40 protein-coding genes (1 of these 40 running past the window's edge) are annotated in these 57,671 nt (G+C 45.8%); 19 read left to right on the forward strand and 21 right to left on the reverse strand.

All coding sequences use genetic code 11. The annotated features are described in order from the left end of the window. Positions 1-456 precede the first annotated feature (456 nt). From ispG to RIG68_RS24850, 9 genes are all read left to right on the forward strand, one after another. The gene (ispG, locus tag RIG68_RS24810; protein ID WP_350128793.1) at positions 457-2,451 is read left to right on the forward strand and encodes a (E)-4-hydroxy-3-methylbut-2-enyl-diphosphate synthase; all 1,995 of its coding nucleotides are present in this window, start codon (positions 457-459) and stop codon (positions 2,449-2,451) included. Positions 2,452-2,456: 5 nt separating this feature from the next. Next, positions 2,457-2,657, forward strand: coding sequence for a DUF6728 family protein (locus RIG68_RS24815; RefSeq protein ID WP_350128796.1), 201 nt, complete (start codon positions 2,457-2,459; stop codon positions 2,655-2,657). Continuing rightward, on the forward strand, positions 2,657-3,013 hold the full coding sequence (locus RIG68_RS24820) for an MmcQ/YjbR family DNA-binding protein (RefSeq protein ID WP_350128799.1): 357 nt from the start codon (positions 2,657-2,659) through the stop codon (positions 3,011-3,013). Before RIG68_RS24815 ends, RIG68_RS24820 begins: the two co-directional genes overlap by 1 nt. Next, entirely contained in the window at positions 3,006-3,716 is a 711-nt protein-coding gene (locus tag RIG68_RS24825) for an SGNH/GDSL hydrolase family protein (RefSeq protein WP_350128802.1), read from the forward strand. The genes RIG68_RS24820 and RIG68_RS24825 overlap by 8 nt, the downstream gene beginning before the upstream one ends. Positions 3,717-4,021: 305 nt before the next feature. Further along, positions 4,022-4,540: a hypothetical protein gene (locus tag RIG68_RS24830; RefSeq protein WP_350128805.1), complete on the forward strand. Its 519-nt coding sequence runs from the start codon at positions 4,022-4,024 to the stop codon at positions 4,538-4,540. 96 nt (positions 4,541-4,636) lie between these two features. Then, positions 4,637-5,275, forward strand: coding sequence for a peroxiredoxin (locus tag RIG68_RS24835; RefSeq protein WP_152000119.1), 639 nt, complete (start codon positions 4,637-4,639; stop codon positions 5,273-5,275). A 176-nt stretch (positions 5,276-5,451) separates the two neighbouring features. Next, the gene (locus tag RIG68_RS24840; RefSeq protein ID WP_350128808.1) at positions 5,452-7,950 is read left to right on the forward strand and encodes a PIG-L family deacetylase; all 2,499 of its coding nucleotides are present in this window, start codon (positions 5,452-5,454) and stop codon (positions 7,948-7,950) included. Positions 7,951-7,962: 12 nt separating this feature from the next. Next, entirely contained in the window at positions 7,963-8,109 is a 147-nt protein-coding gene (locus tag RIG68_RS24845) for a hypothetical protein (RefSeq protein WP_350128811.1), read from the forward strand. Positions 8,110-8,124: 15 nt separating this feature from the next. Next, positions 8,125-9,810 (forward strand): sodium:solute symporter family protein, encoded by a 1,686-nt coding sequence (locus RIG68_RS24850; protein WP_350128814.1) that lies wholly within the window; start codon positions 8,125-8,127, stop codon positions 9,808-9,810. Between the two features lie 74 nt (positions 9,811-9,884). Here RIG68_RS24850 and RIG68_RS24855 read toward each other — a convergent pair whose 3' ends face one another. The 12 genes from RIG68_RS24855 to fbaA all read right to left on the reverse strand — a co-directional run bounded on the left by RIG68_RS24855 (position 9,885) and on the right by fbaA (position 35,975). After that, a complete protein-coding gene (locus tag RIG68_RS24855; RefSeq protein WP_350128817.1) occupies positions 9,885-11,252 on the reverse strand; it encodes a vanadium-dependent haloperoxidase in 1,368 nt (455 codons plus the stop codon). 31 nt (positions 11,253-11,283) lie between these two features. Continuing rightward, positions 11,284-14,670, reverse strand: a complete 3,387-nt coding sequence (locus tag RIG68_RS24860; RefSeq protein ID WP_350128820.1) for a VCBS repeat-containing protein — start codon at positions 14,668-14,670, stop codon at positions 11,284-11,286. Continuing rightward, on the reverse strand, positions 14,667-18,089 hold the full coding sequence (locus tag RIG68_RS24865; protein ID WP_350128823.1) for a VCBS repeat-containing protein: 3,423 nt from the start codon (positions 18,087-18,089) through the stop codon (positions 14,667-14,669). The genes RIG68_RS24860 and RIG68_RS24865 overlap by 4 nt, the downstream gene beginning before the upstream one ends. Positions 18,090-18,112: 23 nt before the next feature. Continuing rightward, positions 18,113-18,682, reverse strand: a complete 570-nt coding sequence (locus tag RIG68_RS24870) for a hypothetical protein (RefSeq protein WP_350128826.1) — start codon at positions 18,680-18,682, stop codon at positions 18,113-18,115. 10 nt (positions 18,683-18,692) lie between these two features. Further along, on the reverse strand, positions 18,693-22,052 hold the full coding sequence (locus RIG68_RS24875) for a VCBS repeat-containing protein (RefSeq protein ID WP_350128829.1): 3,360 nt from the start codon (positions 22,050-22,052) through the stop codon (positions 18,693-18,695). A 155-nt stretch (positions 22,053-22,207) separates the two neighbouring features. Next, positions 22,208-23,797, reverse strand: coding sequence for a RagB/SusD family nutrient uptake outer membrane protein (locus tag RIG68_RS24880; RefSeq protein WP_350128832.1), 1,590 nt, complete (start codon positions 23,795-23,797; stop codon positions 22,208-22,210). 18 nt (positions 23,798-23,815) lie between these two features. After that, a complete protein-coding gene (locus tag RIG68_RS24885; RefSeq protein ID WP_350128835.1) occupies positions 23,816-26,794 on the reverse strand; it encodes a SusC/RagA family TonB-linked outer membrane protein in 2,979 nt (992 codons plus the stop codon). A 578-nt stretch (positions 26,795-27,372) separates the two neighbouring features. Beyond that, positions 27,373-29,343: a plastocyanin/azurin family copper-binding protein gene (locus RIG68_RS24890; RefSeq protein ID WP_350128838.1), complete on the reverse strand. Its 1,971-nt coding sequence runs from the start codon at positions 29,341-29,343 to the stop codon at positions 27,373-27,375. 19 nt (positions 29,344-29,362) lie between these two features. Further along, complete coding sequence (locus tag RIG68_RS24895) at positions 29,363-31,186, reverse strand: 3-keto-alpha-glucoside-1,2-lyase-like domain-containing protein (RefSeq protein ID WP_350128841.1); 1,824 nt, start codon at positions 31,184-31,186, stop codon at positions 29,363-29,365. Between the two features lie 159 nt (positions 31,187-31,345). Then, on the reverse strand, positions 31,346-33,022 hold the full coding sequence (locus RIG68_RS24900) for an alpha-amylase family glycosyl hydrolase (RefSeq protein WP_350128844.1): 1,677 nt from the start codon (positions 33,020-33,022) through the stop codon (positions 31,346-31,348). Positions 33,023-33,027: 5 nt separating this feature from the next. After that, a complete protein-coding gene (locus RIG68_RS24905) occupies positions 33,028-34,782 on the reverse strand; it encodes an alpha-amylase family protein (RefSeq protein ID WP_350128847.1) in 1,755 nt (584 codons plus the stop codon). 128 nt (positions 34,783-34,910) lie between these two features. After that, positions 34,911-35,975, reverse strand: a complete 1,065-nt coding sequence (gene fbaA, locus RIG68_RS24910; protein ID WP_152000132.1) for a class II fructose-bisphosphate aldolase — start codon at positions 35,973-35,975, stop codon at positions 34,911-34,913. A 212-nt stretch (positions 35,976-36,187) separates the two neighbouring features. Between fbaA and RIG68_RS24915 the strand changes: the two genes are divergently transcribed. From RIG68_RS24915 to RIG68_RS24925, 3 genes are all read left to right on the forward strand, one after another. Beyond that, positions 36,188-37,210, forward strand: coding sequence for a LacI family DNA-binding transcriptional regulator (locus tag RIG68_RS24915; RefSeq protein WP_350128850.1), 1,023 nt, complete (start codon positions 36,188-36,190; stop codon positions 37,208-37,210). 131 nt (positions 37,211-37,341) lie between these two features. Then, positions 37,342-38,829 (forward strand): MFS transporter, encoded by a 1,488-nt coding sequence (locus tag RIG68_RS24920; protein WP_350128853.1) that lies wholly within the window; start codon positions 37,342-37,344, stop codon positions 38,827-38,829. Positions 38,830-39,063: 234 nt separating this feature from the next. Then, positions 39,064-41,796 carry a 4-alpha-glucanotransferase gene (locus RIG68_RS24925; RefSeq protein WP_350128857.1) on the forward strand — a complete coding sequence of 911 codons (2,733 nt, stop codon included), beginning with the start codon at positions 39,064-39,066 and terminating at the stop codon, positions 41,794-41,796. A 282-nt stretch (positions 41,797-42,078) separates the two neighbouring features. On the opposite strand, the gene RIG68_RS24930 is transcribed toward RIG68_RS24925, so the two are convergent. After that, positions 42,079-42,237, reverse strand: a complete 159-nt coding sequence (locus RIG68_RS24930) for a hypothetical protein (RefSeq protein ID WP_193217924.1) — start codon at positions 42,235-42,237, stop codon at positions 42,079-42,081. A 164-nt stretch (positions 42,238-42,401) separates the two neighbouring features. On the opposite strand from RIG68_RS24930, the gene RIG68_RS24935 reads away from it, so the two are divergent. Further along, positions 42,402-43,922 (forward strand): hypothetical protein, encoded by a 1,521-nt coding sequence (locus RIG68_RS24935; protein ID WP_350128860.1) that lies wholly within the window; start codon positions 42,402-42,404, stop codon positions 43,920-43,922. 98 nt (positions 43,923-44,020) lie between these two features. On the opposite strand, the gene RIG68_RS24940 is transcribed toward RIG68_RS24935, so the two are convergent. After that, complete coding sequence (locus RIG68_RS24940) at positions 44,021-44,524, reverse strand: DoxX family protein (RefSeq protein ID WP_350128863.1); 504 nt, start codon at positions 44,522-44,524, stop codon at positions 44,021-44,023. 199 nt (positions 44,525-44,723) lie between these two features. Here RIG68_RS24940 and RIG68_RS24945 point away from each other — a divergent pair, with 199 nt between their 5' ends. Further along, entirely contained in the window at positions 44,724-45,926 is a 1,203-nt protein-coding gene (locus tag RIG68_RS24945) for an acyltransferase family protein (RefSeq protein WP_350128866.1), read from the forward strand. Between the two features lie 77 nt (positions 45,927-46,003). Here the strand turns inward: RIG68_RS24945 and RIG68_RS24950 are convergent, their stop codons facing one another. From RIG68_RS24950 to RIG68_RS24970, 5 genes are all read right to left on the reverse strand, one after another. After that, entirely contained in the window at positions 46,004-47,017 is a 1,014-nt protein-coding gene (locus tag RIG68_RS24950) for a DUF6588 family protein (RefSeq protein WP_152000139.1), read from the reverse strand. A 14-nt stretch (positions 47,018-47,031) separates the two neighbouring features. Further along, positions 47,032-47,583: a hypothetical protein gene (locus tag RIG68_RS24955; protein ID WP_350127224.1), complete on the reverse strand. Its 552-nt coding sequence runs from the start codon at positions 47,581-47,583 to the stop codon at positions 47,032-47,034. A 120-nt stretch (positions 47,584-47,703) separates the two neighbouring features. Continuing rightward, entirely contained in the window at positions 47,704-48,246 is a 543-nt protein-coding gene (locus tag RIG68_RS24960) for a hypothetical protein (protein WP_350128869.1), read from the reverse strand. A gap of 12 nt (positions 48,247-48,258) precedes the next feature. Then, a complete protein-coding gene (locus RIG68_RS24965; protein WP_350128872.1) occupies positions 48,259-50,886 on the reverse strand; it encodes an MGH1-like glycoside hydrolase domain-containing protein in 2,628 nt (875 codons plus the stop codon). A 159-nt stretch (positions 50,887-51,045) separates the two neighbouring features. Then, a complete protein-coding gene (locus RIG68_RS24970) occupies positions 51,046-51,513 on the reverse strand; it encodes a hypothetical protein (RefSeq protein ID WP_350128875.1) in 468 nt (155 codons plus the stop codon). A gap of 137 nt (positions 51,514-51,650) precedes the next feature. On the opposite strand from RIG68_RS24970, the gene RIG68_RS24975 reads away from it, so the two are divergent. After that, entirely contained in the window at positions 51,651-52,433 is a 783-nt protein-coding gene (locus tag RIG68_RS24975; RefSeq protein ID WP_350128877.1) for a head GIN domain-containing protein, read from the forward strand. Between the two features lie 44 nt (positions 52,434-52,477). Here RIG68_RS24975 and RIG68_RS24980 read toward each other — a convergent pair whose 3' ends face one another. Continuing rightward, complete coding sequence (locus RIG68_RS24980) at positions 52,478-53,092, reverse strand: DUF2911 domain-containing protein (protein WP_350128880.1); 615 nt, start codon at positions 53,090-53,092, stop codon at positions 52,478-52,480. A 305-nt stretch (positions 53,093-53,397) separates the two neighbouring features. On the opposite strand from RIG68_RS24980, the gene RIG68_RS24985 reads away from it, so the two are divergent. The 3 genes from RIG68_RS24985 (at position 53,398) to RIG68_RS24995 (ending at position 54,844) form a co-directional block, all read left to right on the forward strand. Beyond that, entirely contained in the window at positions 53,398-53,658 is a 261-nt protein-coding gene (locus tag RIG68_RS24985) for a hypothetical protein (RefSeq protein WP_152000146.1), read from the forward strand. Positions 53,659-53,715: 57 nt separating this feature from the next. Then, on the forward strand, positions 53,716-54,390 hold the full coding sequence (locus RIG68_RS24990; RefSeq protein ID WP_350128883.1) for an FKBP-type peptidyl-prolyl cis-trans isomerase: 675 nt from the start codon (positions 53,716-53,718) through the stop codon (positions 54,388-54,390). Positions 54,391-54,631: 241 nt separating this feature from the next. Then, complete coding sequence (locus tag RIG68_RS24995) at positions 54,632-54,844, forward strand: hypothetical protein (protein ID WP_152000147.1); 213 nt, start codon at positions 54,632-54,634, stop codon at positions 54,842-54,844. 44 nt (positions 54,845-54,888) lie between these two features. Here the strand turns inward: RIG68_RS24995 and RIG68_RS25000 are convergent, their stop codons facing one another. Then, positions 54,889-57,114: a DUF5916 domain-containing protein gene (locus RIG68_RS25000; RefSeq protein ID WP_350128886.1), complete on the reverse strand. Its 2,226-nt coding sequence runs from the start codon at positions 57,112-57,114 to the stop codon at positions 54,889-54,891. Positions 57,115-57,234: 120 nt separating this feature from the next. Here RIG68_RS25000 and RIG68_RS25005 point away from each other — a divergent pair, with 120 nt between their 5' ends. After that, positions 57,235-57,671: the beginning of a DEAD/DEAH box helicase gene (locus tag RIG68_RS25005; RefSeq protein WP_201568434.1), read on the forward strand. Its footprint extends 781 nt past the window's final position; 437 of the gene's 1,218 nt are visible here — the first part of the coding sequence; the start codon lies at positions 57,235-57,237; its stop codon lies off the right edge, out of view.

Here is a 57,671-nt window from a genome sequence, read left to right on the forward strand (position 1 = left end):
TTTGCCCGACTTAAGTGTCTGTAATGCTTCCTCGAAAAGTTGCTCCAACTCACTCCGAGGTGGTCTCTTTGATTCCATTTCTGTCATAAGTTCTCATTTTATTTTTACTTATACTTATGACACACTTTTCTGAACAGTCTCACACCGGTTGTTTTTCGGCGCACCTTTTCCCAATCTCGACTCACACAGGGCGTCTGACAGCCCCATCGCTTAAGCCCGCTAGCCGTACCGACGCCTTGCTTCAGTCTCCCGTCTTCGAACTTCCTTCAAACCCTTCCTGCTCTCCTTCAAGCACTCCCCGGCGTCTGACAGCCCCGACGCTACTGGCCGCTAGCTGTACCGACGCCTCTCCGGTCTTCCGTCTTCAAACCTACCGGGCCACTCTTTCCTCCTCCACTTCCAAACACTTAAACACTTTATTAGTTAACTTTGCACAATCTATTATACCATTAGTTTATGCACACTGCGGACGCAGCCCTTCTGTCAAAAATCAACTTCTGCAACAGTCTCACCTCTTATTCGAGGCGAAAAACGATTGAGGTAACCATTGGAGATACTCCTATGGGCGCTCATCATCCGATCAGGGTGCAGTCGATGACTACTATCGATACCATGGATACGATGGGGTCTGTTGAGCAGTCTATCAGAATGATAGAAGCCGGGTGTGAGTATGTGCGCATCACGGCTCCCAGTGTGAAGGAGGCACAGAACCTGGAGGTCATCAAAAAGGAGCTGGTCAAAAGGGGGTATAATACGCCGTTAGTGGCAGATATCCACTTTACTCCCAACGCTGCTGAGCTTGCGGCCAGAATTGTGGAAAAGGTGAGGGTGAATCCAGGCAACTATGCCGACAAAAAGAAATTTGAAGTTTTTGAGTACACCAACGACGCCTATCAGCAGGAGCTGAACCGCATCAGGGAGAAGTTTATTCCGCTGGTGAAGATCTGCAAGGAGTATGGCACGGCCATGCGCATTGGTACCAATCATGGGTCGCTTTCCGACAGGATCATGAGCCGCTATGGCGACACGCCGCTCGGCATGGTGGAGTCGGCGCTGGAGTTTCTGCGGATTGCTGAAGAGCTGAACTACTACAACATTGTGCTGTCTATGAAGTCGAGCAATACCCAGGTGATGGTGCAAGCCTACCGCCTTTTGGTGAAAATGCTGGACGACGAAGGCTTCAAGCCATATCCGCTGCACCTTGGCGTGACTGAGGCCGGCGAGGCTGAGGATGGTAGAATTAAATCAGCTGTAGGTATTGGGACCTTGCTGGAGGACGGTTTGGGAGATACAGTCAGGGTTTCTTTAACCGAAGAGCCTGAGCTGGAGCTGCCAGTAGCGAGCGCATTAGTCGAAAGATACAATAACCGGGCCGGGCATAAGACCATTGTTCCTGTTGACAACCCGCCTTACAGTCCTTTTGAATACACAAAACGCCATTCCCTGGAAGTCTCCAATATCGGCGGCACCAATGTGCCAAGGGTAATTACGGACATCAGCAGGCTACAAAATCCAGAGTATCCTGATTTGAAGGTAACGGGTCATTTTTATCTGCCGGAGCCCGACAAATGGAGAATGAATGACTACGGCACTGATTACGTCTATTCGGGAAGCACCCCTGTGCCCTTTATGCTGCCCAATGGCCTGAGGGAGATCATGGACTACGGAGTTTGGGTTAATCATGCTGATCAGAAAAACACTTATCCGCTGATTGATATCAGCGATTTAAGCATTGCCAAATTGCACCCGGAGCTCAATTTTGTTCAACTCTCTGATGAGGATGCTTTTGAGGCCGACTGGAAAACGCTAGCCAAAAGAAAGAACCTTGTGCTTATTATAAAAACAGACAACGCACATGCCTACCCGGCGCTGCGTCGGACGTTCTTCGTGCTGGAGGACGCAGGAGCGAAACTGCCGGTCATCATCAAAAGAGATTTTGAGCCGATTTCTGACGATAAGCTGATGTTGTTTGCCTCCACTGATGTGGGGGGATTGCTTATCGATGGCTACGGCGACGGCATTATGTTGGGTTGGTCTAATCAAACGTTGGCCGGGAACGACGCTGTCAAGCCGCAGATCAAGCTTTATAATGACACCTCGTTTGGTATTTTGCAGGCGGCCCGCACCAGAATGTCGAAGACTGAATACATTTCATGCCCTTCTTGTGGCAGAACGCTGTTTGACCTGCAGGAAACCACCGCCATGATTCGCAAGCGCACCGATCACCTGAAAGGGGTGAAGATTGGTATCATGGGTTGCATTGTCAACGGCCCGGGTGAAATGGCCGATGCCGATTATGGCTATGTGGGCTCAGGCAAAGGTAAAATCACCTTGTACAAAGGCAAGGAGGTAGTGAAAAGGTCAGTCGCCTCAGCAAAGGCAGTAGACGAATTAATAGAAATTATCAGGGAAGACGGCAGATGGACGGATCCCGAAAAAGTGGAGGCATAACCAGTATGGCAAACTCAGAGAATCAGGAGAAGAAAGAAAGCACCAACTACTTCGACTTTAGCGAAGTGTTGAAATACTACTTCCGTAAAAAGGATCCCAATAACAAGCCGAACTTCAACCTAAGGATGATGCATGGGATCAACAAAATTTCGATCCTCTTATTTTTAATGGCACTAATCATCTGGACCATTCGCCGCTTGATGTAATGAACATAGAAGAGTATAGAGACTATTGCATTCGAAAACCTGGCGTCACAGAAAGCTTCCCTTTTGACAGCAATACGCTGGTGTTCAAAGTGATGGGAAAGATGTTTGCTCTGGCTGATGTCGAGCTTTTTCGAAGTGTCAACCTCAAATGCAATCCTGACAGAGCGATTCAGCTAAGGGAAACCTACGAAGGGGTGAAGCCCGGCTATCATATGAATAAACAACACTGGAACACCGTGGACACCGACGGGTCTGTGGGAGACAAGCTCCTGTACGAATTGATCGATCACTCCTATGCGTTGATTGTTGATAGCTTGCCAAAGAAATTGAAGGAGGAGCTTGCCAACTATGAGTAAAGCGAAATACACTTTTCTAACCATTTTCCTACTTTCGTACATGGCTCTTTTGGGGTGCAACGAGGGAAATAAACAAAACACAGAAAGTATGGATCAGGCGGGCAGTTTGAAGTTTTTGGCGCTTGGTGATTCCTACACAATAGGGGAAAGCGTTGCTGAGAGCGAGAGGTGGCCTGTTCAACTGGCTGCAGCACTTAACCAAAGTGGTGTCGCCGTGGCATCTCCGGAAATTATTGCCACTACTGGCTGGACTACCGATGAGCTGCAAAAAGGTATTGAAAATGCCTCCCCGAAGCCACCTTATGATCTTGTGTCGCTGCTGATTGGAGTGAATAACCAATACAGAGGTCGCTCGCTCGAAGAATATAAGAAGCAATTTGAAGCGCTTTTGGTACAAGGCATCCACTTCGCAGGTGGGAAAGCCGAAAAAGTTTTTGTTGTTAGTATTCCTGATTATGGTGTCACTCCTTTTGCTGCTGACCGAAACCCGGAAAAGATAGGGAAGGAGATAGATGCCTTTAACAGCGCAGCTGAGGCTATTTCCAAAAAACTTGGCGTGGCATTTGTGAACATCACTCCGGGGTCGAAAGAAGCAGCCAACGACCCTGAATTGGTGGCGAACGATGGTTTGCATCCTTCTGGAAAGATGTATACTCAGTGGGTATCCAAAATCCTCCCTGTGGTTGAATCAATGATCAAATAGAAAGAACCTTTTTTCGCCTCCAATAATATTTTTATATTTGACGTTTATTGGTAAACTAAACAAAGCCGGCTAGCTTTTTATAATACAATTTTCTGTCTGACAGATAATCAACCCATCGGCATTTAATGAGATATCGCTCTGGCCTGTATTTTTTAATTGTAGTTATAACAATTGCCGGACTGATCTCCTGTAAAAGCAATCAAATTTGCCCTGCTTTTCAAAGCACCTTTATCCTTGACGACTCCCTTAGGATGCTTGCGTTCTCTCCATTTGGGCCTGATTCTATGCCTAAATATGGGCCGTGGGTGAAAAAGAACAAGAATGGCATTATCACCCGTGATCCCTATCTCGTTAAGAATTATAACCTGAAGACAGTGAAAATGGAGAACCAGTTCGTTCCTATTTCTGCTGATTCGGTTACGTTTGATGAAGATTTGTACCAGGATGAAATGGCCGCTGCAGATTCACTGGCACCTGTGTCAACCGACTCTTCAGGTGTAGACAAGCCTGCCACAGCGCCTCCGACAAAGCCTGCACCGAAGAAGTACATAAGGAACTATGACCCTAAGGATCAGTTTAACGAAGAGCAAATATTCTATAACAAGCTGTTTGGCGAGGTATTCGTAGCACCCAAAGAGGTGCCAGCTGCGGAAGACTCTCTTCAGATTGATGGTGCCGCTACGCCTCAATTGGATTCCCTGGGCAATGAATCTCCGGTAGAAAAGAAGGGCCTTTTCCGCAAAAGGAACAAAAAGCCAAAGGACGAGGCATTGGAGCCTGAGCTTCCGCTCGATGTAGCCGACACTACCGGAACAGGATTTTAATTTTCCCAAACTCTTTTTCATTGCCCGGTGTTGAAAAGTTCTGGTGAAGTACTTTACCTTTATTCTATCAATTAAGTAGATTAATAAATATCAATTATGGCAACACTAAGACTTGGCGATATAGCGCCGGATTTCAAAGCAGAAACCACAGAAGGCCCTATCAGCTTCCACGAATGGCTGGGCAACGGCTGGGGCATATTGTTCTCGCACCCTGCCGATTTTACACCAGTGTGTACTACCGAACTGGGAACAACAGCCAAGCTCAAAGGCGAATTTGAAAAGCGGAATGTGAAAGTGGTGGCACTCAGCGTTGACCCACTGGATAGCCACAATAGCTGGATCAAGGATATCAACGAGACTCAAAATACGAATGTGAACTTTCCCATTATCGCTGACGGCGACAGGAAAGTGGCTGAGTTGTACGATATGATCCACCCAAATGCCAACGAGAAGCTTACAGTAAGGTCTGTGTTTATTATTGGCCCCGATAAGAAGGTGAAGCTGATGATTACTTATCCGGCCTCTACCGGCAGAAACTTCAACGAGCTATTGAGAGTGATCGACAGCCTGCAGTTAACAGCTAACTATTCGGTAGCCACTCCGGCTAACTGGGAAAATGGCCAGGAAGTGGTGATCGCACCGGCTATCAGCGATGAAGATGCCGACAAGAAGTTTCCCAAAGGATATAAGAAGGTGAAGCCTTACTTGAGGCTTACTCCGCAGCCTAATTTGTAGGGAATGGTGTCATATTTTCTATGATATTAAGACCACTGAGGTAGCAACCCAGTGGTCTTTGTTTTTTTCTAACAATGGGCAAGTTACACCACTACTCCGGCTATTTCACCACCCGATTAATTTTCCAAACCTTCCTAACCTTGAGGCGTTTAAGTTGCAAGTTAAACCACTTGTCTATGCGTTTGAAAAAGAGGTTCCTTGCCCAACCTATTGTTTTATTCTTTATTGCCACATTACTCTCCGTTTCTTTACAAGCACAAAAACCAGCCCGTTACAATGGTGCCGAGCTAAAGCAAATGCTAAAGAAGCTCAATGTGCTAGGCTCGGTCATGTACATAGCGGCACACCCAGACGATGAGAACACCCAAATGATCGCCTACATGGCCAACGAAAGGCTGTACCAAACTGCCTACATGGCCTGCACCCGTGGTGATGGCGGACAGAACCTAATCGGCCCTGAGATCAGAGAGCTGCTTGGGCTCATAAGAACCCAGGAGCTGCTGGCGGCAAGAAGAACCGATGGTGGACAACAGTTTTTTTCCAGAGCCAATGATTTTGGGTACTCAAAGAGCCCTGAGGAGACATTTCAAATTTGGGACAGAGAGAAAGTGCTTTCAGACATGATCTGGAACATCAGGAAATTTCGCCCCGACGTTTTGATCACGAGATTTCCACCTGACGGACAAAGCCATGGTCATCACACTGCGTCAGCGATTCTTGCAGTCGAGGCTTTCAAAGCCGCCGCTGACCCAAAGCGATTTCCCGAACAACTGAAATATGTAACCACCTGGCAGCCAAAACGCATCCTTTGGAATACTTCCCGATGGTTTTACGCCAATCCCGGAGACTACGACTCGAAGGATTGGATTGGGGTGGATGTTGGGGCCTACAGCACCTTGCTGGGGAAGTCGTACACAGAGCTATCTGCTGAGAGCAGGAGCATGCACAAGAGTCAGGGATTTGGTGCTACCGGTTCAAGGGGAACAAATGTTGAGTACCTTCAGCATCTTGGAGGAGAGGCAGCCAAAGAGGACGTGATGGAGGGTGTGGAAACCACATGGAGGCGGGTAAAAGGCGGTGATAAAGTGGCGTTCCATACGGAAAATGCATTTATCAACTTTGATCCTGAAAACCCCACGCTTATTCTTCCTGACTTGATGCAGGCTTATCAGGCAATGAATGGCATAAGTGATGTGTATTGGAGAGAGGTGAAGCAGGAGGAAATCAAAACACTAATCAAAGGTATCACAGGCCTTTTCCTGGAAGCGAAGGCTAATGAATATGCAGTGACACCCGGTGACTCAGTAAAAGTGAATTTTGAGGTAATCAACCGGTCGCCTGCGACGCTTGTCCTCAAGGCGCTTGTTGTCAATGCCTTGAATGACCGTGTATCGCTGGACCAGAAATTGGAAAACAACCAGGGGTTTCAACTTGAGAAGAGCTTCGTTATTCCTGCCAGCATGTCTTATTCGCAGCCTTATTGGCTGCAAAAGGAAGGTACTATCGGAATGTATGCTGTGGATGATCAGCTACTGAGAGGGCTTCCGGAAAACCCGCCTGCTGTAATGGTCAACTATGTGGTGGCTGTTGATGGGCTGGAGTTGGACTTGGAAATGCCTTTGATCTTTAAAAGAAACGATAGGGTGGATGGTGAGGTTTACAGACCTTTTGTGGTGACACCACCTGTATTTGCCGACATCAATGAAAAGGTTTACGTATTTGCCGACAGTGAGCCAAGAACCGTACAAGTCACAGTAAAGTCTGGCAAGGCAAATATTGAGGGGGCTGTAGCCCTAAGTTTGCCAAAAGGCTGGGAATCGAAACCAGCCAGCCAGCCATTTAGCCTGGCAGCGAAAGGGGCAAGTCAGGTGTTTGAGTTTTCGGTAACGCCACCAAAGAAGCAGGGAACCGGCACAGTGACGGCTGTTGCCACAGTTGGTGGAAAAACTTACAGCAAGGGCCTGATCGAAATCAACTATGCGCATATTCCTGTGCAAACACTCTTCCCCGAATCGTCGGCGCAGGTGGTGAGAATTGACCTTGAAAAGAAGGGCCAGCTTGTAGGCTATTTGATGGGCCCTGGCGATGAGATTCCGGCAAGCTTAAGGCAAATTGGCTATACCGTTGATGAGCTTACGATGGAAGACGTGGCATCGAAGGATTTGCAAAAGTATGACGCCATCATCCTGGGGGTAAGGGCCTTTAATACAATGGATCAGCTTAAGTATGAAAATGAGAAGCTATTCAAATACACAGAGAATGGGGGCACGGTGATTGTCCAATACCTGACTTCTGGCGGAATGGTTACCGATAAAATTGCCCCCTATCCGATCAAGATTGGCCGGGACAGAGTGACAGTGGAGGAAGCCCCGGTAAGATTTTTGGATGAAAAAAGCGAGGTGCTCAGCTATCCCAACAAGATCACAGAAAAAGATTTTGAGGGCTGGGTGCAGGAGCGTGGTCTCTACTTCGCATCGGAGTGGGATGACCATTTCAAGCCAATATTGAGCAGCAACGACCCGGGAGAGGAGCCTCTTTCTGGTGGCCTGCTGGTGGCACAATATGGCAAAGGCTATTATGTATATACGGGGTATTCATGGTTTCGGGAGCTTCCGGCAGGGGTTCCAGGCGCTTATCGCCTCTTTACCAACTTGATTTCATTAGGAAAAAAATAACCCACAACTACTGTGATTGAAAAAAGAGAACTTCGGGAGGATGAGATGGATGACGCACCCTTTTTGGGCTCATGGAAGGCCATTTACCTTTTTGTAATGGCATTTTTTGTGGTGCTGATAGGGCTGTTTTACTGGTTCACCGTTACCTATCAATCCTGACCCTAATTCCTACGCATGAGCAACATTGACCTGATTGTATTACTCGGTACCCTAGCGTTCATTGTGGGGTACGGTACACTGAAATATAAAAGCCACACCAATATTGATGGCTATTTACTTGGCGACAAAAGCTTTAAATGGGGAACCATTGGACTTTCTGTGATGGCCACGCAAGCCTCAGCCATTACTTTCATTTCGACACCGGGACAGGCCTACGAAAGTGGCATGGGTTTCGTGCAAAACTACTTTGGATTACCTCTTGCTCTGATTATCGTTTCTGCAGTTTTTATCCCGATCTACTATAAGCTGAAGGTATTCACTGCGTACGAATTTTTAGAAAAGAGGTTTGATCTTAAAACGAGACTCCTCGGAGCCTTTCTTTTTCTATTGCAAAGGGGGCTTGCGGCGGGTATTACCATCTATGCACCAGCCATTATCATCTCAACAGTGCTCCACTGGGATCTCTCTTATACCATTATGCTGGTTGGAGGACTCGTGGTTCTATACACAGTAAGTGGGGGAAGCAAGGCTGTTAGCATCACCCAAAAACAGCAAATGGCGGTGATCATGATAGGCATGTTTGTCGCCTTTGGCATCCTCATCTACCTCATTACTGAGCGTGTCAGTTTTAGCGATGCGCTTAGTCTCGCTGGTAGTTTAGGTAAGTTGGAGGTCGTGAACTTTTCTTTTGACAGCGATGTGAGGTATACTTTCTGGACGGGCATCACAGGAGGTCTGTTTTTGCAGATGTCTTATTTTGGCACCGACCAGTCACAAGTATCACGCTACCTTTCAGGTAAAAATGTAGCTGAAAGTAGAATGGGATTGATGTTCAATGCCATCCTAAAGATTCCCATGCAGTTCTTTATCCTTTTTGTAGGGGTAATGGTGTTTATATTTTACCAGTATAATTTGCCTCCTGTTCATTTCAAAGTGTCGAATGTGGAAATGATTGAGGGGTCGGCAAAAGCCAATGAATATCTGGCGCTGGAGGCCAAACACAGGGAGGTATTTGATCAAAAGCTAGAGGCGATCACTGACCTGCAGACCGCAAGGATTGCAAACAATGAAACCGCAATAAAAAGTAATGAAGCTTTAGTTATTCAATATCAGGCAGAGACGGAGAAGACCAGGCAAGAGGTAAAGAACCTGCTTACGTCGGTAGATGCTTCGACGGAAACAAAAGACTCCGATTATATCTTTCTGTCGTTTATTCTCGAATATCTTCCTGTGGGCGTTATTGGGCTTCTACTCGCTGTTATATTTTCTGCAGCAATGTCGTCGACAGCTTCGGAACTCAATGCGCTTGCTTCCACCACCACCGTTGATTTCTATATGAGGCTGGTGAAAAAGGATGGAGCCGAAAAACATTTTGTCCATGCATCGAAGTTTTTCACCGCCTTCTGGGGACTGGTGGCCATTGGCTTTGCCCTTTTTGCCAATTTGGTGGAGAACCTCATTGAAGCTGTGAACATCCTTGGCTCTATATTCTACGGGAGCATCCTTGGCATATTCCTGGTTGCATTCTTCATCAAGGTCATCAAGGGGCCAGCCGTTTTTTGGGCAGCCGTCATTTCTCAGCTTGTCGTTATAGTGCTCTTTAAAACCACCGACATTGCATATTTGTGGTACAATGTCATCGGCTGTGTTGGTGTGATCGCTCTGGCCTTTGTCATCAATACAGCTATTAAGAAGGACTGATCGCATCAATAAAAAGCCCGTCAATCGATTGATTTATCGATTGACGGGCTTTTCAAACCGCTGAGAATTATTGGCTAGTCTTCTTTTTTAGCTTCCGATAGCGAGCCTTTTCTTGTCTTCACGTTGTCGAGCACCCAACTACCCACTTGTCGGCCCTGGGTAATGCCTTCAGTGATAGCAGGCATGTAGTGAATGCCTCCATAAAGACGGCTAATGGCGGCTTCTTCACTAGCTCCAAAGAAGGAATCGAAGTTTCTGGGCTCCAGGCCGTACTCCATCTCGGTGGTATCGTGATAACTGAATTTTTCGCCGTACAACTTAGTAAGTACGGAGGCGGCTGCGTTTGAAATAACGCTGTGTCCACTGGTATATTCAGGAAAGGGGGGGGTTTGCAATAGGGGCACCCAATCTTCGTCTACAAATTGGTTAATTACGGTTTCAGGTCTGATCAGGATGCTCCGCCATTTTTCATCCCAACAAGCAATAAACCCATCAAAGAGGCTGATTGTCACCATGGTATAGGCTTCGCTGGTTTGCATGAAGTTGGACTTGGATTGTTTCGTGGCAATGCCGGTGATGCCAACCCAGTGTCCCCCAGGTGTAATCTTCTTAGTGGCAAACATAGCGTGGCCCTTGTGGTGAGAAACGTAGGGGTTACAGTCCCAGAACTTGGCAATATCAGTTTGCTCCTCGGTGAGATTAACACCTGTTTCGTAGACCTCCATCAGCTCCTTATAGAACTGACTGGTCTTTGCCATGTCGTAAGGGGTAGGTGGTTTCGGTACAAATTGATTACATGAGTCAAGCACCAGAGTTCTGATTTTCATCCAATGAGGCTCGATACCCTCCATGTAGTCTGGCGGCGTTGGTTTCCAGTAGTCTGGATTATCCATCACGGTGTATTTGGGAAAAGACCGAGACTGTTTGTAGTTGTCCAGCGCCACCCAATCCATGACGTGCTTGGCCATTGTTTCGCCATACTCAATGGAGTTGTCAAAAACATCTGAGGGAATATCGGTTTCCTGTATTTTGTTGTAAAGCTTGTTTCTGAAAACGTCCATTTTATCCTCAGAGAATATCAGCGCTTTGCCAACGGTAAGAAAAGCATGTATAGAAGCCAGGTGCAGATCCATTTCTTTGGCAGGGTCTGGCTTCGGAGCTTCGTCCAGGCCGTTTAGTTGGCCAGCCAGCGACTGATAGTCAGGATATTGGTTGACAAGCACCTCGTAGGCAGCAATATTTGGATACACATAAATTCGGCTGGCAACCGGCGGGGAAAAAATATCGTGAACGATTATGTCAGTAAGTTTTTTGACCGACGCATGGTAGAGTTGGGGATCTTTCAGTACCTCCTTGTATTCGCCCTTTGATGTATTACAGCCATTTAGGGTTAGACCCACAATAGCCACACAGCATGTTCCTAGTAAAAAACGTTTTAACATCACTTTCTCCTTTGTTCTTCTGGGTGCAAAATTAAAAAATATTTTCGACTGTATTGTTTAACATGTAAATGACGGGCTTATCGTTGTTTCTTGCAATGACGAAAAGCAGTTTTCCCGGAAAATGTAGCGTTTTGATGTCTTTTATCTCGCCGGCGACCTTTAAACCACTTTTTCTGGCGCTGACAGGGTTGAACTTTCCTTTTCCATCCCCTAAAAGCACAAGACCCTGGCTGGCATCGTAAGTTCCGAAATAAGGCGAACTGCTGAAGCTGTTTCCACCAAGCAATATGTCAGTGTGTCCGTCACCATTGAGATCCGCTGTTTCGATAGCCGCCACGGGTGCAAATTGAGCCTGTGTCGGTAGTGGGTGAATTTTGAAACCCTGATTGTTGATGTTTTCAACCCAAACTGTTTCAAAAGTGCTGGCCTGTAGGTGGAGGCTGTTGTTCAGTGCCGTTTCGCCAAAAATTTCCTCTACCGTTTTGCCTGCAAAGTCGACATGTTTTACGAAATTCTTTTTCAAAGACGGAATTTGCTTGATCAACTCGTCTTTGGTATTCACGGTGAAAACCCCTTGTGGTGTAGAGTAGCAAAGAACCTGATCCATAGAGCCATTCTCATCAAAATCGTTGCTATAGAGATGCATGGGGAACTCTAGCGTCGCTTTGTGACGTGTGTTTGCCCCAAGGTTACCCACTATAAAATCAGTGTCACCATCGTTGTCTACGTCAGTTAGTTTCAAAGCGCTCCACCAGCCATTAGAATGGGCCAGTCCTTCGAAATAGAGCCTGGTCAGCTGGCCCTTGTTGTTACCGTAAATGGCTATGGGCATCCACTCTCCAACGACGACGAGCTCGGGATAAGTATCGCCGTTCAGGTCGATCCACTGTGCATCGGTTACCATGCCCACTTCCCCCAACGCAGGAGCGATATCAGCGGTTGCATCGGTGAATTTGCCGGTGCCATCGTTGAGCAGCACATAGCTGAGCGGCAGCGCACCGTACTGCCCGGGTACCACCCGCCCGCCAATAAATAGATCCTGGTCTCCATCCTGGTCAATGTCGGCAGCCGTGGCTACCGAACCGTGCTGATATGCATCGGGCAGTCCGTTGCTCTGATCGGTAAACCCGCCAGCTCCGTTGTTTATTAGGAGCCTATCTTTTAGATTATTATTTCGTGGTGAGAATTCATTTCCACCTGAAACGATGTAGAGATCAGGAAGGCCATCCCCATTGGCATCAAAAAAGAGGCAATTAGTTTCCTCCATTCTCATGTTGTCGACCTGGCGAGGAAGTAGTAAGGTTGAAAAGGTAGAGTCGCTGGCCGAAACAAAGAAGGAGCTCAATGCGCCTGAAGCATTACCAATGTAGAAATCATCTTTCCCGTCGGAATTAAAGTCTACCACTGCTACTTTGGGGCCTTCTTTGGAAACCAAATGAGGAATGAGAAATTCTCTATTGAAATCATTGAAATTGTTTTCTTTGTGAGTGAAGTCAATACCCTGGCCATCAGTCACGTCTATCAACAAGGGGCGTTCTTTCCGTTCAACGGCACGGTAAAACAACTTGGCTTCAGTTTCCTCAAGCTGAATCGACCTGTTGATTTCGACCTTTGTCAGAAGCTGCGTTTTGCCACCAGGCCAAACCACTCTCAGGGAGTCAAGTGTTTTGATCTCCCCAAGGCCAAAATGTACCCACGGACTCACGGAAGATTGAAACCCCCTGCTGACAAAATTTTCCTGATAAAAAACCTTACCATCTGCGTACGCAAACAGTTTGGCGCCTATCCCAAACGTGTTTTTCCCCTTACCCAGCGGAATTACCTTTAAGTAAGATTGTTTTGTTTTGCTGGCCGACTCAGCCGTAGTGTTTCTGTACAAGGAGGCGACTTCATTGATGTTGTTGACTATGAGGTCAAGGTCGCCGTCATTGTCAAGGTCGGCGTAGGCAGCGCCGTTGGAGAGGGACGGAGCCGTCATTCCCCATTGGCTGCTTACATCAGAAAAAGTCAGGTCTTTGTTGTTTCGGAACAGGTAGTTGTGCACGGCTCCGTCAGGCATTTCATCCACCAGCTTTCGGTCACTCAAATTTGGATTATTGACGAGCCCGTCTCTCAAGTCTCTATTTGAAAGAAAATTGATGTAGTCCATATCATTGGGCCTCCTTTTGATGCCGTTCGATATGAATAGGTCTTTGTAACCATCATTGTCGTAGTCGGCGAGCAGAGGAGACCAGCTCCAGTCGGTGGCGTGAATACCGGCAAGCTGGCCGATCTCGGAAAAGCTGGGGAGTCCATCGCCCTGGATACCGTTGTTGAGCTGGAGGGCGTTTCTGGTAAACTGCCGACCATACCCAAATTTGAGCTTGAGACTGTAGATCTCGTACGAGTCGTCACCTGCCGATCGCTTGATAATTTCTTCGTCCTCCGGGAGCATGTCCAGCGAGATGATATCGATAAGACCGTCGTTGTTGTAGTCTGCCAAATCATTTCCCATGGAGAATCGGCTGGTATGCCCAATTGTCTGCGCTATCGACTCAGTAAAGCTGACCAGCCCAAGCGTGTCCATCCCATTATTGATATACAGGTAATCGTTTTCATTGAAGTCATTGGAAACGTAAATATCGGGCCAGCCATCAGCGTTGACGTCGCTTATGCCTACCCCCAGGCCATAGCCGATATTGCTCGAATAGATGCCGGCCTGCTTGGTTACACTGGTAAATTTTCCGTTGTCATTTTTGAAAAGCCTGTCTCCGGCATTTCCATCATCGTATTTGCGTAATGTAGCTCTCCCGTAACTTCGTTCGGTGTGTACTGAATGATTGAGAAGGTAGGCATCGAGATCGCCATCGAGGTCGTAGTCAAAAAAGGCGGCTTGTGTGCTGAATCCGCTGAAATCCAAACCATACACTGATGCCTTTTCGGAAAATGTAAGGTCTCCGTTGTTAATAAACAGTTGATTGGAGCCCTCGATACCTTTGTATTTGCCCAGTCTGCATTGATAAATGTCGAGAAAGCCGTCACCATTAATGTCAACCATTGTCACACCAGTCTTCCATGCGCCTGAGGCAGCCACACCGGCCTTGTCAGTAATGTCCTCAAACGTCCAGTCACCTTTATTGATGTAGAGCTTGTTGTCTTCCTGATTGGCAGAGAAATAGATATCCAGCAGCCCGTCGTTATTTACGTCACCTATGGCAACACCGCCCCCATTGTAGAAGTAGAGGTATTCGATGAGGTTGATTTCTTCGTCTTCTGTGAGGGTGTTGGAAAAGCCAATATTGGTTTGGTCAGACGAAGCCGATTCAAACAAATGAGTGGCCTTAGGCTGCCCATCGTCGCAGCCTGAGAATAGTAGGAGGCAAATGAAAGCCAGGCCTGGTAGCAGACCATATTTTGGATGACGCAGGTACAGCATCATTTGTTGATTTCGATTGTTTTCTGCGGAATAATAACCGAGGTTGGGTGGTAGACAAACATTTGCAGCGCATCATTGTTGTTGGCTACGAGGAGCATTTGCTGGCTTCCTACCTTCATGAAGGCCATTTCCCTTGCCTGCCCCTTTAATGAGAAGCCCGACTGTTTGGCTGAAACGTTTTTGAAGCCACCCTGTCCGTTGCCTTGAAGCATCACGCCATAACTTGCATCATACCGGCCAACCTCAGGTTTAGTATCATAAAGATTTCCCGCAAGAAGAAGATCCGTCACCCCGTCCTGGTTGAAATCGTTGGCTAGAATAGCGTAGATCGGCGAAAACTGGGCTTCCTGAGGCAGTTTCACGATTTCAAAGCGTCCGTTCGATTTATTAATGAGGGCCACTGACTCCAGTATATTTGCAGTAAGCCTGGTGGCATTTGCTAATTCCTCTGAGGTGAAAATGTCTTCCATTTTCTGTCCTTTGAAGTTTTCGTATTTCAGATATTTCTTTTTGAGACCCGGCAATTGCATCACCAGGTCATGCTTAAGCGCTACCGGGTAGGAGAAATCACCGTTATACTGAGTTAGAATTTGCTCCAACGACCCGTTTTGATCAAAATCACTTAGAAAGAGGTTGATGGGCTTTTGAGCAGACGCTTTGAACCTGGAATTCAGCCCATGGTTGCCAACGATAAAATCGGGTAGCTCATCACCGTTGAGATCGGCCATTTCAATGGTGTTCCACCAACCTTCAGTATTGGCAAAACCTGCTTCGGTAGAGGTATTTGTAAACTTTCCGCCATCATTTCTGAAAAGGTTTATTGCCATCCATTCCCCAACAACCAACAAATCCTGGTCACCGTCTGCGTCAACGTCTGACCACACTGCGTCAGTAATCATTCCGATATTTTTGAGACCAGGAGCTATGGTGCTACTAACTTCCTCAAAATTTCCGTTACCATCGTTTTGCAGGAGATAACCATTGCCGGGCTCTCCATAGAAATAGGGCTTTGTTCTTATACCAACGAACAAGTCCATGTCACCGTCGCCATCATAATCAGCTACGTTCACAGTTGAGCTACTTTCAAACTTATTGGCTGGAAGTACCTGGGCAGTTCTTTCAAAGCTGCCACTGCCTTTGTTGATATAGAGACGATCAGATAGGGAAGGGGAGCTGTTTGTTACTTCACTACCTCCGCTGGCCACATACAGGTCATTCTTGCCGTCGCCATTGGCATCAAATATTGCACAATCCACATCTTCAGCACTTTTATCTTTTTCAAAAGTAAGCTTACTTTCCGACCCAAAGGTGCCATTGGGTCTCTGGATAAATAGTTCGCCGGCCATTTCCCTTGCTCCGCCAATAAACACATCTTCCCTTCCGTCGCCATTCACGTCGCCTTTGCACATGCATGGTCCTTCTGTCGACAACATATGAAAGATCAGCCTGTCTCTATCGAAATCGACGAACAGGTTTTCTTTGTGCTGATAGTCTATACTTGCCTTTACTTGATCTGCGGCAATGGCCTCAAACATCGTTTCTCCGGAATTTGAGCCAGTTTCCATTGGCTTGTTTTGTGAGGGCACTCCATCTTTCTGGCTAAGAGTCAGTGTCTGCCTGGTGGGTACATCTGTCAGTATGGTGACCGATCCACCAGGCCATTCCACAATCACCGAGTCGGCTTTGGAAGCCTTGCCCAATCCAATATTCGGACGAAAGTCGACGGTAGACTGAAACCCTCTGATGGGCATTTGCTCGATATAGTGCCTGTTTCCTCCAGCCACGACGGTGATTTTGGTACCCGTGGCAAAAGTGTTGCTTCCAACACCTTCCAATTTGAATTTCAAAAAACCATTGTCAGGATTGAAATCTTCGTTTTTGTTTTCATAGAGGAAAATGGGCATGTTCACGTTATTGACCACGAGGTCAAGGTCACCGTCGTTGTCCAGGTCGCCATACGCCGACCCATTGGAAAAACTGGGCTGGCCCAATCCTAACTCTTTGGCTTTGTTGGTGAAAGAGTAATTCTCATTGTTCATGAAGCCGTAGTTAGGCACAGCCTGAGAAGGTATCAATTCCACCAGCTGCTTGTAGTCAACTCCTTCCGATGAAATAATACGCTGAATAGTGCTTTCTTCGGTGACAAACTTGAGGAAGTCCTGATTGGTCAGGTCCTGATAAATGCCGTTGGCAACAAAAATATCCTTGTAGCCATTATTGTCGAAATCAAAAATAAGCGCCCCCCAACTCCAGTCAGTAGCCGACACATTGGCCAGTCGCCCAATCTCACTAAAAGTATCGTCTCCGTTATTTAACTGGAGCATATTTCTGTTGAATTGGTGCCAGTATCCGTTGTCGAGGTTGAGTTGGTATTTGTCCCAGTTTTCGAAGGTGGTAACGGTTTTGATCCGTTCCTCGGCTTCAGGCAGCATATCGGTAACAAAGATGTCTGAATAGCCATCGTTGTTAATATCGGCCAGATCAGCGCCCATCGACGCAGCACTAATGCTCCTCATTTCTGATTCAAGCACCTCTCTAAAGCTACCATTTCCGTTGTTCAGGTAAAGATAGTCCCTTTCAAAAAAGTCATTAGAAACATAGATGTCCAGCCAACCGTCTTTGTTGATGTCGCCAATGGTAACGCCCAGTCCAAACCCGATGACGCTGCCATAAATACCGGCCTCAATGCTTACGTCGTTATAGTGGCCGTTATCATTTCTAAATAGCTTGTCACCACCAACGTCATCTCTTACGGGTCGTTCGTTTTTGCGAAGGTTGAAGCTTCCTATGGCCTGATAGGAGTTATTGAGGAGGTAGAGATCAAGGTCGCCGTCGTTGTCGTAGTCGAAAAAGGCAGCATGCGTTGAAAATCCCTGATCCGCTATTCCATACTCTTCAGCACTTTCTTTGAAAACAGGAAGTCCTTCCGCATCAGGCCCCTGGTTGATAAACAGCTCATTTTGCTTGTTGTCGCCCTTTATATCGCCTGAGTTACAGACATAGATATCTATAAGGCCATCGCTATTAACATCGGCAAGACTTACTCCAGTGGACCACGCCTTAGTGCCAGCTACGCCCGCTGTTTCCGTTACATCTTTAAAGATGAAGTTTCCCTGATTGAGGTATAGCTTGTTGGGCAGCATATTGGCTGTCAGGTAGATGTCAATCAACCCATCATTGTTCATGTCCCCCAAGCCTACACCGCCTCCGTTGTAGTAGTTTCTGTAGGTATAAATGTTAAATTCTTTCGTGAAAGTAAGGTTGTTTTCAAAGGCAATACCGCTTTCGCTACTTTTCACTGTTCTGAAGAGGGTAGGTGCAGCATTGTCCAACTCCTGCTGACAGGCGATAGTAAACACCAATGCCGTAATAGGAACCACACGGGTAAGGAATAAACTCTTCGCTGTTTGGTACTTGGTCATTTTACCTTCTTTTAAAGGGAGTACTAATTCTCTTTCTGTTTTTCTAATTCAGTGACGACTTTCATATCAGAGAACACCGCCTGCACAAACTGATCATCTCGAATAAACAAATTGATTCTTCGTCTTCCGTCTATTTTTGCATAAATCTTGCCTTGATTCGGGTGGTTAACCACCTGAAAACCGTCGCCGTACCAGACCTTAAACTGTTCATACATTTCCTCCAGCAGCACGTCCGACCAATACTGCTTATTCCATGGGGCCCAGGCCTCATAGGTGAAGGTGACGGGCATCTCGTAGATCTTCTCGTCATGAAATGAAGGATAGAACCTCATTATCACAGGCGCTTTGAATTCATCTTTGAGTTCGTATTGCACACTTGTAGCACCTGTGCCATGGGCAAAAAGCTTTTTCTGATTCATTTCAGAACAATACTGAAAGAACTCTTTGCGATCCATGCCAAAATGGAAGCCCAGGAAAAGACTGTCATAGTTTTCTTTCCTCGTTTTGCTGCCAACTGAAGAGTCGCATGAAAAAAACAACGTTGCACTCAAAAATGCACAGGTTACTATTACTCCAATTGATCTAAATTTCATTTTCATCATCTTAATAACTATAAAACTCCGGGACGTCATTGTTTTTCCCCACTACTATCATTTTTTGTTTTCCCACTTTAATTTTTTGCGCCGACCTGATTTCTCCCCTGGTGTGTATGCCGGACTCAGCACCTTTCAGTGAGGTCAGGGTTCCTTTTCCGTCGCCCTTAAGCATCAAGCCATAGCTGGCGTCATAAATCCCCGTCTCAGGCTTTGCCCTGTATTGATTGCCACCCAAAAATACATCCAAATGGCCGTCATTATCAAAATCCTCAACAAGCAGGCTGTACACCGGGGCGAATTGAGCCTCCAGCGGAAGCGGTTGCGAGCTAAACTGCCCATTGCCTTTGTTGAGAAGTAACTGAGAGGAGAGGTCATTGACTTGCAAAATGATGGAATTTGAAATTTGCTCGGAAGTAAATGCTTCATCCATGCCCTGGCCAACGTAGTTTTTGAATCGCAGGTATTTCTTTTTCAGTGCGGGTATTTGCATCACCAGGTCTGTTCTCATGACTAATGGCAGCTCCCTACCGCCGTCATAGCGGGTAAGTATTTGCTCCTTAGAACCGTTTCTGTCAAAGTCATTGATATACATCGAAATTGGCTCAAACTGACTTGCTTTGAACCTTGAGTTCAAGCCATGGTTGCCCACTACAAAGTCAACCAGACCGTCTTCATTAAAATCACCTGCAGCAACTGCATGATACCAGCCGCTGGAGCCAGCCAGGCCAGACCTATCAGAGACCTCAATGAATTTTCCATTTCTATTGAGAAATACCCTTATGGGCATCCAATCTCCAACGACTACTAAATCCACGGCTCCGTCGTTGTCCAGGTCGCTCCACAGCGCATCAGTGATCATGCCAATGCTGGTGAGGTCGGGCGCAAATTCAATCGTGACATTCTGGAATATGCCCTGGCCGTCGTTGTTGAGCAGGTACCCATTTTTTTGTTCTCCATAAAACCCGGGCGTCATTCGCACACCCACAAAAAGGTCGGTGTCGCCGTCATTGTCATAGTCCATCGCTCTTACCACCGATGTGCTTTCCAATTTAGCGCTGGTGGGCAGAATTTGCTGGCTCTTTACGAACCGGCCTTTTCCTTTGTTGATGTATAAGCGATCTACCAAAGCAAGGGAGATGTTGGGTACTTCGTTGCTGCCGCTGGTGACATACAAATCGGGTAAATTGTCTCCATTGGCATCGAAAAATGCACAGCCGGTATCCTCAGCTTCTTTGTCGCTATCAAAAAGCTGGCTCGATGTTTCCTGGAAGTTGCCGTCTTTGGTTTGTCTGAATAACCTGCCGCTTTGGCCTTTTGCGCCCCCGATGTAGAAGTCGTCCTGCCCGTCGCCATCGATATCGGCCACGCAGGTGCAGGGCCCTTCATTGGAAAGCATATTGAATAGCAGCCGTTCCTTGTCGAAATCGACAAACGAACTTTCTACATGCTTGAAATCCACTCCTGGAGGTAAAGCTTCCATAGTGAATACAGTTGTATGCAGGCCGCTAGTCGCCAGGTTTGGTTTTTTAACGGCGTCTGCCTGAAAGAATTCAACCGTTTTGTCGGGGGAGAGGTTTCTCGCTATAGTTATTGTTTCATTGGGCCATTCCACCACCAGCGAATCGATCATATCGATTGGGCCGAGTCCGAAATGCAAACGATAGTCGACTGACGACATGAACCCCCGCATAGGCGAAAGCTCCTGATAGAACACCTGACCTTGGCTAAAAAGCGTCACTTTTGAGCCTACCGCAAAGTAGTTCTGTTGTTCGCCACGCAGCGAGACGGTCAGGCTGTGATTTTCCGGGTGCTGTTCTTTGGTGTTGTTTCTATACACAAAGGCAGGCATGTTCACATTATTGAGTACGAGGTCGAGATCCCCATCGTTGTCGAGGTCACCATAGGCAGAGCCATTGGAAAAGGAGGGGAGGCCCAATCCCCACTGGCTGGCAAAGTTTTCGAAATGCAGGTTGCCTGTGTTTTTGAAAGCATAGTTTGACACCTTGTTGGACGGAATAGAGTCAATTAGCTGCTTAATCACATTGCTTTTTTGTTGAAGGATACTCCTTACTACCTCCGGGTCTCCGATGAAGTTGACATAGTCCTGGTCGAGGAGGTCTTTGCCAATGCCATTGGCAACGAAGATGTCTTTTAGGCCATCATTGTCCATGTCAAAAATCAGGGCGCCCCAGCTCCAGTCGGTGGCATGTGTGCCTGTTAGTCTTGAAACTTCGGAGAAGCTCAACTTTCCATCTGGCCCGATTCCGTTGTTAAGCTGAAGAACATTTCGGCTAAATTGGTGGTAGTAGCCCTGTTCGACACCTACCTGATATTTATCCCACTTTTCGAACTGGGTGGTGGTTTTGAGCCTGGCGTCGTCTTCAGGGAGCATTTCAGTCACAAAAACTTCAGGTAGGCCATCGTTATTTATATCGGCCATATCGGCACCCATTGAGCCCATACTAAGCTCTCTGATGTAGCTTTCGAGGTCTTCGGTGAAGGTGCCATCCTGGTTATTGATATAGAGATAGTCTTTTTCAAAGAAGTCGTTCGATACGTAAATGTCAGGCCAACTGTCTTTGTTGAGGTCGCCTATCGTTACGCCCAATCCAAAGCCGATGGCACTGGTGTAAATACCTGCTTGTTGGCTTACATTGGTGAATTTCCCGCCATCATTTCTGTAGAGTTTGTTTCCGCTATCGAGGTCAGGAATATTTCGCTGCCCTTTTCTAAGGTCGTACCCACCAACGGTGCGGATGCTGTTATTGAGAAGGTATAGATCGAGGTCACCATCTTTGTCGTAATCAAAAAATGCCGCATGCACCGAGAGTCCGACATCCGCTATCCCATAGGCCGCAGCCTGGTTGGTAAAATGCGGACCGTTTACGGTATCGCCGTCGTTGATCAGCAGCTCATTGCTTCGATTGGGACCTCCCGACGGCCCGGACTTGCAAAGGTAAATATCCAGCCAGCCGTCTCCGTTGATATCGACCAGGCTTACACCAGTAGTCCATACTTCCGAGCTTGCAATACCGGCTTTGTCCGAAATATCTTCAAACTTAAAGTTTCCTTTATTCAGGTAGAGCTTATTGTCCACCAGATTGCCTGAGAAAAACACGTCGATGAGCCCGTCATTGTTGACATCACCCAGTCCTACACCGCCACCGTTGAAGAAATTTCTAAACGTGTAGGGGTTGAGTTCTTCCGTGTATGTTAGTTCATTGTTAAATTCGATGCCTGTGGAACTGGCATCAAGAAGCGAAAATAGGGGAGTAGCCTGATTTGGCGATTCAGCTACCTGGTTGCAGGCATTTAACAATGCCGCAATCAAAATAAGATAAACAAATGTCGACCGAATTGATTTCACTTCCCCTCTGTCTGAAATAAGTTACAAATTAAGCAATTGGGTATTGCCATACATTGATTGGCGAAAGGAATGCTAAAAAACAGGACTCCTGAGCAAGTAGCTCAGGAGTCCATATTTTTGGATGATTTCCAATTATGGAAACCGACCCAGTTGAATCAATTATATCCTGGATTCTGAACCAATTTATCGTTCGAATCGATTTGTGGCTGAGGAATCGGGAAGATGATTTCATGAGTGTCCGCAGGATCAGCTGCTTTTGCCCACCACGCATCGTGCCATTTACCGAAGCGGATCTGATCCTGACGACGAGTCATCTCCACATACATTTCTCTTCCTCTTTCGTCAAACAACATGTCGCTGGTTAATGTAGCAAAAGGATCTACACCAGCTCTTTCACGGATTTGGTTGACCAAAACCAATGCCTCGCCTGTATTTCCCATCCTGAACTTGGCTTCTGCCAAAGAAAGAATAATGTCTCCTAACCTGAAAATAACGAAGTCATTGCTCATGTTGTTGGTGCCACCACGCTCAATCTCATACTTACCAATTCTTGCACCGCCTTGTCTCCATCCGTTAGGGAACAATTCATTTAAAGCAGGGGTGAAAGTAAGGTCTGGGCCATTAGGGTCAGCTGCATCCACACCCGGATCTTGTGTTATTGTGCCGTCAGGATTATACTGTGGACCAACAAGGAAATTAGACAAACGCTCATCTTGAGTACCTTCAGAAGGCTCTAGCGCTAAACCTGCCCAAACATCTCCCTGAGGACCAGGGTTTTTCACCGGATCAATATAAGAATTGTAAAATTCCTCCACAGTTTGATAACCATTCCAGGGCTGCTGAGTCAAGCTGAAGGTAGTTTGGCTGGCAAGGTGAAGGGTCATCATTACCCAGTTAAATCCACCCGCAAACACCTTGTCGTATGGATAAACGTAGATATTCTCTCCGGAATTCTGATTGTTAATGGCGAAGTTATCTGAATAAACTGGCTCCAGTGAATAAAGACCGCTATTGATGATCTGCTCCGCCGCATCAGCTGCTTTGGCCCATTGGGCTGTTCCAGTGTACACTTCTGCATTCAGGTACATCTTTGTTTTAATAGCAAGGGCAGCCCATTTGGTCATCCTTCCATAAGTTGCAGCTGTTTTCTCAGTCGGGAGCAGGCCAATTACTGCATCAAGTTCTGATTCAATGAAGTTGTATACTTCCTGTCTTGTTGCATTTGCTGGGGGCTCGGTGTCAGTAAAGTCTGTCACCAAAGGAATGTTACCAAAGGCATCCATTCCCCAATAATACCAAAGCGCTCTCACAGCTCTCAATTCCGCAATAAATGCGTCGGCTTGAGGTGTTCCCAGTTGCTCAAATGAGTAGATCAAACGGTTGGTAGTGTTAATACCACCATAAATCATACCCCACGCACTGTTGAACAGTCCGTTGTTGGCAGGGAAGTTGTGCTCATGAAGCTGAATGAGTACACCGCCATCGTACCAGTCACCACCTTTTTGGCTGATTGCAATTTCATCAGATGAAATCTCATTGATTGACCAAAGGTTGAAGTGGTTGCCCAGTCCGCCGAAGGCTGCATAGGCTTGTCCAAGTGCTGCTATGAACTCTTCTTCATTTTTGAAGAAGTTGTCGGCAGTAATATCGCTATATAACTCTTCTTCCAGGTCGGTACAAGACTGACTAAAAACTGTCAATCCCAGCCCAACTAAAAGAATACGTCTTAAGAATGATTTTTTCATTTTTTAATTCTTTAAAGTTTAGAATCCAAGATTGATGCCGAAAGTAAATACACGAGTGGTGAAGTATGTTACCCTTCTTTCAACACCGGGAGCCAAAGGATCATCATTGCCATCATTCGAATCGTCAAACGAGTCAACAAATCTTACTTCAGGATCAATGCCTGTATAACCCGTTACAACAAATGGGTTTTGTGCGGATAAGTAAACCCTAAAGTTGCTAAAAGCACTTCCAGGGGCCAGGTTGACCCTGTAACCAACCGTAGCGTTGTCCAATTTGATAAAGTCCGCTTTCTCCACATGGCTGCTGTTCACTTTGGCATCTTTGATTTCTGGATCAAAGTACTTGGTGTTCACCACATTGTAGTTGTCTGTTGTAGTACCCTGAGTGTTTTCATAAAAACCTCTGTAGGAATTGTAAAGCTCATGGCCCACAGCACCTCTGAAGAATAAGTTTATATCAAAGTTTTTGTAGGTGAACGAGTTGTTGAATCCGAAAGTGAAATCTGGCAGGCCATTACCAACAACAGTTCTGTCGTCGTCGCAGTCACAAAATGTCCCGTCGCCGTCGATGTCTTTGAATTCTGGTGTTCCATTGTCAAGAATACCCACTTGAACAGGGCCCCAAAGTTGACCTAGCTTCTCACCTTCTTTTACTCGAACAAGGTTAGTAGCATTCTGTCCTGGAGAACCCATATTCGCTCTGTAAAGAACGCCACCACTACCAAAGCTCAAGTCTCCAGAAGTCAAACTAACCACCGTAGTGCTGAAGGTAGAAAAGTTGATGCCAGGTGTCCAGCTGAAATCTGAGGTGTTTACGGCCGCATAGTTGAATGCTGCTTCGAAGCCGATGTTCTCCAATTCACCAATGTTTACAAGCGTGCTACCGAACAAATTCGGCGGAACAGGCACTGTTACCTGCAAGATCAGGTCTTTTGTATTTCTCTTGTAGAAGTCCAATGTACCTGTCAATCTGCTATCAAGGGCAGCAAAATCTAAACCGAAGTCGATTTCATTTTTAGTTTCCCAGGCCAGATCAGGGTTGGCGTTGGATACCGGGCCGTAAGAAGGTACATATGCACCGTCGATAAAGAAGTTGCCCTGACGCCCGAATCTCTGAAGCGACGCATAGGATGAGCCAGGCTGGTTACCTGTGATACCCCAGCTAGCTCTGAATTTCAAGCTGTTAACGCCAGGAAGATCGAACAGGTTCGACAATGTAACACCACCGCTCACGGCTGGGAACAAGCCCCACTTGTTGTTAGCACCGAACCTGGTAGAGCCTTCATAACGAGCACTGGCAGAAAGGAAGTAGGTACCCTGATAGTTCATATTGGCCCTGCCAAAAAACGCCACCAGCTTGTTGGAGTTCTTGTAACTTGAGATGGCACCAAGTCCATTGGCAAAATCAAGCGCAGCTCCCATGTTATTGTAGGTAAAAGCATCAGTCAGGAAGTTGCCACCTTGCATGAAGTTACCTTCGTTCTGGAAGTCCTGATAAGAATAACCACCCAATAGGGCGATGTTGGCATCACCAGCAGTGATATCGTAGTTAACTGTTGTTTCGAAAAGTTCGTTGAACCTATCGTTGCGTGAGATATCAGCCAGACCAGATCTACCAAATCCACCACCAAACTTGGCAGTTTTAGGAGAATAATTACCTCTCCAATCACTTTCCCACTGGCGGGAGTAGAACACGGCCGTTCTAAAGTTGCTTGTGAAATTGTATTCACCACGGATGCTCGTCAACAGGCGAGTGTCTTTGCCATCGTGAATATTCTGCTCAGCAATAGACAATGGGTTGTACCAATCGAAAATGTCTCTTTCAGCATACCCGGCAAAGTTACCACCAGCGGTTGGGCTGGTTGTTGTATTGTCGTAGATAGGCATTGTTGGGTTGGTGATAATACCATAACGGAATGAGTTGGCGTCTCCGTAGGTTGCATCCTTGGAAGTGGAGGAAATGTTCACCGTGAAAACTGCCTTGTCATTCAGTGCCTTTTGAGTAAGGTTCAATCTACCGTTGAGTTGCTGGAAACCGGAGTTGATACCAACACCTTCTGCATCACGCACGTTCAACGACGCACGGTAGGTAGTGCTGCTTGTTCCTCCGCCAAGTGACAAGTTGTGCACTTGAGAATAGGCTGTTCTTGTAAGGATATCGAGCCAATCAGTGTCCGAGCCAAGGTCGATGGCGCCAGGAAGTTTCTTGTATTCAGCAGCATCCATTACTGGGATTGTTCTGGCAACGTTTTCCATGGCAATGGATCCGTTGTACTCAACTGACACTTTACCAGCCTTACCAGTTTTAGTAGTAATAAGAATCACGCCACTGGAACCCCTTGTTCCGTAGATTGCTGCAGCAGACCCGTCTTTCAATACATCGATAGAGGCAATGTCGTTGGGATCCACTGTGTTCAGCGAACCGCCAATTACACCGTCGATAACAACAAGTGGTTCCGCATTGGCACCCACTGTGGACACACCTCTAAGACGGATTTTAAAGCCTCCGTTGGGGTCACCACCAGGTCTTACCACGTTCAAACCAGCTACTTTACCCTGTAGAAGCTGAGCGGGGCTGTTTACTGTTCCCTTGTTAAAGTCTTCGGCTTTTACACTGGTAACTGAACTGGTGATCTCTTTTTTGTCCTGAGTACCGTAGCCCACCACAACCACTTCACTAAGTGACTGAACGTCAAGTTCAAGGGCAGCATCAATTACTGCTCGGGAACCCACGGCAATAATCTGGGGGGTGTAGCCAACAAAAGAAAAAGAAATAGAAGCATTTGCACCTACACTAATGGTGTAATTTCCATTAATGTCTGTGACAGTACCATTGGAGGTTCCAGCCTCCAAAATGTTAACACCCGGCAAACCCTCTCCGGATTCCGCATCTGTTACCTTTCCACTGACTTGCCTGTCTTGTGCCAGCGCCTGACCAAAAGTCAGCGCTACAAGACAAACTACAGGGAAAACGTACTTCAGTAGTCGTTGTCTCATAAAAATGTAGTTTAATAGTTGTTTGGTAAAACTTGTTTAAAGTGATCTACTCGTCCGTTTCGGGACTGCCCAAAATAGCTGCACATGCAAGAACATGAAGAGCAAATGTTGCGATAGTCCTTTTTAGACGGGTGAAAATCCTTACAATTTTCTTAAAAAAAATCAATTTAGCTAGAATATAGGGTTAAAAAAAATCAATTGAAAAGGTTTTTATTGACAGAATAGTAATGTTAACGTTTGCGAAAACGTTTCCGGTTGAAATACTGAAAATCTTGGAAAAGTATAATTTGTAATCAACTGATTAGGTTCTTTGAAAATTTGCAACGACAAGGGAATTTTATTCGTTATAAGTGTCTTTTATACACTTTATTTTAGCAGCAAGGAAATTTGACCGTATGAATGTTTGCGACTCGGCAGGCACCTAAAATTACTATTTGCCGGAGCTGGTAGGGAGGGGTGCTACACACTTTTTTGCTAAGCAAGCAAAGTGATGAGGTTGTTCAATTTTTTTTAAAGATCAGGGCCACCGCACATTGCACAATGGTCCTGAAATGGTGCTCGGGCACTGGTGTTACTATTTATTCAACTATCAGTGTGCCTCGCATAGTGGTGGCATGGCCGGGGAAGGTACAAACGTAGGTATACTTTCCGGGAGTTGTTGGTGCTTCAAAGTAAATGACATCCTTTTCGCCCGGGCCTATCAATTTGGTATGAAATAGAACTTCCTCCGAGTCCGGAACATAACCTTTGTTTTGTCCCTCCAGACCAAGGTCTATGGCCAGCTGAGCAACTTTGTCGGCGGTGCCAGGCATTACAACAACCATGTTGTGGAGCATGTCGTCCGGGTTGTTGAATTCCATTTTGATCTTGCTTCCGGCTTTTACGGTTAGTTCGGATTGATCAAACTTAAGACCCGGAACAGGCTCTAACGTAATGGTCTGGTCTGGCCCGTTGGTCCATGAAGCGGGCATCTCAACTACTCGTTTGCTGCTTGTCATGTTGGTAGTGCCAGCCGTGGACGCCGTGTGTCCGGAATGATCGGCCGATTCGTCACTTCCCCTTACCCTGCCAGGCACATTGTTCATGGTGTAGTAGCCGGTATTGTGTAGCAGGGTTTCGCCTTTACTGTTTTTCACACCTGCGGGCTTCACTTCATATATATACCCGTCTCTTATCTGATCAATCACCAGCTTCACTCTTAGCTGGTCGGAGCTAACTTCCACACTGGTTATGTTTCTTTTTTGAAGATCGGTTACAGGGCTGCCATAGTTGTGATGGTACAGATACGTAAAATCCTGAACTGAGTAATTAGACGGATTGGAAGCTGTGGCGAGATCCACTTTCTCGGTGAATTCAATACTAAAGCCGTCTTCCAACGCTCGAATAGTCTTCATCTCAAATGGAAGCTTTCCGGTGTACTGAAGTTTTTCCAGCCCGAAGTTGTCCTGTCCTGTTGATGACCAGCCCCTGCTCGTCATTCCTACATAAATGATATCTCTTTTCGGTGACCATTGCATTCGAAGAATACCAGATGAAAACCCTTCCCTAAAAGGAAAGCAAACGCCCTGATATTGGCCATTTATTTTCTCCTGATATACCCTCATGATTTTGCTATGCCCCTGGTCGCCAACAAGAAACTGATTTTTGAATGGCCCAAAATTGTCGTTGTCGATTAGCAGAATGTCCGACGTAGAGATGCCCATCAGTGTGTGAGGAAACCAAACACTCGGAGCTTTCATCTCAGGAACAACTTGGGCATATTCATGCAGGGTGTAGCCAAGTGTATCTACGATGTCCTCCATTTTCAAGCTGACAGGGGAGCCTTTTTCCCCAGACCATTTGAGGCCTTCGGGGTGCCCAACAAAATCGCCGGACTCTATATGGGTCATTCTGCCAGAACCCACCCAGTCGCCCTGGTTTTCTGCGTAGAAGATGTCTCCTTCGGCGTTGACATTGAAACCGGCCGGTGAACGCATGCCCACCGCAATGGGAGTCATTTTTCCCTCGGGAGTAATTTTCACCATCCATCCATGCCATTTTGAAAGACTGGCACCACGACCAACCCAGCCCAGGTTGAGGGTTACTATCATGTCACCATTTGGCAAGATCAGCGGGCCATAAGAGTATTCATGGTAATTGGCAGCAAGCGGCCAGCTGTAAATAGTTTCGTATCTGTCGGCCCTACCGTCTTTATTAAGGTCAGACAACCTGGTTAATTCGCCTCTTTGAGCTGTGTAGAAAATACCGTCTCTAAAAGCCAGCCCCAAAGGCTCATGCAATCCCGTGGCATATTTTTTAAATATTGGATTGCTGCCGGACGGGTTTTCAATCAGCCATATGTCGCCTCGTCTGGTGCTAACACCTAGCTTCCCGTTGCCATCAAAAGCCAGACCACCAACTTCCAGCACGATGTCTGCGGGAATGGGAACTTTTGAGATGCTAAAATGAGACGTCTCCTTTTTTTGGATATCCGTTTGGGCTTGTACGCTAACAGACAATCCAATAAGCAGTACAAGAAGTATATGCGAAGTTGTGTTTTTAAATTTCATAATGTTGGATACAATTCAATTACCATGCAATAGAATAGGTGAGAGTCGATTTGTCTGAAGTCCCGGGCAGTTGAACTAAGAGCTCCTTGTCGAACCTGTTAACTACATTAATGTCGGCTTTTTCACCTACAATAATGTAATAGCTTCCGTCTACGCAGTACCAGCCATTTGACAATTGGTAGATACTTTCTCCAGAAGCAATCTGGAACCAATTGAGTCCGTTGGAGCCAGGATTTTCAAAGGTGATCTCTCTTGTAATACCTTGCAGGTCGTCAGAGGGCCGTGCTGTATCCTCAATTTTGAGCTCGTTCATTTCGTAGCGAATCACTGGGTAGCCGCCTTCGTTGATGTCGTATCCAAGCACCTTAAAACCTTCCTGGGCTTCTAAGGGCCACTTGTCGCCAGGTGCCACTAGTCGGGCTACCGGAACCTGGTCCGAAAAGTCGATGCTAAAGTTGAGCGGTTTCAAAAGCTGGGGTTCACCACGGCCTCGCCACATTTCGCTGGCGTCTGCATAGGCACCTTTCCAACCTTTGACCAGAGAACCGTTGAGCAAGTCATACGAATAATTGATTTTTTCATTGGTGACTACAGATAGTGGATGCGTCTTCCGTGTGTCTTTGTACTCAAGAAAACTTCTCACAAGCTGGGGCTCAGTAGCAGGCTCAACAACCATTGGCTCCGGCTTTCGTCCCGAGCCGCCATAAGGATTAACTCCGAACGATTGCCGGGAAATTTCCGGGCCCTCGTAGTATATCATTAGCATGGAGCTCCACACATCCTGATAATACGAGCTTTGAAAGGAGTGCGTCCCTTTTTCCAGCGTGACAAGCCCTTTGCCGGCACCAAAACCGGGCTCTCCGTCGTTGTGTACAACAACTTTCCCGTCAATGATTAAGTCCCCACCATCATCTATCAAAGTTTCAAAAAGGTAGTCGCCAGAGTTTGGCACCGAGAGATTGCCTTTGAAAATCACGCCATAGTGGTCGTTACCGTCAGCGAGACCGACAATAGATAGCTCATTTACTTTTCCGGTTTTAGCCGGGGTCATTGTGGTAAAGTCGGGGAGCTTGTCCCACGTGCCTTGATAAAGTGAGTATTCAAGGTCACTTAATGTAAGCTTTTCAAGACCAAAAGACTTGTACTTAATGTCCTTCAGAGCGATCGAGTTGTTTGCCGCAGTAAAGATAAATGAGCCAGAAGTTGATTCTTCGTTGTTGGGTGAGAAAATCGCCTCCTTCACTTCTACGCCAGATTGAATGAGAAATCCGTTTAGATACACTTCGGAGAATACGGCGTTTTTAGTTTTCTGCCCGTCACTGCCAAACCGAGGTGCTTTGAAGGTTATCCTCACGGTTTGCCACAGGCCGGGCATTTTCAAGGCATTGACAGTTGTACGCTGAGTACTGTCAATTCGTACTGGGATGCCTCCGCCAGACTTTTCGGTTTGTTGTCCGTTAGCAAACTCCGCCACGATGAGTGGGTATTGCTCCAGTAAAACTATTTTTAAATCTGCCCCCTCTGATAGAGCAAAGCTAAATTCCAGTTCTAAATCAGTATGCTTAATACCGCTGGAGATTTGTTCTGAGTCTTTGCCGCTTTTTATCAGGCTTCCGCTTCCTGCTTTTGCTTCGAAGCCACTTGGGACGGCCAGCACCTCGCCTGCAATAGCCCAGCCTTTGCCTATATCAGTGAACCCGGACAAGTCGGATAAAGAAATAAGCTTCATAGGAAGGGCATCAGGAACTTGAACTGATGCACTTTCTTCAGCTGAATGATCAGAGCAGGAGGTTAAGAAGAAGGTAGTTAGAACGGCTAGCGTAAAGTATCTCGATATTCTCATAAGTAGTAAGTATTAATCTAACTGAGGGTCGATTCAGTCAAATAGTCTTGCAAGTAAACAGAACTGAGCAAAATTTCCCGGGAATTAATGTTTGAATGGTGTTGGCCGTCAACCTTTGGGCGAAAATCGCAGGCATCTCTATCAAGCCAAATGGAAGCACTAAGTGCCTATTGGACCTAATAAAACAATATTGTAGTCAGACTTAATGGCAACCTCTCCATTTTTTACCTCACCTGTTTGGCCACTATAGTAGTCTTTTAACTGGGTTCCGTCGGGAAAAACTCCACCAACCGGGATTAGTTTTTCACCCTGCTGCGCATCAAGTGCAATTACAACCCGGTCTTCTAATACACCGTCTTTGTAAATGCGTGAAAAAACATAAGGCATTTCACTGATTTGCTCATGCCTACCCACGCCAACCGCCATATGATCTCTCTTGAAAGTGCCGAGTTTCCGCCAATGGTCTAGAATGCTTTGCACACTCTGGTCACCAATACTCGCATTGTCAGAGATTTGTTCCCAGTTCATAAAAGATCTAAGCACAGCATCGCCTGAGGCCCCCTCGTACTGTAGAAGGCGCCCCGATTCGTCGCCATAATAAATTTGAGCAGCACCAGGGGTGAGTAAGAGTTTGGTTCCCGCTTCTATGGCTCTTTCCCTGGTGGCATCGAATGGCTGGCCGTCGTCGTGTGAGCTTAAATAGTTCAGCGTACCATTGCCAATGAGGCTCGTGTGGAGCAACGTATCGTACTTTTTGAAGATCGATTCGTAGTCTTTTTGGGCATCGTACTTAAATTCGAAATTGATTAGGCTGTGGAACCCCTGGTCGAAATAGTCGACTTTTCTGTCACCGAAATCGTACCAACGACCACCACTGACGCCGTAGTTGTATACTTCGCCCACCATGTAAAACTCATTGTCGTCGAGCACCTCATTGGGGTGGGAGCGCTTCCAGTCATTAAAAGCGATTAGCACTTCTTTGTACAACTCGCTCCAAACCGATTCTTCTACGTGCTTGGCGGTGTCCACCCTAAAGCCGTCGACGCCAAATTCCCGTACGTAGTCGGTCAACCACTTAATGATGTAATATCGAGGTGCCCTGGGATAGCCAGTTCGTTCGAAGAATTCATTGAGCTCGGCTAATTCTTGTTCGTAACGCCCTTCAGCTTTCCATTTCTCTACCAAATGGCCTGGAAGCTCCACTTTCTCATCGCTTCCGCTTAGTAAATCCGGTAGATTTTTCACAAGGGTGCACGACACGGTTGTTTCATAGTCCTGATAAACACATTGTGGTTCGGTTCTTACCCAGTCCGCCCAGGCTGGATCTGCTTCAGTAACCGGGCCGGTGTGGTTGAGTACCACGTCAAGAACCACCCTGATTCCTTTAGCATGGGCAGCCTTGACCAATGCTGCCAAATCTTCTTTCGTGCCAAAGTTGGGATCGAGCGTCGTCCAGTCTTTGGCCCAATAGCCATGGAAGCCGTAGTTGTTGCCAAAGCCTTCGTCAACTGATCCGTGTATTTGCTCGACAACAGGTGTAAACCAAAGTGCAGTTACCCCAAGGTCAGAGAAGTAGTTGTCTGATATTTTTGCATTGATACCTTTGATGTCGCCGCCCATGAATCCCCGGAGGGGAGCCGTTTCACCGGTTCTGCCAAAATTGACATCGTTGGTTGTGTCGCCATTGTTGAACCGGTCTGTCAGCAGAAAATAGACAGTAGCGTTTTCCCAGAGAAAGGGGGCTTTTACCTCCTCAGGTGCCGACGCTTCCTTCTTTGGGGTTTGGCAAGAGAAGATTCCCGCCAGTAGAAAAATAAGAGTTATTCGTCTGGTCATAGGGGTTAATTTTTGCCAGTTAGCCGATAAATTTTAAAGGAATTCGGAGCTACTTCAAAAGACAATGCGTTCGGCGAATCTTTCGATATGAGGTCATCGGACGGCACAGTCAATGCTTCACCTTTGTTGAGGTAATTCGTAAAGGTGATCGATTTTTTCTGATGCATATTAAAAGCCGTTAACGCATCAGCAGGTATTTTTAAAAGCACTTGCTCGTTTCCTTCCTTGTTGAAGTTAACAGCTATCAGAAAGGCGCTCTTTTCGTCGTGGCGCAAAAACGTGAATACATTATTGCTGTGCCCTGTAAATTCAGTCCTCCGGTTGAAATAGTGCAGGTCGTAGAAGCCGCCTGATGCAATGATTGGTTCTTTTGAAGAAAAGGAGAGGATAAACTGATAGAATTCTCGTAGTTCTTTTTCTTCAGCAGACAGGTTTCCACCATCAAATTTTCCGCCAGTCATCCATGCCTGGTGATTGGGTACGCCCCAGTAATCGAAAATGGTTGTTCGGCCATCTTCTCCCGAAAATCCTTCACTGCCAGTAGCTGGCTCGCCTACTTCCTGACCGAAGTAAACCATGACTGGCCCCGTGTGCATGGTGGCCGTGAGTACCATGGCCGGTATAGCGTATTTTGCGTTGCCAGCAAAAAAAGGAGAGGCGATTCTTTGCTCGTCGTGGTTTTCAAGAAAGCGCAGCATGTGTTGGGCAATACCTTCCTGTCTTTGCCACACAGTGGTAATGTGGTCGGTGTTGGCCTTGCCTTCAATGATGTGCCGCAGCGTATCGTAAAGCTCTACCTTATCGTATAGATAGTCAAAATGCCCCTTTTCGATGTAGTTTCTATATTCGTTGGGGTTGTAAATTTCCGCAATAAAAATGATGTCAGGATTGATGGCCTGCACTTTCGGAATGACCCATTCCCAAAATTCCACCGGCACCATCTCTGCCATGTCGCACCGGAAGCCATCTACCCCTTGTTCAGTCCAGTAGGTCAGAATCTCCAGCATTTTGTTCCAGGTGTCTGGAATAGGATCGAAATGTCTTTCTCTGAAATTGACGTAGTCAACCCCATAGTTAAGTTTTGTCGTTTCAAACCAGTCGTTGATGGATGGAGTAGGGGAGAAAACGTCATTCCCCGTGGCTTTTGCGGGCGACTCCATGTAGAATTGGTCTTTGGTAGGGTGCTCATGGCCAGGCAAGGGATCATACCCCGCCGGAATCTGAAATGGCTGGCCTGGAATGTAGTAGAAATTGTTAGATGCTTTAAATGCTACCGACACATCATCGTCAGTACCAAATCCCTTTACACCTTCAGGAGCGGCGTCGGATGAATATCCTCTGGCTACATGGTTCGGCACAAAGTCGATGAGCACTTTCAGACCCTCGTTGTGCGTTCTGTCGACAAGCGCAAGGAACTCCTTCTTTCTATTTTTTGGGTTTACGGCAAGGTCTGGACTGATGTCGTAGTAGTCTTTGATGGCGTAAGGCGAGCCTGCTCTGCCCTTAACTACGTCCACATCGTCTAGCGCAATGCCTATCGAAGTGTAGTCCGACATGGAGGCATGCTCCAGCACTCCAGTATACCAAATATGTGTAGCGCCAAATTTCTTCAGCTCTTTGAGCGCTTTTGCATTGATGTCGGCCATCTTGCCAACTCCGTTTTCTTCAATGGTACCATACCGCTTGTTGGCATTGACCTTGTTACCAAAAAGCCGTGTCATTATTTGGTAAACGATTATTTTATCTGATTTACCAGCCATAAAAGAGGAGTCTAGGGTGGAAGAAGATTGGTGACTTTCAGGGGTTGAGCATTGGATAAGAAAACACGAGACAACGACAGTTGCCGTCAGTTTAACTACTTCCAATAACCTGAAAGTCACCAAGGCAACTAAGCGTTACGATTGATGCAATTCAAGTCTTCGAACGATTGCTTCAGGCGAGCTACAAAAGTTTTTTCACCTTCTCTGAGCCAGGCTCTTGGGTCGTAGAACTTTTTGTTCGGCTTGTCGGAGCCTTCAGGATTACCAATCTGCGATTGCAGGTAGCCTTCGTTTTTCTTATAGTAGTCTTTCACACCGTCCCAATACGCCCACTGCATGTCTGTATCGATGTTCATTTTGATGGCTCCGTAAGAAATAGCTTCACGAATTTCAGCTCTGCTAGAGCCGGATCCACCGTGGAATACGAAATTGACTGGCAATGGCCCGGTTCCATGCTTTTTGATGATAAACTCCTGCGAGTTTTTAAGAATCACAGGCATCAGCTTTACGTTGCCAGGCTTATATACGCCGTGAACGTTGCCGAAGGCAGCAGCTACTGTGAAGTTGTCGGAAATAGCTTTTAGCTGTGTGTAGGCGAAATCCACTTCCTCGGGCTGCGTGTAAAGCTTTGAGCTGTCAACGTCGGAGTTGTCGACACCATCCTCTTCTCCGCCAGTCACACCCAATTCGATTTCAAGCGTCATGCCCATTGCTGCCATTCTCTTGAAGTACTTGGTGCTTATTTCCATGTTCTCTTCAATCGACTCTTCTGATAGGTCGAGCATATGGCTGCTATACAAAGGCTTTTTGTGCGTTTCGTAAAATTTTTCACCAGCGTCGAGCAGTCCGTCAACCCATGGCAAAAGTTTTTTAGCGCAGTGGTCGGTGTGCAAAATGGTTGTAACACCGTATTTCTCAGCCATGAGGTGCACATGCTGGGCGCCTGAAATACCACCGGCAATAGCAGCGAACTGGTTGTCGTTGCTTAGGCTCTTTCCGGCGAAGAAAGAAGAGCCTCCGTTGGAGAACTGTATGATAACGGGTGAATTAACAGCCTTTGCAGTTTCAAGCACTGCATTCACCGTGTTTGTGTTGATCACATTGACCGCAGGAAGGGCGAAGTCGTTTTTGTTTGCATAGTCAAACACTTCCTTTACTTCGTCGCCTGATATTACGCCTGGTCTGAATTTCATAGTATTATATTTTATTGAATTTGTTATTTACAGAGGGAAAAATCAAAATTATCCCTAAAAGACAAATAAGCAAAGAGGGAGCCAAGTTTAGAGTAAGCAAACAGCCTAAATCGGTTTTTAGTTGAAAAATTTATAACTTCTTAGCCAAGTTTGTAGAATTTGATGCCTACTTTTAATTTCGCTCTTCGCCTTGCGGATAAACCTTATTATAAATGAAGAACCCACCGGTAACCATTAAAGACATTGCAAGGGAGCTGAACATTTCTCCCTCTACAGTATCCAGGGCGCTAAAAGACCATCCGGACATAAGCAAGGAGACAAAAAAGGCCGTTAGCGAGTTGGCAGCAAAGCTGAACTACCAGCCTAATTTGATTGCGCTCAGCCTAAGAAAGAGTAAGACTAACACTATTGGTGTTATCATCCCTGAGATAGTTCACTTCTTTTTCTCCACCATCATCAGTGGAATAGAAGATGTTGCCTATAAGGCCGGTTACAACGTAATCATCTCACAAACCAATGAGTCTTTCCTTAGGGAAGTGTCTGATACCAATGCCCTGGTCAACAGTAGGGTGGATGGCATACTTGCATCTGTAAGCAAAGAAACAGTCTCGTATGATCATTTTAAAAACCTTATCGACAGAGGTATTCCCCTCGTTTTTTTTGACCGGGTTTGTGAAGAGTTGAACACCAGTCGTGTGATTGTTGATGATTACGATGGTGCTTTTCAGGCAACCGAGCATTTGATCAGCATAGGCTGCAAAACGATCGTGCACCTTGAAGGACCAAAAAACCTTGATATCACAAAGAACAGGCGAGACGGATATCTGGCAGCCCTGAAAAAGAACAACCTGCCAATAAATGAAGACCTTATTATTCATTGTGAGCAAACAACCTTCGATGAAGGTAGTCGCCAAATAGCCACTCTTTTCGATAAAAAGTTGACGTTTGATGGCATATTTGCTAACAACGACATGGTGGGGATTGGTGCAATGATAGCGTTGCGTGACAAAGGTGTTTCTGTTCCAAAAGACGTGGCTATCGTTGGCTTCAGTGACTGGGAGATTTCGTCTCTCATGCAACCATCGCTCTCAACAGTATCTCAGCCCGGTTTCGAAATGGGCCAGAAAGCCGCTCAGCTTTTTATTGAGCAAAGTGAAGCAGATGAGGATGAGTTTGTGCCTCGCACCGAGGTGTTGAAAACGAAGCTGATCATCAGAAAATCTTCGATGAGGTAGGATTTAAAACAAGCGCATTACTATCCCGTTTGTTTGCCTCGTGCAGCTTAATTCGAGATCAACAACATTGTAACTGAATCCGACATGTTTGCATTTCGGATTTTTTGATTTTACTTACTTGCTTAAACAACATGGAAAAACCCCGTCTTAGTTTTTGGCAGATTTGGAACATGAGTTTTGGGTTTCTGGGCATCCAATTTGGATTCGCTTTGCAAAATGCCAACGTGTCGAGAATCTTTGAAACACTTGGTGCCGAAATTGACAATATTCCCATTCTCTGGATCGCTGCGCCGGTATCGGGTTTGATCATACAGCCCATTATTGGCCACATGAGCGACAACACCTGGACCAGACTAGGTAGAAGACGACCTTATTTTCTGGCTGGCGCTATTATGGCTTCGCTAGCTCTTATAATCATGCCCAACTCGCCCACTCTGTGGATGGCAGCTGGCATGCTCTGGATCATGGATGCTTCCATCAATGTTTCCATGGAACCCTTTCGGGCGTTTGTTGGCGACATGCTTCCTCCTGACCAGCGGACGACCGGTTTCGCCACACAAAGCTTCTTCATCGGTACTGGCGCTGTGGTTGCTTCCGCACTTCCCTACGTGCTAACGAACTGGTTTGGAATACCCAACACAGCGGCCGAGGGCATTATTCCACCTTCTGTTAAATACTCCTTCTACATCGGCGGAGCCATATTTATTTTGGCTATTATTTGGACTGTGCTGAAGACAAAGGAGTATTCGCCGGAAGAACTTGCTCAATTTGAAAATGACCGAGTAGCCAGTTCGGATCAGTTAAAAGAAAAAACAGCCAAAGTATCAACTTTCCTCAACGTGGGGCTGGTTTTGCTGGCGCTGGGAATCGGTTTGACCCTGGCGTTGGCGTATGTAAATGCTGAAAAGGAAGTGTACATCCTGGCCATTGGACTGATCGTTTTTGGGCTTATAGAGGTGATGGTTGGCTGGATGTCAAAATCCGGTATGAGTAATGGGCTTACATCCATTATTACCGACCTGAACAACATGCCAGTTACCATGAAACAGCTGGCTGTTGTGCAATTCTTTTCCTGGTTTGCGCTTTTCGCTATGTGGATTTACAGCACTGCTGCTATCACTTCCCATGTTTACGGCACAAAGGATGCAGCCTCTCAGCTATATAATGATGGAGCTGACTGGGTAGGAGTGCTGTTTTCGGTCTACAACGGAGCGGCTGCCTTGCTCGCTTTTGGACTTATCTGGCTGGCTAGTAAAACCTCCAGAAAAATCACTCACACCATTTCCCTGGTGATAGGGGGAGTAAGTTTTATTTCAATTTCTTTTATAAAATCTCCTGAGTTACTGGTTATTCCTTTTTTGGGTATTGGCTTGGTTTGGGCTAGTATTTTGGCGATGCCTTATGCTATTCTTGCAGGCGCTATACCGGGCAGGAAAATGGGGGTCTACATGGGGATATTCAATTTCTTCATCGTTATCCCGCAAATATGTGCCGCCTCCCTGTTAGGTTTTTTGGTGAAACGGGTATTTGAAGGAGAAGCGATTTATGCACTTATTATCGGGGGAGTCTCATTTATTATTGCCGCTGTCATGGTGCTGCTTGTGAAAGACGAGAACTGATTTGTTTTGCCAATAGAAAGGGCTTCCGAGCAAACAACCTTGAAATATCCATCGCTAGATATTTTACAAAGGAAGGTGATACAATGAGGCTTGTCCATTTATATTTGCGGCTCTTGATCTCCATGTTTTAATTGCGTCGGGATAATTTAGATCTACCTAAAGGAAACATGCCAGCAAGGTGCATCGATTGGTTTCATTTTACTTCGGGAGGCCGTTCCAGATATTTTGATTAGTATGATTAAAGTAAGGTTCAATATTGATTACAGAACGGTTTGGGGCCAACGCCTTTTCATTTGCGGCTCGGCGAAAAGCCTCGGCTCCTGGGATGAGGCCAGGGCTGTTCCGTTAGTGCCAACTGGTGGTGAGCAGTGGTCTATAGCGGTTGAAATGGATGAAGCCGAGGGCAAATCCTTTGACTATAAATACTACCTGCTTGATGAAAGGTTTGGCACTACGGAATGGGAATTTGGCAACAAGCGAAGACAGACTGTGGACGCAAGTCGCTGCAAGACGGTTGAGGTTACAGACTACTGGAGGCCTTTGATTGATGATCAGAATTTATTGAACACCTCGCCCTTTATGCAGGCTTTTTTTAGGAAAAAGGGGAAATCAAAGAAAGAAGCGCTTGGAACTCAAGGCTTGTCTTACCGTCTGCAACTTAGGTTGCCCAGGGTTGGGGAAGACTACCAGGTGGGGGTGATAGGAAACCATAAGGTACTTGGTGAGTGGAATGAAGAGAAGGTGGTGGTTATGGGCAATGCTCAGTTTCCGGTATGGGAATTGGACGTGCACTTTGGTTTGGAAGAGCTTCCCGTTGAGTATAAATATGTCCTTTACAATACGAAGACCAAACGAGTTGAAGAATGGGAGGGGGGCGAAAATCGCTATTTGCCCGTAAGTTCTTCAGCGGAAGAAGGTAGGCTTACTATTCAGGCCGATGAGCACTTTCGGTTCCAGTCGGGCAACTGGCGGGGTGCCGGGGTGGCCATTCCCGTTTTTTCATTGCGGTCAGAGTCTGGCACGGGCGTAGGTGAGTTTGAAGACATCAAAAAGTTGGTCGATTGGTCCGTTAAAACGGGCAACAAACTTATCCAGGTGCTTCCTGTGAACGACACCATAGCTTCTCATACCTGGGTAGACTCTTATCCATACGCCGGTATTTCGGTTTTTGCTCTTCATCCCATTTATGCTAACCTCCAGACAATGGGAGCGCTCAGTGACAGCAAGAAGCAGAGGGAATTTGATAAAAAGAGAATAGCGCTGAACCGCCTCGACCATGTCGATCATGAGCAGGTGATGAATACCAAAGCTGAGTATTTTAAGCTTGCCTATGCTGAACACAAAGAGGTTGTTTTGAAAAGTAAGGAATTCAAAACGTTCTTTGCTCAAAATGGACACTGGTTGCTTCCTTATGCGGTATTCTCATGCCTGCGAGACAGGTTTGGCACGCCTGACTTTAGTCAGTGGCCACAATATTCGGTCTATTCTGAAAAGGAAATAGCCAAATTTGCTGACCCTAAGCAAAAGCACTATGATGATGTAGCCATCCACTACTTTATCCAGTTTCATCTCGACAAGCAACTCAAGGAAGCCACCGCCTATGCCAGGCAGAGAGGCGTGGTGCTCAAAGGTGATATACCTATCGGGATATTCCGATATAGTGTGGATGCATGGGTAGCGCCAGGGCTTTACAATATGGACTGCCAGGCAGGTGCGCCGCCGGATGATTTTTCTGTTACAGGGCAAAACTGGGGCTTTCCAACCTACAACTGGGAGGAGATGGCCAAAGATGACTATGCCTGGTGGAAAGAACGCTTGAAAAAGATGGCCGACTACTTTGATGTGTTTCGTATCGACCACATCCTCGGTTTTTTCAGAATTTGGGAAATTCCCATGCACGCTGTAGAAGGGCTTTTCGGGCACTTTAACCCCTGTTTGCCATTCAGCTTACAAGAACTCAATAATTGGGGCTTGCAATTTAACAAAAAGCGTTATTGCGAGCCATTTATCAGGGCTTATGTGCTCTCAGAGATTTTCGGTGCACACAGCGACAAAGTAAAGGGGACTTATCTGGATGAATTTGAAGAGGGTAAGTATCGTTTTAAGGAGCAATACAATACTCAACGGAAGCTTAGTGCTCATATTGAGGAAGTTATGCAGAGCGGCAATGCTGATAATGAGCATTTGATTTGGTTGCGAAGTCAACTTTTCAGGCTGCATGCCGAAGTGCTTTTTCTAACGACTGATGATGCGAGTCTGTTCAACCCCAGAATTGGGTTTCACAGTACCTTTAGTTACAGAGATCTCGACGATCAAAGCAAAGAGGTGATGAACAGGCTGTACGTTCACTATTTCTACAAACGACACAACGATTTTTGGAAAGACCGGGCGATGGAAAAGCTCCCTGCACTGAAAGCAGCTACTAATATGCTGATATGTGGCGAGGATTTGGGTATGGTTCCTGAAAGTGTTCCGGGCGTTATGGCTGAACTGCAAATCCTCAGTCTTGCTGTGCAGCGAATGCCCAATAACCCAGACTGGGAGTTTTGGCCTCCATCTCAAACCCCTTACTTGTCGGTTACTACTACCTCAAGTCATGATACATCTACTTTGAGAGGCTGGTGGGAAGAGGACAGGCAGGAGGTTCAAAGATTCTTCAATTCTATTTTGAAGCAGGCAGGGGAAGCTCCTATTCACTGCGAGCCATGGATTGCTTCGGAAATTATCCGGCAACATATGGAAGCACCCGCTATGTGGGCAATTTTCCCGATACAGGACTTGCTGGCAATGGATGAAAGGCTCCGGAGACCTTCCTCCAGCGAGGAAAGGATTAATGTGCCTGCCAACTCTCAGCATTATTGGAAATACAGACTTCACCTTACACTCGAACAACTCCTCGAGGAAGATGATTTTAATAGCTATTTAAGAACGCTTGCAGATGAAACTGGAAGAAATAGAGGATACTAGTGCCTAGTCGGGCAGTCTGCATACCATGTGCATTAGCTTTTTTCTCAACTTGCACCAGAGTACTTCACTTTTTGGTGTCAATGACGCAATTCCTGCATTCACATGATTTTGAACTGTTGGATCTACAAGAATATGAGTATCTTAACAAACCGACGAGACTGATATCAATACGGTAGTGAGAATGCCGCAAAAGATGGACTGGTACAACTCCCCATTTACTCAATAAAAAAGGGAGTAGTCAATATCTCCCTTTTTTAACAAGTAAACTTTCAGCAATATGTATTATTTGCCGCCTCCGACCCAGCCACCCTGTCCGCCATCGTCTGTTTTAATAATTCGCAACGATTGCTTTGGTTTTTTGGTAGATGAGGATGAAGTTGTTGAAGGCGAAGCAAAATAGAGGCCTAGAGAAAGAATCAAGAAGAAAATATACTGTGCCATAATCTCATTGGTTAAGTTAAGTGAATTACACGCCTCGAAGATGGTGGAATACCTACTACCCATTTACGACAGTTTGTAACATTTGCTAACTATAAAAAATTTAGTAGTTTACGGTATAAAGTCGGTGAAATTCCTCCTGAGGCTTAAAATTTGAAGTGTTCACTATGAATGAGATCAAAAAAATAGTCAGAATTGTAACAAACAGAGTCAAAAAAAATGTTTCTCTTATCGATGTTGTAAATAATGAAGACAACCCAGGGAAAGAGCAGCAACTGTTTAATAGCATACAAAGTGGTGTTTACACGACAGATGATGACGCTGCTTTTGGGATGTATGGCACAAATGGCACTGACCAACGCTATAGGATGCTTAAATCCAGATTGCGTACCAAGCTGAATAATCTTTTGTATTTTGCTGATTTTAATGATTCAAGGGGTAACATTAGCTTTCCTTTTGAGCAGGAATGCCACAGTCATATTTTCAGAGCCAAGATACTTTACAAGGAAGGAGAATATGAACTCGCTGAAAAAAGTATAAAAAAGGCACTGACCATCTCCAAGGAATCAGAGTTTACTGACCTGACACTGATCGGTCTGAAGATGTTGAGAATAATATATTCCGAGTCATTTCGCCCGAACCAACTAAGGAAAGCCATTGGACAGATAAAAAAATACGAAGTGATCAACCGGCTAGAGGAGGAGTCGCTTGATATTTTTTATCTTAAATGGATGCAATTGGGCAAGTCTGTGCATTCGAGGAAAGTGCACCTGGAGTCTACCATTAAGGCGGTGGAAGTTCTTAGGAAATTATGGGAGAAAGGAGGCTCGTACGCACTTTTTGAAAACTATTACAGGCTTCGGTTGTGGACAAATGAGCTTTTGGGTGACTACAGCAGTGTTGTTGCAATTGCTGAGGAGGCTTATGATTTGGTGAATAAAGGTGCCGTAAATCCGTTGAGGTTTGACATGCGTCATCATGTTTACACTCGTACCTATGCTTGTTTGAGAGCCAAGGACTACGACAAGGGCATTAAATATGCTGAGGAAGGGATGAACCATATATCAAGGTCTTCGAGGAACTGGTTCTCTCACATGGAGAACTACGTACTGCTGGCGCTTCACAATAAGAACTATCTTTTGGCGGATGAAGTGATTAATCAGGTAACCAGAAACCCCTATGTGGATAAAATTAGCACTCAGTCGAAGGAAAGGTGGGAGCTATACAAGGGATATTTATATTTTATAATGCCCGATAGAAATGTGGAAGACGTTCTGAGTTTTAAGGATATCTATGAACGACTTCCTTTCTATAGCCAGGACAAGCAAGGGTTCATGGTTGCCATACTTATTTTAGAGTTTATGGACTTTCTCAAGAAAGATCGGCTTGACCTGGCATTGACTAAACTGCCCAACTCCGAACGCTATATATATAGATACCTAAACCAAAACCAGGAAAGTCAGAGAGAGAAACTATTTCTCAAGCTGATCTCCATTATTGTGCAATGCAGCTTTAACCCCGACATGGCGGCCAAAAAGGGGAAGCGGTATTTGGAACGCCTCGCCGGCACTCCTGAGCCGGGTGACGCTTTTGCAGAAGTTGAAATTGTTCCTTACGAGCAGCTTTGGGATATTTTAATGGGATTCATGAAGAATGCACATGTTAAACCAGACTATGCAAAGCCATAGGTTACTGTTGAGTTTGATAGGGATTTATACTGTAGTGTGAAAAGCGCCTGGCCGCCACAAGGCTTTTGACAACCAAATTTTGTTAGGAGGATCGGCTACTAACCCTCCTCTTCTTCTGTTACTTCATGCACAGCGTATTTCGACACTTTGCTCCCAAGGTTCTTATAAAGCACCATCAAGGCAGAAAGAATAATCAGATTCTTGAAAATGTATTGTCCCACTATTGACAAACTGAACGGATCTTGGTTAAAGGCGTACTTTGGAAGAATTATCAATGGGAGAAAGGTGCAGCACATGTGCCAGATGGTTATTAAGATGGTTGCTCTGGCTTTAAAATTGATAATCAGTGCCACTCCAATCATGGTTTCCATAATTGCGAGAACAATACATGCGGCATTCCCTGAGAGGACATCGAATGTGATGATACAGATGGTGTCTTCGGCGAGCTGTTCCGCAGGACTATACTGTGGAAAGAATTTTAGCAGGCCAAAAGCAGTGTATATAAGCCCAATGCTGATTCTCAAAAAATCAAAAGCGTACTTATCGAGCAATTGTATCCATTTTGTCTCAATTCTCTCTAATTGCACTAATACCCTTTTCATACATTGTCTAAAGCCAGATAATTGAATTTTTCCGACTTAAACTTAATGAAATAATCAAAAAGACCCATTTTTCGGGCTTATGACTTTCGTCAGGCCTGATGAGACGCCGAAATTTGCCGCTCACAACTATCAAAAGGCATAGGTATATTTTTAGTAGCTGCGGTGAAGGTGTTGAGATATTTTGTAACTAAAATCGAATATGGGAAGCAATCTTGAAGCGCTTACTTCTAAAAAACGCCTTGTATCACTTGATGCACTGAGAGGCTTTACCGTTGTGGCTATGATCATAGTGAATGTGCCTGGCTCTTGGAGCCATGTTTACTCACCATTGTTGCACAGCCCTTGGCACGGCGCTACACCAACGGACCTCGTTTTTCCTTTCTTTTTGTTTATCGTCGGTGTTTCTATTGCGCTGGCTTTTGAACGGCAGCTTGATCAGGGGAAGAGTAAAAAAGAGCTGGTGAAAAAAGTGATTGTGCGGGCTTTAAAAATATTCGCTCTTGGCATTTTTCTGTGGATGTTTCCAAAATTTGACTTGTCAAACATTCGGATTCCCGGCGTGCTTCAACGTATCAGTATCGTTTTTCTAGCCTGCTCGCTGCTGTACCTTTACGGCGACTGGAGAGCTCAGGTAAAGTGGGCAGTCGGTCTCCTTGTTGGGTATTGGGCAATAATGACTTTTGTGCCCGTTCCTATCGATGAGGTGATTCAGCAAGCGCTCGGCACAGAAGAGACTTTGCGGAGTGGAGGTATGGTGCCAGTGGAAGGAATAAAGCAGATTGGCGAAGGGTTTATTGCAGGCAACTATGAACCAGGGACGAACATGGAGTCCTGGCTTGACCGCAGGCTGGTGCCTGGCAGGCTGTGGGAAAAAACCTGGGATCCTGAGGGCTTTCTAAGTACGTTTCCTGCGATAGGGACTGGCATTGCTGGCATGTTAGCCGGAAGGTTGCTGTTGAGTAAGCTGGATGCAGACAAAAAAGTAATTTGGTTGTTTTTCGCAGGATTTTCCGCCTTTGTGGCCGGTAATGTATTTGATTGGTTTTTCCCCATCAATAAGCACATCTGGACCAGCTCCTATGTCTTATATGCCGCTGGTTTGGCAGCCATGTCGCTAGCCTTTTTCGTCTGGCTGGTAGATGTTCAGGGCAAAGTGAGCTGGACAAAGCTCGGTGTCATATTTGGCTCCAACGCTGTGGTGGCCTACGTCCTTCATGGTGTGATCTTGAAATTGCTGGCATTGGCCAATATCCCATTAAGAAGCGGTTTTTTTGAGGGTCTGGTCGCAGTGGGGATTCCGGAAAAACTCTCTTCTCTCATTTGGGCACTGTTCTATTCGCTAATTATTTGCTTTATACCCGTCTATTTTCTCTACAAAAAGAAGATTTTCATTAAGCTTTAACACGCCAGTTCGCAACTGAATATGGTGACTAGTTGCATGCGTTGTACGACCGGCGGAGCGGTAACTGCCAGTCACCTCTATCTAACACTCACACCGACACCCATTGAGAGTGTGTTGTATTTTTGAACTGTGTAGTCGGCATTAATAGTAATGATTGCCAGGTTTAGTTTGACACCCACTGTCGCTCGTGGGCTGAAGTTGCTGAACTTAAAATCAATGGGGTCGACCAGTGGCTGTAGCGAGCTTTCGATTTCATAGCTGCCGTCGAGCCTCACTCTTGTAAATGCTCCGTTCAATCCAACTCCACCATACAGTGTGATAATTTTCACGAAGTCTTTGCTGCCGAGCACTTGTAATGTAGCTCCCTTCACGCTTAATCTGGTCACGTTACCAGGAGTGTTAATGTCGGGTGTAGTTTCGACAGAAATCCTGCTGAAACCAGCAAGAAGAGACAGTTCGAAAGGTGCAAATGCGAAAGCAGGCACGTGTTGCTTCATGTCATGCAGAATACCGAAACCGAGCATGCCTAGTTTTACTTCCGTGTCACCGTTTTTATAGGTGTAGGTTGGTATCGTTCTGATTTTCAAATCTGTTTCTTTGATCAAGCCTAATCCGGCTTGTATCATTGGGGCCGGAACCGCATTGAACCCGATAACCTCTTCCATTCCCAGACCTGTAGGGCTTGAAAACGTCACTTCACTTTCTTGCTGACCCTCATTGAAAACGATTTCCGGAATATCATCGGCATCCAGATTGGGGCCAAAAATTGTCGGCAGTTGATCTTTGCTTGGATCGGCAAGCGTCACGTTTGAGTAGTCGTTTGGATTAAACGTGAAAAAAGTGGCCTTTTCTGGCACATAAGCAACCGATAGCGACAGTGTAACATCAAACCCCAGGGGTTGGTGGGGTTTGGCGGTATTAGCCCAGTTGTTGGTAAGCCCATAGCCGAAACCCAAAAAAGCGGGCTCAAAGTAATTTTTCAACAACTCTTCTGCATCATCTACACCACCCTCGATGAAGACGTCCAAGCTTTGGGATTGGCTCAAGAATGGAGCATACACAAGAGTAAAAAATAGTATTAGCTTTTTCATAACCAAGTGGGTGATTAATACCTTACTCTTAAGGTAATGTTGTAGTAAAGTGTAAAAGTGAAGTTGAGATCGGAGGTGGGTACCTCAGCGAAATCAAATGTGAGCGTGTTGTCTACTTCCTTATAGGTTGTAAGGATTTGTTTAATCGTGCCGGCCTCAGCGTCATTCACGCCAGCAGGTTTTTCTGAGGTGTTTTGAAGTTTGCCTGTGATTGCTAAAACACTACGCTGTTGAGTGACTTCCGAGGCTACACTCAGACTTATTTCATCCAGTTCCACCTCTTCTTCAGCCGAAACATCGGTGATGGCATAAGTAACGGAATTGACAGTTACTGCGTCTGACTCAGCCAGGTCAGATAAAGCATCCTTGAAGGCGCTGACGTCGGATAGCCTAAAAGTCTTATTGAATGCCGGAGGGTCTATTTCGATGCCGGGATCATTTCCAGGGACAGCTACTTCAAAGATAATGGGAACGTTCCGTGTAATATTGAAGCCAATTCCCGCATCGCCGCAGCTTGCAAACATTAGAAGCAAGAACGGGATTGATGACCAACAAAATCTTTTCATTACATTCTGATTAAAAGGACGGTACCTCAAAGTTAAAAAAAGGAAATAGTTAAACGAATATACTAAAATATTCGATTCTGTAATCTTGGGGTGGTTTTGACCAGATATATATTTTGCTCACTAGTCGTCTAGATTAGCCTGATACCAACCTTCTATCGAGTTAGCCGTTTTTTCTGTAACTACCTTCTGATCAAATTTTGACTGGAGGTTGCTGATTGCCCGTGTGACCATGGCATGAGAAATAGATTCTTCCTCCCTTATCCCAAGGCGTGCGACTAGTGTCTTTAGTTTGTCGCCTCCCATCTTCATGAAAATAGGGCTTTCAAGGTGAGATAGTGTCTGAATGCTGGTCTTTGAATGTTGCTGAATGTTGTTGATAAGGGTTGTGTACGGGCCTGATAAAGGATAAAGCTCGGCCACATACGCTTTATCCGATATCATTGTCTTATCAGCATCTTTCCAGTTTATTAGTTTTATCGACTCAGCCCCTGCCGCATTAAGAAGTGCTTCTAACTCCTTGCCTGTTTCTTCGAAGAAATAGAAAATAGCGGATGGAGATTGCATGGCATCGGCTATCAGCCATTTGTATAACTGCACTTTTGAGGTGAATACCACTATCACTGGTAGTTCTTTGCTTTTCTCCCTTTTAAAAAAAGAAAACATCCTCTATAGGGTTTAAGGGTTGTAGTATTTGTGAATGATGTCTGCCACAAGTCCTGTCCACCCGGTTTGGTGACTGGCACCTAGACCTCTTCCGTTGTCTCCATGAAAATACTCATAAAAGAGAATATAGTCCTTGAAGTGGGGGTCTTTTTGAAACTTCTGGTTATTTCCAAACACTGGCCTGTTACCATTTTCATCCCTTTGGAATGGCTTCATTAGCCTTTCCGCCAAAATCCCGGCCAGGTCTTTGATAGTGACATATTCCCCGCTTTCTACCGGGTATTCGACTTTAAAGTCATCGCCGTAGTAGAAATGAAACTTGTAAAGCGATTCAATGATCAGGTAGTTGACAGGAAACCAGATGGGGCCTCTCCAGTTGGAATTACCTCCAAAGAATGAAGAGTCGGACTCTCCGGGAAGGTACTCAACAATGAATTTTTCACCCTCCATTTCAAGTACGTACGGGTTTTCTTTGTGGTATTTCGATAAGGCTCTGACACCATAGTCGGACAAAAACTCATTGGGGTCAAGCATTCTTTCCAGGATCTTCTTCATCCTGAAGCCACGCAGAAGTGAGAGCAGCCTTCTTTCTCCCCGCCCGGGATCTTCCCATCGGGCTACCAGCGAAGCGAGCTTTGGGCGTTGCTTCATGAAAAAGTCCAGCCTTTCTCTGAATTCCGGCAACTTTTCGTAGGTTGACAACCTCAGCGTTTCTACTGCAAAAAGTGGAATCAGCCCCACCATTGAACGAACCTTCATTTGCTGAGGATCCTGGCCTTTTACATGCATCACATCATAGTAAAAGTTATCTTCATCGTCCCAGAGGTTTACCGTATCATCATCGGAGCTGTTCATGGCGCTGGCGATGTAAAGGAAGTGCTCAAAAAACTTGTTGGCCATGTCCTGATAGGCTGGATAAACTTCAGCCAGTTCCAGCGACATGCGAAGCATATTGAGGGCAAACATGGCCATCCAGCTTGTGGAATCAGCTTGTTCCAGTGAAGAGCCTTCTGAAAGTGGGCGGTTGCGGTCGAACACACCAATATTGTCGAGCCCAAGGAAGCCTCCCTGAAAGATGTTTTTGCCGTCGGCGTCTTTTCTATTGACCCACCAGGTGAAGTTCAGCAGCAGGCGGTTAAAGGCCTTTTGAAGGAAATCAAAATCACCTTTGCCCTGCATTTTTCGATCCATTTTAAACACCCTTAGCACTGCCCAGGCGTGAACAGGCGGGTTTACGTCATTGAAATTCCATTCGTAAGCAGGTATCTGCCCATTGGGATGCATGTACTCATCTTTGAGCAACAGCAGGAGTTGATTTTTGGCAAAATCAGGATCCAGTCGGGCTATCGGTATACAATGAAAAGCAAGATCCCAGGCTGCATACCATGGATACTCCCAGGTGTCGGGCATTGAAATCACATCCGCACTGTCCATGTGCTGCCAGTCGTGGTTCCTGCCATGGCGCCGTTCCTGCGGTGGGGGAATTCGCCCTGGGTCACCGCCAAGCCATTCCCTTATATTATAGTAATAGAATTGTTTGCTCCACATCATGCCTGCATAGGCCTGCCGCTGGATGTTCCGCAGGTCTTTGTCGGCTACTTTATATTGAAGGGAGCGGTAGAATGAATCGCATTCCGCTTTTCTAAGCGACATTACAGTATCAAAATCGCCAAATGGGTTATCCAGCTTTTTGCGGCTTAGCCTCACCTGTACCTTCTTGGTGCTGTTGGCATCGATGCTGAAAGTGTAAATACCACTCGCTTTAGAGCCTCTTTTTTCTTTGTTAACGGCTTCTTTTTTTCCATCAACTACGTAGTCGTTGATACCGTCTTTGAGAAACTTAGCCGTATTAGAAATGCCATATAGCTTTGATCTATTGGTTTCGTTATCGGTGAAAGCCTGCTCATCAATATTTTCGTCAAAATAGACGTGAAAATCGTCAAGTAGGTGATGTGACAAAAACATGTGTTGCTTGTCAAATTCTTCCAGTGATGGGATGAATTTATCCTTGCCAGACGACCATGTGTTGCGAAACCAAAAAGTGGGCAGCACGGTGATTGGGGCTTTTTTATTGCTTCGGTTAACTATCTCAACCTCAAAAAGGAAGTCCTCAACATCTGCCTTGGCATAGTGGAGGAAAATATCGAAATACTCGTCTTTGTCGAAAATACCAGTATCTATGATCTCGTACTCCGTTTCGAGTTTGCTCTTTTTCTGATTTTTCTCGAGTAGGCTTTTGTAGGGGAACTCTGTTTGAGGATACTTATAGAGCATTTTCATGTAGGAGTGAGTAGGGGTGCTATCCAGGTAATAGTATAGCTCCTTCACATCTTCGCCATGATTTCCCTCGATACCAGACAGCCCAAACAGTCGCTCTTTGAGAATAGGATCCTTGTGATTCCAAAATGACCACGCAAAACAAATTCGTTGATCGTCGTTGCTGAAACCACCAAGGCCGTCTTCGCCCCACCGGTAGGCCTTGCTTCTGGCATGGTCGTGCGGTATGCTTTCCCAGGCTGAACCGTATTTGCTGTAGTCTTCACGAACCGTTCCCCATTGCCTCTCAGAAAGATAAGGGCCCCATGCTTTCCAGGGAATCCCATTTCTGCACTCTTCAAGTCTTCTCTTTTCTACAGTCATACACTACACATTCAATTTCCAGGTGAATCCTAATGAAAGGCGGCACCGAATATACAATTTTGACTTTGAAATTGGCAGTGTAAATAGCGTTACGGATAGTTTTATGGAGCGAAGGCCGTTTTCAATCGTTTGAAACCGGAAAAATTTTATCCAGCAAAATTACGTCAAGTCGGCAATGACAAAATGCTGCCCCCGGAATTCATATTTGTCGCCTTTTTTCAGGCCGGCAATCGCATCATAGATAGGAGACTGCGTAGAAATGACAAAGATATCCTGCGAGTCGAAGGTGATTTTACCGATGCTTCCGGCGATAAGGAAAATCTGCTTGTCAGTTACAACCAGTGCACCCTGGCCAATTTGACTAAACACTGCATTTGGATTGATTCTTTTCAGACCAGCTAAAAGCTCGCTACTTTCCGCCAGTTTGTTGTTGTACATGCTTCGTTCTTGCTGCATTTGCTCTCTGAAAGAATCCTGGCTATCTTCCGAACTGCCACTTTCGCTCAGCGCACTTTCAATGGCAGCCTCAATGGCTTCTTTCAAGCTGGCTATTTGCTGTTCCTGGCGCTGAACGCATTGTTCCAGCACTTCCCTTTTGAACTTCGCTAAATCTGGTATTTTCGTCATGCTTATTGAAAAAGAATCGCAAATGTAAATGAAAAAAACTCAATAGTAAGAGAATAATATTCATGCAACCGGCAACCTTATTCCGTTGAATAACGACTATAAGGGAGCAACTGATAAAAATTACGCAATTAACTGTTATGAAAACTGTATTGACACATTGGAGTCTGATGACTGTTTTAGCTTTTGGCATCGCCAGCCAGGGATGTAGTATCGTAGATGGCCCTTGTGAGAGGGGTAAAGGTGATATAGTGCGAAGAGACCTGGACATAGAAGCGTTTACAGGCATAAATATGACCATGGCGGGTAACGTAACCATAGAAAAAGGGGAGGCGCTGAGCGTAGAGGTTGAGGGACAGCCAAACATTCTTGACCTCATCAGTACCGATGTGGAAGATGGGCAATGGACGATCTACCCCCGAAGCTGTGTTTCCAATCACAAAGATTTTTCGGTGTTTATCACACTACCGGAGCTTGAAAACATTATCCTGACTGGTTCGGGCAGCATCACAACGCTGGACTCGTTCGACGACGACGTTGATATTTTATTGTCGGGCTCAGGCAAGATAACCTATGCAGGGCAAGGAGAGGAGGCAAATGTGGCACTAACGGGCTCTGGTAAAATCACTTTTTCAGGAGACTTTGCGGATATCACCGTTTCTCACTCCGGGTCAGGCAGTGTTCTGCTAAGTGGAGCAGCCGATTTCTTGAAGGCGACTTGTTCGGGGTCGGGTGGTATTGACGCTTATGAATTAGTGGCAGCCAAAGCCCAGGTCGTTAACTCAGGCAGCGGGTCATCCAAGGTGTATGCCACCAGTGAACTTGAAGCGGTGGTTTCTGGCAGCGGATCTATTTTTTATAGAGGGAATGCCGTTGTTGATAAAACCGACAATGGCTCAGGATCGATAATTAACGACAATTAAGAAGAACGGGCGGCCCAGATTACTAGTGCCGCCCTGGTTTTGTTTTAGCTGTTGGGTACAGGCGCTACATTAAAACTGAACACGAGTTTTTCCCAGTGATAATTTACAGTGCCGTCGGATGAAACTTTGAATTCAAGCCTTTCTTTGAAGTCGTCTACCATGGACGGAGTGATGGTAACCCGAAGCGCATCTTCAGACTCTTTGTAGTCATAGGCGCCCCATTGCTCGGCCTCTTTGTTGAAAATAAGTGTCCAGTCAGTCTCTGTGGGGATACTGAACAGGCTGTATTGGCCGGCGGGCAGCGGCTCTCCATTTATCAAAACATCTTTGTCAACTGAGAATACAGTTGCTTCATTGGCTCCCGTTCTGTCAACCTTACCGTACGGAACCAACTCTCCCCAAATGGTTCTGCCTTTTACGGCCGGGGCACTGTAGTCGATTGTTACGTTTACTCCACTCACATTGGCAGTTGTTGATGCCGGGGGGCTGGGTCTTTGCGATTTGTCGTCTTCGGCATCATCTTCTGTTTCCACAACGGTTTCTGAATCAGAAAATTCGCTTTTAGAGGAAGACGAACAACTTGCGAACGTCAGTCCGCAAAGTACAAGTAATCCAATAGCGCTCAACTTAGTCAAAAGGTTAGAATCTGGCGTTTTCATAAGATATTATTATAATTATTTCAAGTTCGTAAATAAACAAAATTCTTACTTCATTCTATCATGGGATGGGTTTAACGGCGTTATTAACTTATTCGTTGTAACGAGTGACTTTATTTGGGCTCGAAACGGCAACGCTGTCCTTTCATTGATAGCGCTGCCTCAACTAACTCTTTAAAAATGAACACTTTATTGTCCTGAAATCGTTCATTTTCATTTTGAGGTAATCGACCAATTAATTGATAGTCAGTAATTTAGTATACAGGTATGTTTTTTGATGTACAACTGACGCAAATGAAACATATTATATGGCAGTTATTGGTATAGAGATTCCCCGCACTTTAGAAGAGCAGGAGATCGAAGTTGAAGTAAGAATCAACGGAATCAAAAAACAGTATCACTACAGGGTCGAGATTTTTTATTGGGAAGAATGCGAATTTCCAACGAATGATCGGGTAGAATGTATCAAGCGCCTCATAAGCGGATACAACCCTGAATGGGATTTGGCCCACATCGGCATACCGACGGATGACTTCATTCCGATCACCTTCAAAAAGAAGAGGAGATAAACTATTGATTTTTATTTCTAAGAGCTTCTTCTTTGCTTTCTTTTTGAAGAGAGCAATATGAAAGACATTTGTCGGAAGTTTTTGGTAGCGGTGGTTTTGTTGGGGTTGGTATCGGAGGGCTATGCGCAGTGCACTGAGTGTGAATCAAAGTTGGCCTATGTGGCAGATTTCTGTTTCACGGACAGTAAGTTCACGGGCATTTGCCTTCAATTCTCGGAAACGCAACCAAACTTCCTCATTCAAAACGGAAAGAAGGGGAAGTACATCCCATCAGTCAATAAAGCCACAGAGGAGTACCTCATTTCTCTGGCTGCTGATTCTAAGTTAAAGCTATCTGCTTTGGAAATAATTTTTCTTCAGAAGGCACTATCGGCATGGGAAATAGAAAGAAGAAATTTTGGCTACACCTATAGAGATAGCGGCCTCGGGGTGAAGATGCTTGAAGAAGGCACCGGTGATTTGCCTAATGTCGGCGACAGAGTTACCGTCCACTATACAGGCTACCTTGAAGACGGGACAAAGTTCGACAGCTCGGTCGATAGGGGCAAGCCTTTTAGCTTTGTGCTTGGCGCTGGTCAGGTAATCAAAGGATGGGATGAAGGGATAGGGCTGCTAAAGAAGGGTTCAAAGGCTTACATCCGGGTGCCAGCCAACCTGGGTTACGGAAGTATCGCCCGTGGCCAGATACCTGCCAATGCCACTTTGGTTTTCGAGGTCGAACTCATCGAATAAGCCAGTTTCATTTCACCGTTTCCCGGGTCTAGGCGAGACCTTCGATATTTTTTTAATACAAAGTTGTAATCTTTTCGATCTACAAGAGTACTAATACAAAGCGTTCGATACTGTGATCAAAAACTGTACACTATTGGTCACTAAGTAGTAGAATGAAAATGTAACTATCTGTAAAATAGGTTTTTATATAATTGGCATCAACTTTGTATTACAACTAGTCATGCAACAGGCAAGAAACAAAATGAGCACTACATTAATTACCCTCGGGGTGATAGTGGCTCTGCTTGCTGTTTTGTTAACCCCTGGCTTCCTTGATCTTTCATCTCTGGTGATGTTTCAAAATGAGCTTCCTCAAGATCAGCCTTTGGTAAGCCAATCCACCCTTCAGGAAGTGGGCAGCCAGTCGGTTGAAGCTGTTTCTTCCTTCCTCAAAAAGGTAAGCCTTTCTCAGTAAATCCCATCTGCTTTTTTGGGCTGGATACCATAATCTTGTCAGCTTTAAAGATTGAGCCAGTAAGTCGCTTTGAAAATTAGTGAGCGGTTTCGTGAGTAAAATGTTTCTGGCAGGTAATTCTCTGTGTAAACGAGGAAAATGTCGGACACAGGTTTGAAGCGCCACTGGAGCCGTGCATTGACATTAATGTTATCGATCTGGTTGTTGTATTGGAAGTAGGTCGTCAAAAAGAACGACTTACTTAAAGTGACATCGAATTTTGGGCCGATCAGCAGCAGGTTGGCATCGTTGAAAGGATAGGGCAGCCGCAGCCGGTTGATATTAGTGACCAGCGAAATAATGCCGTAGGGTTGTATCCTGTATCCAATTTCTGAGTCAAGGTTCACCCGTGTTCCGTTAAAATAGCCACCAGACCTTGTATTGAGGCTATAGAACAGTTTTTTTCTTGCGTCAGAGTCATAGTTTGCAATAACCGAATAGTAACCGTATTCTGATCCTTCCGGCAGCTCAATACCCCCTGTGTTTGTTGGGTCGAAAGAGAAATACAAGAAAACATAGTCATGTCTGAGCCGCATATTGAACATCGAGGTATTTTTGAACTGTATCCGGTACATCAGGTTGATGTCCCTGTCAGTGGTGCCATACGTACCATTCCATATATTGTCGGTGTCAAAGCCGGGCCCATGCCTGTTGACAATTGTTGAGTTCGGATAAAAGTTGTACCAGATCCTTTGCGAAAAGCGGTTGTAACCATTCCTACGGGCGAAGCCTGTCTCGGGGTCATAGTTAGCTCCAATGGATTGTAGTCTTCCTGAAATTTCCCAGCGGAGTGTATTGTATTCTATTTCTGAAGACAGGGCAAAGGCATCGTTGAGGCTTTCATTGCTAAAGGATCTGTGGGCGAAAAACTTACCATTCCATTGGTTGTTGGCTGATGCGAGGTTATAGTCAATTCCCAACACCCGGTTGTAGGTGCGTATACTATCGCTGCCGTCAGCCGCTTGCAAAGGCCCCGTTGGGTCTTTGTTCACAAATATCATTCCCACGTTGGAGCGGGTAAACAGCTTGCGTTGAAAGCTGGCTACTGAGTAGTTGGTAGAGGGAAGGCTTAGTCTGTCGTCTTTGGCGGCCAGCATATCCAACAGCCCCACCCGCCAGTTGTTGTTGATCTTGCCGCTCAGGCGGGCGCCGGCGTGAATTTTATTCTGCAGGTTCTGCCCGGTGCTCTCGTCTCTGGTTACCCCAATGCGGCGGGAGAAAAACGGGCGTAGGTTCTCCGTGCCGAAGTCGGCAAAGAGGTCGGCGTTTTCAAGAAAAAACTGCCTCTTTTCTGGATAAAATATCTCAAAACGATCGAGGTTGGTTACCTGATCATCAACCTCCACCTGGGAAAAATCTGGATTGAAAGTCAGGTCCAGGTTGAGTGATGGGCCAATTCCTATTTTCGCATCTCCGCCGAAGTCAGCTGATTTGGCTGGCGACAAGCCTTCTTCCTGGTCGTGCTCATATGCTGCAGCTACAAAGGGAATAAGGGAGATGTTGGCCCCCGGCTTTTTGAGCGGTTTGTCAAAGACCACTTCCCGGTTAAATGCCAGCGTGATGATGCTGAAGTTTCGTGGTATACGTGCCCAGGTTGATCGCTCACCATTTTCACTATCGATCCGGTAGAAGTTCATGTTCCACTTTTGTGAGTTCTCCTTGAACCGGATGGTTTTGAATGGAATGGCCAGTTCTGCTATCCAGTAGCCCTCGTACTGCACGGCTTTCGTGTACCACTTGTTGTCCCACGACAGGCTGAGATTTTGTCCGCCTCCGGAGCCGCCATTGGCAATAAGGCCTTCTCTTTGCACCCCAAACGGGTTTACGCCAAACTGAAACGAATTGGTTTTATCCTGAAATGGATCCAAAATAAGCGTGATCCCATCATTGGCTTCTCCCCGGTAATCTCTTCTTAAGGAAGGGGTCACATACTTTCGGTCTTTCGCCTGATTGTACATTTTGGCACCCATGTACAGAAACTCGTCGTCGTAAGTGATCCTGATTTCAGTTTGCGAATTGGCGAGAGAAGTATCGTAAGGGAAGTACTGCATAAAGTCTCCAGCGACTTCCGCACTTTCCCAATCTTCCTCATTCAGAGCACCATCCAAAATTATTTTTCCCTTTGCCTTCTGTATATGTAACGATGGAAGTGTATTTTGTGCCTTCGTTAGTTGAATAGAAATACCATAAGCAAAAATGGTTAGTGTTGTTAGTAGTAAAATTCCTCTCATGTAGTCCTCCTAAGCCCGAATATAGAAGGATGCTTCAAACACTTCGTTTTCGTAATTGATGAATGGTATCAAAGTTTGATGATAGAAAGGAAAGCACAATAAAAACGTAAAGACTCAAAAGTGGATTTTAAAGAATTAGAGATTTCTCCTGAGCTCAAGGATGCTGTACAAGCGATGGGTTTTGAGAAAATGACTCCGGTACAGGAGCAAGCCATCCCTGTGATTTTATCTGGAAGAGACATCATTGCCTGCGCACAAACGGGAACTGGAAAAACGGGTGCCTACCTGATACCCGTCATTAATGACAACCAGAAGAATGCTGACGGAAAGATCAAGACGCTGATCCTGGCACCGACAAGGGAGCTGGCTATTCAGATCGATCAGCAGATAAATGGACTGAGCTACTTTGCCGGAGTGAGTTCCTTTGCCGTTTACGGTGGCTCTGACAGCTCGAGTTGGGATTCGCAGAAAAAGGCTTTGCAGGAAGGTGCCGATATTATTGTGGCCACGCCAGGCAGGATTATCACCCACATGAGTTTTGACTATGCCGACTTCAG

Source organism: Imperialibacter sp. (assembly GCF_040222385.1).
Lineage (GTDB): Bacteria > Bacteroidota > Bacteroidia > Cytophagales > Cyclobacteriaceae > Imperialibacter.

Bases quoted from the DNA above. Each gene is read 5' to 3' on its own strand.
- ispG (WP_350128793.1), top strand. From the start codon at position 457: ATGCACACTGCGGACGCAGCCCTTCTGTCAAAAATCAACTTCTGCAAC.
- RIG68_RS24815 (WP_350128796.1), top strand. From the start codon at position 2,457: ATGGCAAACTCAGAGAATCAGGAGAAGAAAGAAAGCACCAACTACTTC.
- RIG68_RS24820 (WP_350128799.1), top strand. From the start codon at position 2,657: ATGAACATAGAAGAGTATAGAGACTATTGCATTCGAAAACCTGGCGTC.
- RIG68_RS24825 (WP_350128802.1), top strand. From the start codon at position 3,006: ATGAGTAAAGCGAAATACACTTTTCTAACCATTTTCCTACTTTCGTAC.
- RIG68_RS24835 (WP_152000119.1), top strand. From the start codon at position 4,637: ATGGCAACACTAAGACTTGGCGATATAGCGCCGGATTTCAAAGCAGAA.
- RIG68_RS24840 (WP_350128808.1), top strand. From the start codon at position 5,452: ATGCGTTTGAAAAAGAGGTTCCTTGCCCAACCTATTGTTTTATTCTTT.
- RIG68_RS24850 (WP_350128814.1), top strand. From the start codon at position 8,125: ATGAGCAACATTGACCTGATTGTATTACTCGGTACCCTAGCGTTCATT.
- RIG68_RS24855 (WP_350128817.1), bottom strand. From the start codon at position 11,252: ATGTTAAAACGTTTTTTACTAGGAACATGCTGTGTGGCTATTGTGGGT.
- RIG68_RS24860 (WP_350128820.1), bottom strand. From the start codon at position 14,670: ATGATGCTGTACCTGCGTCATCCAAAATATGGTCTGCTACCAGGCCTG.
- RIG68_RS24865 (WP_350128823.1), bottom strand. From the start codon at position 18,089: ATGACCAAGTACCAAACAGCGAAGAGTTTATTCCTTACCCGTGTGGTT.
- RIG68_RS24870 (WP_350128826.1), bottom strand. From the start codon at position 18,682: ATGAAATTTAGATCAATTGGAGTAATAGTAACCTGTGCATTTTTGAGT.
- RIG68_RS24880 (WP_350128832.1), bottom strand. From the start codon at position 23,797: ATGAAAAAATCATTCTTAAGACGTATTCTTTTAGTTGGGCTGGGATTG.
- RIG68_RS24885 (WP_350128835.1), bottom strand. From the start codon at position 26,794: ATGAGACAACGACTACTGAAGTACGTTTTCCCTGTAGTTTGTCTTGTA.
- RIG68_RS24890 (WP_350128838.1), bottom strand. From the start codon at position 29,343: ATGAAATTTAAAAACACAACTTCGCATATACTTCTTGTACTGCTTATT.
- RIG68_RS24895 (WP_350128841.1), bottom strand. From the start codon at position 31,186: ATGAGAATATCGAGATACTTTACGCTAGCCGTTCTAACTACCTTCTTC.
- RIG68_RS24900 (WP_350128844.1), bottom strand. From the start codon at position 33,022: ATGACCAGACGAATAACTCTTATTTTTCTACTGGCGGGAATCTTCTCT.
- RIG68_RS24905 (WP_350128847.1), bottom strand. From the start codon at position 34,782: ATGGCTGGTAAATCAGATAAAATAATCGTTTACCAAATAATGACACGG.
- fbaA (WP_152000132.1), bottom strand. From the start codon at position 35,975: ATGAAATTCAGACCAGGCGTAATATCAGGCGACGAAGTAAAGGAAGTG.
- RIG68_RS24915 (WP_350128850.1), top strand. From the start codon at position 36,188: ATGAAGAACCCACCGGTAACCATTAAAGACATTGCAAGGGAGCTGAAC.
- RIG68_RS24920 (WP_350128853.1), top strand. From the start codon at position 37,342: ATGGAAAAACCCCGTCTTAGTTTTTGGCAGATTTGGAACATGAGTTTT.
- RIG68_RS24925 (WP_350128857.1), top strand. From the start codon at position 39,064: ATGATTAAAGTAAGGTTCAATATTGATTACAGAACGGTTTGGGGCCAA.
- RIG68_RS24930 (WP_193217924.1), bottom strand. From the start codon at position 42,237: ATGGCACAGTATATTTTCTTCTTGATTCTTTCTCTAGGCCTCTATTTT.
- RIG68_RS24935 (WP_350128860.1), top strand. From the start codon at position 42,402: ATGAATGAGATCAAAAAAATAGTCAGAATTGTAACAAACAGAGTCAAA.
- RIG68_RS24940 (WP_350128863.1), bottom strand. From the start codon at position 44,524: ATGAAAAGGGTATTAGTGCAATTAGAGAGAATTGAGACAAAATGGATA.
- RIG68_RS24945 (WP_350128866.1), top strand. From the start codon at position 44,724: ATGGGAAGCAATCTTGAAGCGCTTACTTCTAAAAAACGCCTTGTATCA.
- RIG68_RS24950 (WP_152000139.1), bottom strand. From the start codon at position 47,017: ATGAAAAAGCTAATACTATTTTTTACTCTTGTGTATGCTCCATTCTTG.
- RIG68_RS24955 (WP_350127224.1), bottom strand. From the start codon at position 47,583: ATGAAAAGATTTTGTTGGTCATCAATCCCGTTCTTGCTTCTAATGTTT.
- RIG68_RS24960 (WP_350128869.1), bottom strand. From the start codon at position 48,246: ATGTTTTCTTTTTTTAAAAGGGAGAAAAGCAAAGAACTACCAGTGATA.
- RIG68_RS24965 (WP_350128872.1), bottom strand. From the start codon at position 50,886: ATGACTGTAGAAAAGAGAAGACTTGAAGAGTGCAGAAATGGGATTCCC.
- RIG68_RS24970 (WP_350128875.1), bottom strand. From the start codon at position 51,513: ATGACGAAAATACCAGATTTAGCGAAGTTCAAAAGGGAAGTGCTGGAA.
- RIG68_RS24975 (WP_350128877.1), top strand. From the start codon at position 51,651: ATGAAAACTGTATTGACACATTGGAGTCTGATGACTGTTTTAGCTTTT.
- RIG68_RS24980 (WP_350128880.1), bottom strand. From the start codon at position 53,092: ATGAAAACGCCAGATTCTAACCTTTTGACTAAGTTGAGCGCTATTGGA.
- RIG68_RS24985 (WP_152000146.1), top strand. From the start codon at position 53,398: ATGGCAGTTATTGGTATAGAGATTCCCCGCACTTTAGAAGAGCAGGAG.
- RIG68_RS24990 (WP_350128883.1), top strand. From the start codon at position 53,716: ATGAAAGACATTTGTCGGAAGTTTTTGGTAGCGGTGGTTTTGTTGGGG.
- RIG68_RS24995 (WP_152000147.1), top strand. From the start codon at position 54,632: ATGAGCACTACATTAATTACCCTCGGGGTGATAGTGGCTCTGCTTGCT.
- RIG68_RS25000 (WP_350128886.1), bottom strand. From the start codon at position 57,114: ATGAGAGGAATTTTACTACTAACAACACTAACCATTTTTGCTTATGGT.